General features: G+C 71.9%; 39 protein-coding genes and 2 pseudogenes (1 of these 41 only partly in view). 19 read left to right on the top strand and 22 right to left on the bottom strand.

Annotation, left to right across the window (positions count from 1 at the left end):
* Positions 1-145 precede the first annotated feature (145 nt).
* From ACFYQQ_RS38290 to ACFYQQ_RS38275, 4 genes are all read right to left on the bottom strand, one after another.
* The gene (locus tag ACFYQQ_RS38290) at positions 146-1414 is read right to left on the bottom strand and encodes a S8 family serine peptidase (protein WP_388907133.1); all 1269 of its coding nucleotides are present in this window, start codon (positions 1412-1414) and stop codon (positions 146-148) included.
* Entirely contained in the window at positions 1411-4728 is a 3318-nt protein-coding gene (locus tag ACFYQQ_RS38285) for a right-handed parallel beta-helix repeat-containing protein (protein ID WP_356173939.1), read from the bottom strand. The genes ACFYQQ_RS38290 and ACFYQQ_RS38285 overlap by 4 nt, the downstream gene beginning before the upstream one ends.
* A 143-nt stretch (positions 4729-4871) precedes the next feature.
* Entirely contained in the window at positions 4872-6065 is a 1194-nt protein-coding gene (locus tag ACFYQQ_RS38280; protein WP_388907130.1) for a ricin-type beta-trefoil lectin domain protein, read from the bottom strand.
* 68 nt (positions 6066-6133) lie between these two features.
* Positions 6134-6946 carry a type VII secretion system-associated protein gene (locus ACFYQQ_RS38275; RefSeq protein ID WP_388907144.1) on the bottom strand — a complete coding sequence of 271 codons (813 nt, stop codon included), beginning with the start codon at positions 6944-6946 and terminating at the stop codon, positions 6134-6136.
* Positions 6947-7486: 540 nt separating this feature from the next.
* Between ACFYQQ_RS38275 and ACFYQQ_RS38270 the strand changes: the two genes are divergently transcribed.
* The 5 genes from ACFYQQ_RS38270 (at position 7487) to ACFYQQ_RS38250 (ending at position 14311) form a co-directional block, all read left to right on the top strand.
* Complete coding sequence (locus ACFYQQ_RS38270) at positions 7487-8488, top strand: mannose-binding protein (RefSeq protein ID WP_388907127.1); 1002 nt, start codon at positions 7487-7489, stop codon at positions 8486-8488.
* Between the two features lie 197 nt (positions 8489-8685).
* On the top strand, positions 8686-8955 hold the full coding sequence (locus ACFYQQ_RS38265; protein WP_355793763.1) for a hypothetical protein: 270 nt from the start codon (positions 8686-8688) through the stop codon (positions 8953-8955).
* 384 nt (positions 8956-9339) lie between these two features.
* A complete protein-coding gene (locus ACFYQQ_RS38260; RefSeq protein WP_355793765.1) occupies positions 9340-10728 on the top strand; it encodes a ricin-type beta-trefoil lectin domain protein in 1389 nt (462 codons plus the stop codon).
* A 113-nt stretch (positions 10729-10841) separates the two neighbouring features.
* Entirely contained in the window at positions 10842-12995 is a 2154-nt protein-coding gene (locus ACFYQQ_RS38255; RefSeq protein ID WP_388907141.1) for an RICIN domain-containing protein, read from the top strand.
* 26 nt (positions 12996-13021) lie between these two features.
* A complete protein-coding gene (locus ACFYQQ_RS38250; protein ID WP_355784892.1) occupies positions 13022-14311 on the top strand; it encodes a ThuA domain-containing protein in 1290 nt (429 codons plus the stop codon).
* Positions 14312-14500: 189 nt separating this feature from the next.
* Here ACFYQQ_RS38250 and ACFYQQ_RS38245 read toward each other — a convergent pair whose 3' ends face one another.
* Both ACFYQQ_RS38245 and ACFYQQ_RS38240 read right to left on the bottom strand, forming a co-directional pair.
* Positions 14501-15334: a DUF1206 domain-containing protein gene (locus ACFYQQ_RS38245; RefSeq protein ID WP_355784889.1), complete on the bottom strand. Its 834-nt coding sequence runs from the start codon at positions 15332-15334 to the stop codon at positions 14501-14503.
* On the bottom strand, positions 15331-15729 hold the full coding sequence (locus ACFYQQ_RS38240) for a hypothetical protein (protein WP_355784887.1): 399 nt from the start codon (positions 15727-15729) through the stop codon (positions 15331-15333). The genes ACFYQQ_RS38245 and ACFYQQ_RS38240 overlap by 4 nt, the downstream gene beginning before the upstream one ends.
* 170 nt (positions 15730-15899) lie before the next feature.
* Between ACFYQQ_RS38240 and ACFYQQ_RS38235 the strand changes: the two genes are divergently transcribed.
* From ACFYQQ_RS38235 to ACFYQQ_RS38205, 7 genes and pseudogenes are all read left to right on the top strand, one after another.
* The gene (locus ACFYQQ_RS38235) at positions 15900-16823 is read left to right on the top strand and encodes a MurR/RpiR family transcriptional regulator (protein ID WP_355784884.1); all 924 of its coding nucleotides are present in this window, start codon (positions 15900-15902) and stop codon (positions 16821-16823) included.
* Positions 16824-17125: 302 nt separating this feature from the next.
* The gene (locus tag ACFYQQ_RS38230) at positions 17126-17506 is read left to right on the top strand and encodes a hypothetical protein (protein WP_355784882.1); all 381 of its coding nucleotides are present in this window, start codon (positions 17126-17128) and stop codon (positions 17504-17506) included.
* A 64-nt stretch (positions 17507-17570) separates the two neighbouring features.
* A pseudogene (locus ACFYQQ_RS38225) lies at positions 17571-17759 on the top strand (antibiotic biosynthesis monooxygenase); the annotation flags it as partial.
* 218 nt (positions 17760-17977) lie between these two features.
* A complete protein-coding gene (locus tag ACFYQQ_RS38220; protein WP_355784879.1) occupies positions 17978-18118 on the top strand; it encodes a hypothetical protein in 141 nt (46 codons plus the stop codon).
* Between the two features lie 119 nt (positions 18119-18237).
* A complete protein-coding gene (locus ACFYQQ_RS38215; protein ID WP_355784877.1) occupies positions 18238-19131 on the top strand; it encodes an MBL fold metallo-hydrolase in 894 nt (297 codons plus the stop codon).
* A gap of 9 nt (positions 19132-19140) precedes the next feature.
* Complete coding sequence (locus ACFYQQ_RS38210; protein ID WP_356239725.1) at positions 19141-19446, top strand: YkvA family protein; 306 nt, start codon at positions 19141-19143, stop codon at positions 19444-19446.
* Between the two features lie 82 nt (positions 19447-19528).
* Positions 19529-20941 carry a CAP domain-containing protein gene (locus ACFYQQ_RS38205; protein ID WP_388907119.1) on the top strand — a complete coding sequence of 471 codons (1413 nt, stop codon included), beginning with the start codon at positions 19529-19531 and terminating at the stop codon, positions 20939-20941.
* A 7-nt stretch (positions 20942-20948) separates the two neighbouring features.
* Here ACFYQQ_RS38205 and ACFYQQ_RS38200 read toward each other — a convergent pair whose 3' ends face one another.
* The 3 genes from ACFYQQ_RS38200 to ACFYQQ_RS38190 are packed head-to-tail and all read right to left on the bottom strand — an operon-like array spanning position 20949 to position 24610.
* A complete protein-coding gene (locus tag ACFYQQ_RS38200; RefSeq protein WP_355791192.1) occupies positions 20949-21485 on the bottom strand; it encodes an adenylate kinase in 537 nt (178 codons plus the stop codon).
* A gap of 24 nt (positions 21486-21509) precedes the next feature.
* On the bottom strand, positions 21510-23876 hold the full coding sequence (locus ACFYQQ_RS38195; protein ID WP_355791195.1) for a glycosyl hydrolase family 65 protein: 2367 nt from the start codon (positions 23874-23876) through the stop codon (positions 21510-21512).
* Positions 23873-24610 (bottom strand): beta-phosphoglucomutase family hydrolase, encoded by a 738-nt coding sequence (locus tag ACFYQQ_RS38190; RefSeq protein ID WP_355791198.1) that lies wholly within the window; start codon positions 24608-24610, stop codon positions 23873-23875. The genes ACFYQQ_RS38195 and ACFYQQ_RS38190 overlap by 4 nt, the downstream gene beginning before the upstream one ends.
* Positions 24611-24853: 243 nt before the next feature.
* On the opposite strand from ACFYQQ_RS38190, the pseudogene ACFYQQ_RS38185 reads away from it, so the two are divergent.
* Positions 24854-25498, top strand: a pseudogene (locus tag ACFYQQ_RS38185) (nucleoside/nucleotide kinase family protein); the annotation flags it as partial.
* Between the two features lie 99 nt (positions 25499-25597).
* On the opposite strand, the gene ACFYQQ_RS38180 reads toward ACFYQQ_RS38185, so the two are convergent.
* The 3 genes from ACFYQQ_RS38180 to ACFYQQ_RS38170 form a co-directional block, all read right to left on the bottom strand.
* Entirely contained in the window at positions 25598-26566 is a 969-nt protein-coding gene (locus tag ACFYQQ_RS38180; RefSeq protein ID WP_355793232.1) for an aldo/keto reductase, read from the bottom strand.
* Between the two features lie 193 nt (positions 26567-26759).
* Positions 26760-27584: a pectate lyase gene (locus ACFYQQ_RS38175; protein WP_355793230.1), complete on the bottom strand. Its 825-nt coding sequence runs from the start codon at positions 27582-27584 to the stop codon at positions 26760-26762.
* Between the two features lie 282 nt (positions 27585-27866).
* Positions 27867-28304 carry a peptidoglycan-binding protein gene (locus tag ACFYQQ_RS38170; protein ID WP_356173895.1) on the bottom strand — a complete coding sequence of 146 codons (438 nt, stop codon included), beginning with the start codon at positions 28302-28304 and terminating at the stop codon, positions 27867-27869.
* Between the two features lie 1936 nt (positions 28305-30240).
* Here ACFYQQ_RS38170 and ACFYQQ_RS38165 point away from each other — a divergent pair.
* Complete coding sequence (locus ACFYQQ_RS38165) at positions 30241-32700, top strand: polysaccharide lyase 8 family protein (RefSeq protein WP_355790632.1); 2460 nt, start codon at positions 30241-30243, stop codon at positions 32698-32700.
* A 43-nt stretch (positions 32701-32743) separates the two neighbouring features.
* Here ACFYQQ_RS38165 and ACFYQQ_RS38160 read toward each other — a convergent pair whose 3' ends face one another.
* The 6 genes from ACFYQQ_RS38160 to ACFYQQ_RS38135 all read right to left on the bottom strand — a co-directional run bounded on the left by ACFYQQ_RS38160 (position 32744) and on the right by ACFYQQ_RS38135 (position 39909).
* Positions 32744-34267, bottom strand: coding sequence for an HAD-IA family hydrolase (locus ACFYQQ_RS38160; RefSeq protein WP_356173889.1), 1524 nt, complete (start codon positions 34265-34267; stop codon positions 32744-32746).
* A 59-nt stretch (positions 34268-34326) separates the two neighbouring features.
* Positions 34327-35304, bottom strand: coding sequence for a hydroxyacid dehydrogenase (locus tag ACFYQQ_RS38155; protein WP_388907139.1), 978 nt, complete (start codon positions 35302-35304; stop codon positions 34327-34329).
* Between the two features lie 80 nt (positions 35305-35384).
* Complete coding sequence (locus ACFYQQ_RS38150) at positions 35385-36305, bottom strand: carbohydrate ABC transporter permease (RefSeq protein WP_388907112.1); 921 nt, start codon at positions 36303-36305, stop codon at positions 35385-35387.
* Positions 36302-37273, bottom strand: coding sequence for a sugar ABC transporter permease (locus tag ACFYQQ_RS38145; RefSeq protein WP_355788908.1), 972 nt, complete (start codon positions 37271-37273; stop codon positions 36302-36304). Before ACFYQQ_RS38145 ends, ACFYQQ_RS38150 begins: the two co-directional genes overlap by 4 nt.
* Positions 37274-37391: 118 nt before the next feature.
* A complete protein-coding gene (locus ACFYQQ_RS38140) occupies positions 37392-38702 on the bottom strand; it encodes a sugar ABC transporter substrate-binding protein (RefSeq protein WP_356173886.1) in 1311 nt (436 codons plus the stop codon).
* 118 nt (positions 38703-38820) lie between these two features.
* Complete coding sequence (locus ACFYQQ_RS38135; RefSeq protein WP_355785786.1) at positions 38821-39909, bottom strand: substrate-binding domain-containing protein; 1089 nt, start codon at positions 39907-39909, stop codon at positions 38821-38823.
* A 483-nt stretch (positions 39910-40392) separates the two neighbouring features.
* Here ACFYQQ_RS38135 and ACFYQQ_RS38130 point away from each other — a divergent pair, with 483 nt between their 5' ends.
* The 4 genes from ACFYQQ_RS38130 to ACFYQQ_RS38115 all read left to right on the top strand — a co-directional run bounded on the left by ACFYQQ_RS38130 (position 40393) and on the right by ACFYQQ_RS38115 (position 43732).
* Positions 40393-40956, top strand: a complete 564-nt coding sequence (locus tag ACFYQQ_RS38130; RefSeq protein ID WP_355785783.1) for a hypothetical protein — start codon at positions 40393-40395, stop codon at positions 40954-40956.
* Between the two features lie 36 nt (positions 40957-40992).
* Entirely contained in the window at positions 40993-41679 is a 687-nt protein-coding gene (locus tag ACFYQQ_RS38125) for an HAD-IA family hydrolase (protein WP_355785780.1), read from the top strand.
* A gap of 259 nt (positions 41680-41938) precedes the next feature.
* On the top strand, positions 41939-42940 hold the full coding sequence (locus ACFYQQ_RS38120) for a TIGR01777 family oxidoreductase (RefSeq protein WP_355785777.1): 1002 nt from the start codon (positions 41939-41941) through the stop codon (positions 42938-42940).
* A 72-nt stretch (positions 42941-43012) separates the two neighbouring features.
* The gene (locus ACFYQQ_RS38115) at positions 43013-43732 is read left to right on the top strand and encodes a DinB family protein (protein WP_355785774.1); all 720 of its coding nucleotides are present in this window, start codon (positions 43013-43015) and stop codon (positions 43730-43732) included.
* Positions 43733-43801: 69 nt separating this feature from the next.
* Here ACFYQQ_RS38115 and ACFYQQ_RS38110 read toward each other — a convergent pair whose 3' ends face one another.
* Complete coding sequence (locus ACFYQQ_RS38110) at positions 43802-44026, bottom strand: hypothetical protein (RefSeq protein WP_355785772.1); 225 nt, start codon at positions 44024-44026, stop codon at positions 43802-43804.
* A 262-nt stretch (positions 44027-44288) separates the two neighbouring features.
* Here ACFYQQ_RS38110 and ACFYQQ_RS38105 point away from each other — a divergent pair, with 262 nt between their 5' ends.
* Positions 44289-44417, top strand: a complete 129-nt coding sequence (locus tag ACFYQQ_RS38105) for a hypothetical protein (RefSeq protein WP_355785767.1) — start codon at positions 44289-44291, stop codon at positions 44415-44417.
* Between the two features lie 60 nt (positions 44418-44477).
* On the opposite strand, the gene ACFYQQ_RS38100 is transcribed toward ACFYQQ_RS38105, so the two are convergent.
* The 3 genes from ACFYQQ_RS38100 to ACFYQQ_RS38090 all read right to left on the bottom strand — a co-directional run.
* Positions 44478-44951: a hypothetical protein gene (locus ACFYQQ_RS38100; protein ID WP_355785764.1), complete on the bottom strand. Its 474-nt coding sequence runs from the start codon at positions 44949-44951 to the stop codon at positions 44478-44480.
* Positions 44952-45085: 134 nt separating this feature from the next.
* On the bottom strand, positions 45086-46084 hold the full coding sequence (locus tag ACFYQQ_RS38095) for a YdcF family protein (RefSeq protein WP_388907103.1): 999 nt from the start codon (positions 46082-46084) through the stop codon (positions 45086-45088).
* Positions 46085-46437: 353 nt separating this feature from the next.
* Positions 46438-47060 carry the 3' portion of a D-Ala-D-Ala carboxypeptidase family metallohydrolase gene (locus ACFYQQ_RS38090; protein ID WP_355790726.1) on the bottom strand. It continues 112 nt past the right edge of the window, so the window shows 623 of its 735 coding nt (coding positions 113-735); the start codon falls outside the window, past its right edge — the gene reads right to left on this strand; the stop codon is at positions 46438-46440.

Genomic DNA, 47060 nt, shown 5'->3' with positions numbered 1-47060 from the left:
GCACATCTGCGGCGTTGTCGTCGGTCGCCGAAGCTCCGCTTCGACTCCCTCCTCCGCCTTGCAGCTGCACGCACCAGACCCCGCTCGGGCCGGCCGGGACGAACCGTCCGTCACGGCCGACCTGATCCAAACGACAGGCCCTAGGTCAGTCCTCCTCCGTCGCGCCCGTCGTCGCCGTAGCCGTCCCGCCCGCACCCGCCGGACGCCATCCCCGCGCGCGGGCCCGGGGAACGGCGTACGCGGCCCACAGCAGGGCCAGGACACCGCCGGTGCCGACGAGGACGAAGAGCGTGGCGCGGTCCGTGGCGCGGTCGGCGGACGAGGTGTCGCGGACACTCACGGGAACCGCGGTCCGCCCGGTGCCCGCCGATCTGCCGGTGTCGCCGAGGACCGTGGTGACGGCCGCGTAGGGGTCGAGCTGGGGGATGTCGGCGGGATAGGCGGTCGCGGTCAGGCGGCGTGCCACGGCGGCCGGCGAGTCGCCGGGGCGGGTGGCACGCACCGCGGCGGCGGCCCCTGCGGCGTAGGCCGTGGCGACCGAGGCACCGGCGCCGAGGTAGTGGCCGTCACCGCGCGGACCGCCGGAGACGACCCCGGCGCCCGGTGCGGCCAGGTCGATCCCGCTGGTGGGCAGCGCCTTCTCCGGGCGCCCGCCGCCGGGAAGCATGTCGGCGACCGACAGGACGCCGGGCTCGCCGGCCGGCCAGTAGGTGCGGGCCGGGATGTCGTCGGTGCCGCCGCGCGGCGGGTCCGGGGTGGCCGCGGCGACCACCACCGCGCCCTTCTCACGGGCCTCGGCGACCGCCCGGCTCAACTCCGCGTCACGGCGCGGCAGTGCCACCGCGACCGCGATCACCCCGGCTCCCGCCTCGGTCGCCTCGCGCACCGCCGCCGTGACCAGGCCGGCGCTCGCCCGGCCGCGTGTGTCGGTACCGCGCAGGGCGAGGATCCTCGCTCTCGGGGCGACCCCGGTCAGCGGCGCGGCGCCCTCGCCGGTGCCCGCGATCAGCCCGGCCAGGAAGGTGCCGTGTCCGACACAGTCCTCGGCCGCGGTGCCCGGGGCGGTGACGCGGCCTTCGAGTCCGGCGGCGTCGGGATCGACGCCGGTGTCGATGAGGGCGACGGTCACACCGGCGCCGGTGCTGTTTCCGTGCAGCCGGTCCAGGTCGAGGCGCTGGCGGGACCAGTCCTGCTTCTCCGCCTTCTCGCGGGAGGCGGGTGTGCAGTTCGCGGCCTCGGAGTCGGCGGCGAGCGCGGAGGGCATGCCGGGTAGCTCCTGGCCCTTCTTCCCGTCGGCCGACGGCGGCCGGGACGGGGGCGCCGCCAGGGCGGGACCGGCCGCGGGCAGCACCAGCGCGGCGGCGAGGCCCGTGCAGGACAGCAGGCGGGCGACCCCGCGGGTGGACGTTCTCACCGGGGGGCCGCCTTCGGTGCCGCGGACACGATGTCCTCGGGGAGCAGGATGCGCAGGTCGTCGAGGGTGGGCGCGGACAGTGAACTGAGCCGCCCCGCCTGGCGGGTGACCATCGACTCGACCACCTGGCGGGCCAGCCGGGCGTTGCCGAAGGAGCGGTCCCGGGGCAGCGAGTCGAAGTACTCCTTGAGCAGCGGGCCGGTGCCGGGTCCGCACTCGTACCCCATGGCCGCCGCCTGGGAGCGCACGATGGTGACGAGTTCCTCGGAGGAGTAGTCGGCGAAGCCGATCCGGCGCGGGAAGCGGGAGGACAGGCCGGGGTTGGAGGCGAGGAAGCGCTCCATCTCGTCGGTGTATCCGGCGACGATGACGACCACTTCGTCGCGGTGGTCCTCCATCAGCTTCAGCAGGGTGTCCACCGCCTCCTGGCCGAAGTCGGCGCCGCCGCCGCGCGGGGTGAGGGTGTACGCCTCGTCGATGAACAGCACGCCGCCACGGGCCCGTTCGAAGACCTCGCGGGTGAGCTGGGCGGTGTGGCCGATGTAACGGCCGACCAGGTCGGCGCGGGCCGCCTCGACCAGCTGCCCCCGGTCCAGGATGCCCAGCTGGCTCAGGATCTCCCCGTACAGCCGCGCGACGGTGGTCTTGCCCGTGCCGGGCGGCCCGGTGAAGACCAGGTGGTTGCTGAGCGAGGGCACCGGCAGCCCCGCCGCGGCGCGGTGGCGGGCGGTGGTGATGAGGTTGACCAGGTCCGCGACCTCGCGCTTCACCTCGGCCAGGCCGATCATGTCGCCGAGGCGGGTCAGCGGGTCGTCGGCCGGGGCGGTGGTCCGGGTCGCCTGTGCGGCGGCGGTGGCGGAGACGTCCTCCGGCAGGAGCAGCCGCAGATCGTGCTCGCCGACCTGTGGCAGCGAGGCGAGCCGGACCGCCTGTCTGTCCACCATCTCCTCGAACACCCCGCGCGCGGCACGGCCGTTGCCGAACCCGCTGTCGCGCGGCATGGCCTCGAAGTGCGCGGCGAGCGCGGCCGCGGTGCCCTCGCCCAGCTCGTACTGGTGCTGGGCGCACATGTTCTCCATGATCGCGACCAGTTCGGGCACCGAGTAGTTCTCGAACTCCACGGTCCGCGAGAAGCGGGAGGCCAGACCGGGGTTGGAGCCCAGGAACGACTCCATCTCACGGGAGTACCCGGCCGCGACCACCACCACGTCGTCGCGGTGGTCCTCCATCAGCTTCAGCAGGGTGTCCACCGCCTCGCGGCCGAAGTCGGCGCCGCCGTTGCCGCTGTCCGAGGCGAGGGTGTACGCCTCGTCGATGAACAGCACACCGCCGAGCGCCCGTTGGAAGGTCTCGGTGGTCTTGATCGCGGTGCCGCCGACGACCTGCGCGACGAGGTCGGCGCGGGAGACCTCGACCAGGTGTCCGCTGCGCAGCGAGCCCAGTTCGGCGAGGATCGCCCCGTACAGGCGGGCCACCGTGGTCTTTCCGGTGCCGGGCGGACCGGCGAAGATCAGGTGCCGGCTCATCGGCGGTGCGGACATGCCGAGTTGTTCGCGGCGCTGGGCGAGCTGGGTCAGGTTGACCAGGGTGCGCACCTGCTGCTTGACGTTCTCCAGGCCGATCAGCGCGTTGAGGGCGCCGAGCGGGCCGTCCGCGCGGTCGGGCGGGGGCGCGTCCGCGGCGCCGGAGCCGGCCGGGTCGGTGTTCTCGGCGCTGCCGGAGCCCCAGGCGTCGCGCTTGCCGTTGCCGGTGCTGTTCAGGCCGTCCACGGCCAGCCGTTCGCCGGGGGCGGTCTGCACCAGGCCCCCGCCCTCGTTCTCCCGGGCGAGGCAGTTCACCAGGGAGACCGGCGCGGTGGACTCCACGCGGAAGCCGTCCTGGGCGCCGCCGGAGACCTCGCAGCCGCTGAGGGAGGCGAGCGCGCCCTCACGGAGCAGGAAGCCGTGCCCCCTCGCGGCGTGCACGGAGGTGCGGTTTGCGGTCAGTTCACCGCCCGCGGCGACGACCACGCCCTCCTCGCCGGATATCTCGACGCGGAAGTCGCGCACGGTGACGTTGCCGCCGTCCTCCACGACCAGCCCGCTGGTGGCCGTGTCCGAGACACCGCCGCCGGCCAGGTAGAGCGTGCTGCCGGAGGCCGCGCGGACGCCGGCGCCCTTCGGCCGGACGACCTCGCAGTCCTCGATCCGGCCGCGGGCGTCCTTGGCGGCCGAGATGCCGTCACCGGCGGGTTCGACCAGACGGGCCCGGCGCAGCAGCGGGTTGGCGCCGCCGCGCACCGCGACGGCGGGCGAGCCGCCGATCACTTCGAGGCGGTCCAGTTCCGCCGCCGAGTCCTCTTCCAGGAGGAGCCCGGTCTGCTCGCAGTCGCGGACCGTCAGGCCGGTGAGGGCCGGGGAGGCGGCCCCGGCGACCCGCAGCGCCGCCCCCTGCGCGCCGTCCACCCAGCAGTCCTCGAAGGTGCCGCGCGCCCGGTCGGTGACCAGTACCCCGTGCCCGCGGGTGCGCGAGACGCGGCAGCGGCGCAGCACCGGGTCGGTGCCCCGGGCCAGCGTGATGCCGTTCCCGGACGCGCCGGTGACGCGGACGTCCTCCAGCGTCGTACGGCCCGTGCTGCTCAGGTGCACGCCGGTGCTGGTGTCGTGCACCACGGTGCGGACCACCGAGAGGGAGCAGTTCCCCTCCAGGGCGATGGACGGCTTGTCGGTGGAGGAGATGTCGCAGTCCTCGACCGTGCCGCGGGCGTCGTCGTTGGCGAGCAGCCCGTTGCCGCGGGCGTCGCGCACGGTGCAGCCCCGGATGCGGGCCTCGCCCTGCTCCGCGAGGACCAGGCCGCTGGTGCCCAGGTGCTCGAAGGTGCAGGACTCCACGGTGGTGGGCGTGGTCGAGGTGACGACGATGCCGGCGCCCTGCGCGTTGCTGACCCGGCACTCCCGCAGCGCGAGGGAGCCCGTTCCGCCGGCCAGCATCGCGGTCCAGGCGGCTCCGACGATCTCGCAGCCGTCGAGCGCGGCCTGTCCGCGCCGCACGTCCACGGCGGGCAGTTCGGCGTCGCCGCCGCGCAGCGTCAGCTCGGAGAGCATCACGGCGTCGGCGCGCAGCGCGATGACGCTGCCCGAGCGCGGCCGGATCTCGACCGTTCCCCGCCCTTCGGCGGCGGTGAGGGTGACCCTGGTGTTGATCACCAGGTTCTCCGCGTACGTGCCGGGCCGGACGCTGATGAGTGCGCCGGTCCGGGCAGCCGCGAGTGCCTCACCGATGGTCCGGTAGCGGTCCCGGTCTCCCGGGCCGACCGACAGTACCTGGCGCGACACGCACCAACCTCCTTGCCACGGGGGCGTCTTCAGTGAACGTCCCCCTCTTCGGGGGCGTGTGCCGGCGAGCCGACGGTGCCATCATGCCCCGCCCGCGGGACGGACGGACATCGGGAGTGCGCTCCCGCCGGACGGGCGCGCGGTCAGACGCTCCACTTCTGGTTGTCGGTCCCGGCGCAGCTCCACAGCTGCAGTTGGGCCCCGTTCCCCCTGTTGTTGTCCCTGATGTCGACGCACTTGCCTACGACGGTGTTGACCAGGTCGTGGCTGGCGTTGAGTACGAACTTCTGAGCGTTGTTGTCGCTGCACCAGGCGATCTGGATGGGCGTGCCGTCGTTGTAGTTCGCGCCGGCCACGTCCAGGCAGAGGCCGCCCTTGGTGCGGACGGTGCCGTCGGACGCGAACCGCCATTTCTGCGCGTCGCTGCCGTTGCAGTCCCACACGACCAGCTGCTTGCCGTCCGAGAAGTCACTGCCCGGTACGTCTACGCAGCGTCCCGAGAGGTGGCTGCGCAGGGTGACGGGAGCGCCGAGGGTGACACCCGAACCGGCCTTCGCGGGCTGGTCCTTGCCGCTGTCGGCGCTCGTCCCGCCGTCCCGCTTCTTCGGCTGTTCCTTGTCGCCGGTGTCCTTCGAGCCGCCGCGCTCCGGAGCCTTGGCGGCGGGGGACGCGGAACTCCCCTTCTTCGGCTTCTTCTTGTCGCCGAAGTCCTTCGCGTCGGCGTCCGGGGACCGGGTGCCGGGGGTGGCGGCGGCGAACTCGCCCGGTGCCTCCTGGGCGTCGCCGCCGAGGACGGTTCCCGCCGACGCGGGTCCCTTGCGGTCCTTGTCGTCGTTTCCGCCGAGCATCAGCAGGGGCGCCGACACGAGCAGCGCGCCCGCGACGGCCGCTCCGGCCAGTACCGCCCTGCCCGGCCGTCCCACGGGCCGGGCCTCCTGCTGCGGCCGGTCGATCGCGGTCGCGGTCATCGTCCGTACGAGCGCGGGCAGCCGGCTCTTGGCCGCCGCGGCGGCGCCGGGGTCGCTCTCGGCGTCGGGCTCCGCGGTCCGGTCCGGGGCGGTCGTCCCCTCGGCCTCGGCGTTCTCCGTACGGGCGTCGGGGTCCGCCTCGGCCGTCGTGGGCTCTGAAGCGGCCCCGGATTCGGCGGAGTTCGCGCTGGACGTGCCCTTGCCTTCGGCTGCCGCGGCCGTCGTCTCGGCCGGCTCGCCGCCGGGCTCGGAGGCGGCCCCGGCTTCTCCGGTCCGCGTGGTGGCCGTGCCGCGTTCGGTGGAGGCCGCGACGGCGGTCTCCACCGGGTCCGTGCCGGGTTCGGGGGCGTCGGCGGCGACCGTGGTCACGGCCGTCTCCTCGCCGTCCGCTCCGGACGCGGCACTCGGGGAGGTGGGGGGTTGCTGTGCCGGACGTGTCACGTGGTGGTCCTCCCTGTGGCGTGGGGCCAGGGTCGAGCGGAGTCGTCGTCGACGGGTAAGGCGCTGGGGCCGTCGGCGCCGGACGGGCGGCCGTCCGCGTCGACGACGGCGCCGGTTGCGGGTGCTGCCTCGGTGCCCGGCACACGTACGGGATCGAGAAGGCTGTCCGCCGGTACGAGCAGGGGTGCCGCGGCCCCGGGGTTGGCGAGCAGACGGGTGCCGGAACCGTTCAGTGAACGGGCCAGGTCCCTGGCGGGCAGGGTGCCGTGCCGAAGTGCCGGGGACATGAACGCGTGGACCGGTGAGGTGAACAACAGCACCACCGGCGTACCGTCCTGGCCTGCGGCCGTGAGCGGGCGGCCGTCCGCCCCGCTCACCACGCTGACCTCTGCGTCCGCGAGCGCCGCGATCGCCTCGTCCACGGTCCCGTAGCCGGTGGCGGCGCGCTGGGCCGCCGCGTCCACGGGGTCGGAGGGTTCGGGCCAGCCGAGGACGCGGGCCGAGGGCCGGTAGGCGGGGTTGGCCCGGTAGTCGCCTACTCCGCCGCTCTCGTCCGACTGCCACTCCCCCAGCACGGCCCACTCCGGCGGGGTCCGCTCCTCGGTCCACTCCGGGTCGACCACGCCGATCCAGTGTCCCGGGGCCCGGCGGGCGGCGTCGCGCACGGCCTCGGGTATCTCGGGCGCGTCGGTGCTCTCGCCGGTCTCGGGGGCGGCGGCCACGGGCGACTCGGGGGCGGTGGGGCCGGCCTCGTCGGGCACCGCGGACGGGGCGTCATGCCTGCCCTCTTGCCTTTCTCCGGGCCGCATCTTCACCTGAACTCTTCGGTCCGTACGGGTTCCTGGGTGCCGCACCGGATGCGCGCACGCCGACACTGATCAGATCGGGGAGCCAACAGGATGCCACACACGCCCCTTCCGTGTGCGCCGAGGACGGGCCCGTATGGGGTCTCTCACGTGCCCGTTCTCTGCCCGTTCGGAGAACTTTCCGGGAGCAGTGAGGCGTGGCGGGACAAAGCGGCGTGGCGTACGGGACGGCCGGTGCTGCTGTCGCTCTTGTGACGGGCTAAGTTGGATACGCCATCGGGCCCGTCGAACGTACGACTGCCTTCCGCCCGGGCGTCCAAGCCAGGGGCGCACGAGGGGACTTCGCGGTTCGCTGGGCCTCGGACCGGCCGCGGCCGCCACCGTGGACGGACAGGCGGGCCCGGCGCACCGCACCGGGCCGAACTGGCGCATCTCGACGAGCACTTGACCAACGCCCGCCGAGCCGACCGGTGTTCACCGGCCCGCCCGCCGCGCGGGTCCGTGCCCCTCACCGACAGCTCCGCCACCGAGGAGGAGTACCGCATGTCCCCCACGCCCCAGACCCCCGGCGCGAACGCGGAGGCGGCCGCCGCCCGCGCGGCGGAGGCAGGGTCCACGCCCCCGTCTTCGCCTCCGTCCCCGGCGCCGGACGAGCAGGCCCCGAGCGTGGCCGCCGCCCCCGAGGCGGAGTCCGGAAGCAGCCCGGAGACCGAGGAGACCGCCGCGGAGCCGGCGCCCCCGGCCGCCCCCGCACCGCAGGCTCCCCCGGCCGCCGCCGAGCCCGCCGAGGAGCCCGAGGAGGGCACCGCCACGGCGGTGGCCGTCGCGGCCACGCCTCCGAACGTCAAGTCCGAGACGGGCGTCGGCACCGGGCGTCCCCGCAAGCCGGTCCTGGCGGGTGCCGCGATCGCCGGCGCCGTCCTGGTGGCCATACCCCTGCTGCTGGCCGGCAGCGCGGACGACGAGCGTCCCGGCTCGGCCAAGGGGCTGGCCGCGGGCTCCGACACGGTCCTGAACGCCAGCTCGGCCCCCGCCGCGCTCGACGACTACGTGGCCGAGAAGCCCAGCGTGTCGCCGGGCAGGAAGAAGCCGAAGAAGAGCGAGGCCCCCAAGGTCGCCGTCGCCCCGCCCGCGCCCTCGCCGTCGCCGTCGCCGAAGCCGAGCAAGTCGCCCGAGAAGAAGCCGAAGGCCGAGACCAAGCCCAAGGCGGACCCGAAGCCGAACTGGGGCACCAAGACCGTCTACGCGACCAGCGTCCTGCGGGTCGGGCAGTCCTGGTCCACCAACCGCATCCGCATGATCATGCAGACCGACGGCAACCTCGTCGTCTACAACGAGCACGACAAGGCCATCTGGGCGTCCATGACGTTCGGGCCCGACCACCGGGCGATCTTCCAGCAGGACGGCAACCTCGTCATCCACAACGCCGACGACCGTCCCATCTGGGCCTCCCGCAGCCACGGCCACGAGAACGCCCAGCTCGTCCTGCGCGCGGACGGCAAGGTGGTCGTCCTGCACAACGGCGGGGTGGTCTGGTCGACCTGACGCGACGGCGGTCCGGTTGCCGGACCCCGGCCCGCACACCGTGCGACCCGGGAGAGGGCAACTGGACGAGCCCACCGCCGTTTGCGAACCTCGGACTCCACACCAGGGCCCGAGAAGGCCGCCGCCTGAACGCGTCACGCGGCGGCGAGGAGAACCTTTGAAGATCCGACGCCGCACCCACCTCGTCGACGGCTCTGGTGACCGCCGTCCTCCTCGCCTCCCGCACCGGCCCGGACGGGGCCGACCGCCTCGCGGCCGAGGGGCGTGACTGGCACTGGGACGAGCAGGCCGGCGCGGCCGAGGCCTCCGCGTTCATGCGTGTCGCGGTACCCGAGGACGCCACCGGGACCAAAGGCGCCGTCCAGATCAATCCGCAGGAAGACGTCTACCTGCTCACCTTCGTCAACAGCGTGAAGAACGCCGAGCGCGTCGCGGGCGACCTGCGCTCCGAAGAGCCTCTGAAGTGAGGTCGAAGGACTTCGCCCCGCGGGGAGAGCGCTTCGGCCACCTCGGACTGGCCGAACCCCAGACACTCGACGGGCCCCGCTGGGCCGGGGTGTGCCCTCCGTGCGTCCAGGACGACCGCCGCGGAGACGTGCAGTAGATCGACATCTACATCGAGACACTGAAGGGCGACCGGGCGCGGGTCCACCTCCAGGCGTTCTGAACCGCCGCCCTTCAACTCCTCGCACCCACACACCCGTTCCCGGGTCTCTTTGCTTCACCTCTTGACGTGTCTGGTTCAGACCTTTAGGTTCACCGATCACCAAGCCTCCACGAATGCGCTCGATGTTCACGTACGTGAACCCTCTCCCCCCACCATCAGCCACCTGTGAAGGGCCGTGATCCCTATGGCCGGACGTTCCCGCGCGCGCTCCACCGCGCTCCGTGTCACCCTCTCGACAGCAGCCCTGACCCTCTCGGCAGGCGCTCTCACCGTGTCGCCCGCGGCAGCCGCGACCGGCACCGTCACCGGGCTCGGCGGCAAGTGCCTCGACGTCGCCGGAGCAAGTTCCGCCAACGGCACCGCCGTTCAGATCTACGACTGCAACGGCACGACCGCCCAGCAGTGGACCGTGGGCTCCGACCAGACCATCCGGGCGCTGGGCAAGTGCCTCGACATCACCGGCAACTCCACGGCCAACGGCGCGAAGCTGCAACTGTGGGACTGCACGGGTGGCGCGAACCAGAAGTGGACGGTCACCGCGGCCCGCGACATCGTCAACCCGCAGGCCGACAAGTGCCTGGACGTCACCGGCAACACCTCGGCCAACGGCACTCCCGTGCAGCTCTGGACCTGCACGGGGGCCGCCAACCAGAAGTGGACCGCGCCCGCCGCGGGCGGTGGCGGCACGACCCCCTCCGCGCCGATGGCCGTCGCCCCGTACCTCTACAACGGCTGGGGCAGCCCGCCGAACCCGGCCACCGTCATGAACGCCACCGGCGTCAAGTGGTTCACGCTGGCCTTCGTCCTCAGCAACGGCTACTGCAACCCCCAGTGGGACGGCAGCCGCCCGCTCACGGGCGGCGTCGACCAGCAGACCGTCAACACCGTGCGCGCCAACGGCGGCGACGTCATCCCGTCCTTCGGCGGCTACAGCGGCAACAAGCTGGAGAGCTCCTGCTCCAGCGCCGGCGAACTCGCCGCCGCGTACCAGAAGGTCATCAACGCCTACGGGCTGAAGGCCATCGACATCGACCTGGAGGCCGACGCCTACAGCAACGGCACAGTGCAGCAGCGGACCGTGGACGCGCTGAAGACCGTCAAGACCAACAACCCCGGCATCAAGGTGTACATCACCATCGGCACCGACCAGAGCGGGCCCGACACCGGCCTGATCAAGCGGGCGGCCGCCTCCGGCCTGACCGTCGACAGCTGGACCATCATGCCGTTCGACTTCGGCGGCGCCGGCCAGAACATGGGGACGCTCACCCTGCGGGCGGCCGAGGGGCTCAAGTCGGCGCTCAAGAGCGCCTACGGCTACAGCGACGACCAGGCCTACCGCGGCATGGGCATCTCCTCCATGAACGGCATCACCGACGTCAACGAGACCGTCACCCCCGCCGACTTCCAGACCATCCTCGGCTACGCGCAGCAGCACCACCTGGCCCGCCTGACCTTCTGGTCCGCCAACCGCGACCGGCCGTGCCCCGGCGCCTACCCGAACGACGACACCTGCTCGGGCGTGGCCCAGACCCCCTGGCAGTTCACGAGCATCTTCGCCAAGTACACCGGCTGAGCCCTCGGTCCACGTCTCCCCACCCCCCCCCACCTCCAGGAGTAGCCGTGCCCAGATCGAGGCGAGAACCCGGCCGCCGCCGGACACCCGGACTGCTCGGCGTGTTCGCCCTCGTGGCGGCCGCCGCGACCGGCGTGGCGCCGGCCGCACCGGCCGAGGCCGCCACCGCTGCCGCCGCCGCGGTGCCCACCGGCTGGGCCACCGTCGTCAACGCGGGCAGCGGCAAGTGCGTCGACGCGCGGTCCGCCGCCACCGCCGACGGCACCGTCGTCCAGCAGTACGCCTGCAACAGCACGCAGGCCCAGCAGTGGCAGTTCAAGGACACCTCCGGCGGATTCGCCCAGGTCGTCAACCGCCCGGCCGCCACGAAGGCCTGGGACGTGAAGGACGTCTCGACCGCGGACGGCGCGGGCGTGCAGCTGTGGACGTACGGCGGCGGCGACAACCAGCAGTGGCAGGCGGTGGCCGAGTCGGGCGGCACCTACCACTTCGTCAACCGCAAGAGCGGCAAGTGCCTCGACGTGCCGAGCGCGTCGACCGCGGACAGCGTGCAGCTCCAGCAGTACACCTGCAACGGCAGCCAGGCCCAGTCCTTCTACGTGAACCCGGTCGACGCGCCCCAGCCGCCCGGCACCCCCGACCTCGGGCCGAACGTCACGGTCTTCGACCCGTCGACCCCGGCCGCCACCGTCCAGAACGCCCTCGACGCCGCCTTCGCGCAACAGGAGACCAACCAGTTCGGCACCGCCCGCAAGGCGTTCCTCTTCAAGCCCGGCACCTACGACGCCGACGCGAACGTCGGCTTCTACACGCAGGTCGCCGGTCTCGGGCTGTCCCCCGACGACGTCACCATCCGCGGCGCCGTGCACGCCGAGGCGGACTGGTTCCAGGGCAACGCCACCCAGAACTTCTGGCGGTCGGCGGAGAACCTGTCGGTGACCCCGGCCTCCGGAACCGACCGCTGGGCGGTGTCACAGGCGGCGCCCTACCGGCGGATGCACCTGCGCGGCAACCTCCAGCTGGACGACGGCGGCTGGTCCAGCGGCGGCTACATGGCCGACACCAAGGTCGACGGCCAGGTCAGGTCGGGCTCGCAGCAGCAGTGGCTGTCCCGCAACACTGAATGGTCGAGCTGGACGGGCTCCAACTGGAACATGGTGTTCGTCGGCGCCAGGAACGCTCCCGCGAACAGCTTCCCCAGCCCGCCGTACACCACGGTCGACCAGAGCCCCGTCACCCGCGAGAAGCCGTTCCTGTACGTCGACCCGGCCGGCGCCTACAAGGTCTTCGTCCCGGCCGCGCGCACGAACACGAGCGGTACCACGTGGAGTTCGGGCACACCGGCGGGCACGTCCCTGCCCCTCTCGGACTTCTTCGTCGTCAAGCCCGGTGCCACGGCGGCGCAGATGAACGAGGCGCTCGCCGCGGGCAAGCACCTGCTGGTCACCCCGGGCGTCTACCACCTGAGCCAGACGCTCAAGGTGACCAAGGCCGACACCGTGGTCCTCGGACTCGGCCTCGCCACGCTCATCCCCGACAACGGCATCACCGCCATGACCGTCGCCGACGTGGACGGCGTCCAGCTCGCCGGGCTGCTGTTCGACGCCGGGACCACGAACTCCGCGCGGCTGATGGAGATGGGCCCGAGCGGCTCCTCGGCGGACCACGCGGCAGACCCCAGTTCCCTGCACGACGTGTTCTTCCGCGTCGGCGGCGCGGGCGTCGGCAAGGCGACCACGAGCCTGACGGTCAACAGCGACGACGTCATCGGCGACCACCTGTGGATCTGGCGTGCCGACCACGGCAGCGGCGTCGGCTGGACCAGCAACACGGCCAACACCGGACTCGTCGTCAACGGCGACGACGTCACCATGTACGGCCTGTTCGTGGAGCACTTCCAGAAGCACCAGACGCTCTGGAACGGCAACGGCGGCCGCACGTACTTCTACCAGAACGAGATGCCGTACGACCCGCCCGGTCAGGCCGCCTGGATGAACGGCTCGACCCAGGGCTACGCCGCCTACAAGGTGGCCGACTCCGTGACCAGCCACCAGGTGTACGGCTTCGGCAGCTACTGCTACTTCAACGTCGATCCGGCCGTCACGGCCGAGCACGCCATCGAGGCACCGAACACCGCTAACGTCCGCTTCAAGAACATGGTGACGGTGTCGTTGGGCGGCACGGGCACCATCCGGCACGTCGTCAACGACCGGGGCGGACCCTCCAACTCCGCCACCAACGTGGCCAACCTGGTGAGTTACCCGTGAGCCGCACCGAAGGGACCGATTCCCCGATGCACGTGACCAGATCCGCACCGGCCCGCGCCGCCCTGCGCGTGCTCCTCCTGCTGGCCACCCTCCTCGGCCCGGCGGTGACACCCGCCCACGCGGCCCCCGCGGCGACCCCCTTCAAGGTGCTGGCGCTCTACAGCGGCACCTACGACGCGGCGCACATCGACTTCGTCAAGGAGGCGAACGACTGGTTCCCCCGCCAGGCCGCCGCGAACGGATTCACCTACACGCCCAGCAACAACTGGGACCTGCTGAGCAACGGCGGCGTGAACGCCTACCAGGTCGTCCTGTTCCTCGACGACGCGCCGCAGACCGCGGCCCAGCGGGCCGGCTTCGAGCAGTACATGCGGGGCGGCGGCGCCTGGATGGGCTTCCACGTGGCCGCCTTCACGACCGACGCCGCCGCCTGGCCCTGGTACCACAACCAGTTCCTCGGCAGCGGAAATTTCAGCACCAACACCTGGGGACCGACCAGCGCGAAACTCAAGGTCGAGAACAGCACCCACGCCGCCACCAGGAACCTGCCGGCCACCTTCACCTCGTCGGTCAGCGAGTGGTACAGCTGGACCAAGGACCTGCGGCAGAACCCGGACATCAAGATCCTGGCCTCCGTCGACCTCAGCAGCTTCCCCCTGGGCACCGACCCCGACCAGTCCTGGTACAGCGGCTACTACCCGATCCTGTGGACCAACACCCAGTACCGGATGCTGTACGCGAACTTCGGCCACAACGCGATGAACTACTCGACCAACACGCGTCTGTCGTCGACGTTCGCGAGCGAGACCCAGAACCGGTTCCTGCTGGACGGCCTGAAGTGGCTCGGCGGCGCCGACCCGACGACACCCCCGGCGGACGGCATCTCCGAGACCACCTGGTACTCCCTGACGAACCAGGCCAACGGCACCTGCGTGGACACCCGTTCCGCCGCCACGGCGAACGGCACCGCCGTCCAGCAGTACACCTGCAACGGCACGCAGGCCCAGCAGTTCCAGTTCCGTGCCACGGACAGCGGCTACACGCGGATCGCCGTCCGGGGCAACCCGCAGCAGGTGATCGACGTGGTCGACCGCTCCACGGCCGACAACGCGCCGCTCCAGCTGTGGAGTTACTCCAGCGGGACGAACCAGCAGTGGCGGCCGGTGAAGGAGAGCAGCGGGCGGTACCACTTCGTCGCCCGGCACAGCGGCAAGTGCCTGAGCGCGGCCTCGACCGCGACGAACAGCGTCCAGCTCACCCAGCGGACGTGTGACGACTCCTCGGTGCAGAGCTTCGCCCTGACCGCGCAGCCCTGACCGATCAGGCCCGGTGCCCCCGCCGCCGCCGTGCGACGGGGGCACCGGTGCGTCCAGGCCGGCTGTGGTGACGTAACGTCAGCAACTTTCCGTCAGAACGGAGTTGACGGAGGACGGTGCTTCAGACGCCGAACGGCCGGCCCCCCGCTGAGCGGGAGCCGGCCGTGTGCCGCTGTTCGTGTCAGGTCCTCAGACCCTGCGCCAGCGGGCCATCGCGAAGGAGAACACCCCGAACAGGACGAGGCCCGCGGCGACGCACGCCAGCAGCCAGGGCCCGACGGGGGTCTCGGCGAACGACCTCAGCGTGTCGTCCAGCCCCTTGGCCTTGTCGGGCTCGTAGGCTACCGCCGCCCGCACCGCGAAGACACCGGCGACGGCGAACACCACACCGCGCGTCGCTCCGCCGCCCACACCCGAGACGTCGACCACCCGGCGCGTCGTCCGCGACATCTCACCGAGCTTCATGTGCTTGTGGTACTTGCGCATCACCGCCCGGACGGCGATCCACACGCCGGCACAGACGATGCCGACACCGCCCGCGCCCACGATCCACTGGCCGCCGGGCATCTCCAGCACCCGGGCCGTCACGTCCCGGGACTGCTTGTCGCTGGACTTCCCGCCGCCCGAGCCCGCGGCGAAGGACAGCACCGAGTAGGCGACGAACGCGTAGAAGACGCAGCGCGCCGCCGACATGAGCCGCTTGCGCCAGGAGCGGCCGTTCTCGCCGACCGCTCCGAAGACCGCCTCGGACAACCGCCACAGCGCCATGCCGACGAGGCCGGCGCCCAGGATCCACAGCAGCGCCGCCCCGAAGGGCTGCGCGGCGATCTCCTCCAGCGCACCACTGCGGTCCGCCTGCCGGTGCCCCTCGCCGAAGGCGATCTGCAGCGCCAGGACACCGACCAGCAGATAGATCACACCACGTGCGGCCAGTCCCGCCTTGGCGGCGGTCTCCGTCGCCGAACCGGTCGCCGCTCGCCGGACGCGGAATCGCCCTCCCCTTGCCACCGCGTCCGCGTTCATATGGCCTGGTCCCCGTTCGCCGCCTTGTTCTCCAGCCGCAGCTGGACCTCCACTTCCTGGTCACCGGCCTCTTCGCCCAGTACGTGCACGGTGAACGCCTCGCCGAGGGCCTCACGCAGGTGCTTGACCGCGAGAGGACCGCCCTGGACGTCCGCGGTCACCGGCGCCGAGAGCTGCGCGGGCGGCACGGGGGTGTCTCCGGACGAACCGGAGGTGTCGAAGGTACCGGTCCACATCGTGGGCCGCTTCCCCTCGGTCTCATGAGGCTTGTCCTCGGCACAGCGGTCCGAGGAGAAGCGGCTGCACAGTGCCGCGAACAGGCTCCCGGCGTCCGCCGCGGAGCAGTCGCTGAGCACCACCTGAACCTGCGATGCGGCCAGCGGACTCGTACTCATCGAAAAGCCTCTCCCTCTCGCCTGCGCACAGGCGCGTTCGTGCTGACACGGGTACCCCGAGGGTGGCGGTGAAACGGGTCGGCTGCCACCTGGTTGTGGCCGTACCCGCCCAGGTCAGCACGGACAGTGAGCTATGTTGAGTCCTCGTGGGACACGAAGGAGGCGGCCCGGTGCCATCGCCGCAGCAGGCACGCGCGCAGGCATCTGCGATCACCTCGGGCAGGACGGCACCGGAGGCGGGCGCGGCCCCGACCTCCCAGCTCAGGGAGCTGTTCGACGGCCCCCGGCTCTCGCCCGGGCAGCGGCGCATCGCCCAGTACCTGATCGAGCACATCACCGAGGCGGCCTTCCTGTCGATCACCGATCTCGCGGAGCGGGTGGGTGTCAGCCAGCCCTCGGTGACCCGTTTCGCCGCCGCGGTCGGCTTCAGCGGCTACCCGGCGTTGCGGGAGCGGCTCCAGGCGATCGCCCTCGCCACGCTCGGCAGCGCGCCGGCCACGCCCGCGGAGAACCGCAGCAACGAGCTCCAAGCGGCGGTGGACGCCGAGATCGAGAACCTGGAGAACCTGCGCCGCGACTTCGCCGACCCCGACCGGGTGATCGAGATCGGCCGTGCGCTGTCCCTCTCGACCCCGCTGACCGTGCTGGGCCTGCGGATCTCGGTGTCCCTGGCCGAGTACTTCGCGTACGCCGCTCGGCGCATCCACCCGGACGTGCGGCTGGTGACCCGGGGCGGCAGCGTCGCGTACGACGCCCTGCTCCAGTCGAGGGAGGCGGGCGGCACCTGGGTGCTGGCCTTCGCGATGCCCCGGCACGCCCAGGAGACGCTCACGGCGGTGCAGGTGGCGCGGCGGGCCGGGCTGCGGGTCGCGCTGGTCACCGACCTGGCGCTGGGGCCGCTGGCCGACGAGGCCGACGTCACCTTCGCCACCGGGACGGGCTCCCGGCTCGTCTTCGACTCCTACGCGGCGCCCGTGGTGATGTCCTCGGCGCTGCTCCAGGCCATGACCGACGCCGACCCGGAGCGGACCCAGGGCCGCCTGGAGGAGTACGAGCAGATCGCCGAGCAGCACCACTTCTTCCTGAAGGACTGACGACGCGGCACGGTGCGTGACGGTGTCATCACCGGACTATTCCTCCCATATCGCGCATGAATTTTTTCATGTCCTTGCGTATCCGGCGGTATATATAAATACTCCTTGCGGATCGTGACCCCAGAGGCCTCCGGGGTCACCTCCGACGATCACCCGGGGCCGTCCGCTCCTACCCAACGGGTTCCGGGTGCTCGGAACGGGACTCGTTCACGAGTGCCGTGGCGGCGGCCCCGGTCATCCCCTAGGTCGGGGCCGCCCCAGAACCCGCACTGAGCCGCCGACGTCCCCCGGAAGCGAAGAACATGGCCCTGACTTACTCGCCGATCAGTACGGACTGGCCGTGCCAGGTCAAGAACCCCGGCAGCTACGACTGGGAGAGGTCGGCCGCCAAGTGGCTGCGCGACCTGGTGCCGGCCCGCTACGCCAGCTACCCGGCGCTCATGCGCCACCCCGTGCTGCTCGCCCGCCACGCGCAGATCCAGGTGCAGCAGGAGATGCGGGTCGCGCGGACGGCGCTGCAGACCGCGCGCGCCGAACTCCCGGCCCTCGGCATCCCCGAGTCCGTCATCGAGCACACCATCAAGATGTACGCCGCCGAGGTCCGCCAGCTCCACCACATCGCCCGCAGCATCAGGGTCGTCAGCCAGGCCCTCGTCGACGGCGGTGCCGGCCGCCCGCACTGACGGCGCACCGCCCCGGAGGCGCGCCGGTGCATGACCGGCGCCACACGTGGCAGACGATGTCTACATGAGCACCCCTCACGGCGACCCCATCACGACCGTACTCACCTGGAAAATCCGCCCGGGACACGAGGCCGAGTTCGAGGAGTGGACGCACGGCATCACGCGCTGCGCGAGAGAGTTCACCGGCAACGAGGGCGTCTCCTGGCTGCGCCCCGAGGACGGCCACCTCAGCCACGCCGTACTCCGCTTCGCCGACGCGCGGCGGCTCGGCGAGTGGCTGGACTCGCCCGAGCGCGCCAAGTGGCACGCGCGGATCGAGGGCGTCGCCACCGAGGTCAGCAGCGAGCGGCAGTCGACGACCGGGATGGAGACCTGGTTCAGTCTCCCGGGCACCGCGGTACGGGCACCCGCGCGCTGGAAGATGGCCCTCACGACGTTCCTGGGCGCCTATCCGTGCACCCTGCTGATCCAGTGGCTGGTGACGCCGCGGACGGCCGCCTGGCCCCTGCCGCCGTGTTCCCGCTCGTCCTGCTGCCCCTGCTCACCTACGTCATCATGCCCGGACTCAGCCGGCTGTTCCGGCTGTGGCTCTATCCCTCGCCCGACGCCTGATCAGCGGCAGGGCGGGTACGCGAGCCGTGGTAATTTCCCCGCGGCGGCGCGGCCGTGCCTGCCTCGGGCCGGATGTGAGCCGTACCCGGTCAGCAGGACGACGCAGCGAAGGAGCCGTCGTGGACGCGCCAGAGCCGCAGGGCCTCGTCACCGCCGCATCCCCCGGCGTGCGCTCGCTCGAAGTGCGGTGGATCCACGGATCGCCGTCGGCGAAGCACGACACGGACCCCGAGATCCAGGTCCACGTGTACGACGAGCACACCGTCGTCCTGCGGCAGAACATGGCCGTCGACTACGAGGCGCCGTTCCTCTTCCTGCTGTTCGGCGAGACCCGTGCCGTGCTGATCGACACCGGGGCGACCGCGTCGCCCGCGTTCTTCCCGCTGCGCCGGGTGGTCGACGGACTCATGGACCGGTGGCTGGCGGCGCACCCCCGGGACGGCTACGGACTGCTCGTGCTGCACACCCACCCGCACGGCGACCACATCGCGGCCGACGGCCAGTTCACCGGCCGCCCGGACACCCGCGTGGTGGACGCGGCCCGCGACAGCGCCTTCGCCTACTTCGGCTTCACCGACGACCCCGACCGGATCGCGCGCGTCGACCTCGGCGGGCGGGTGCTGGAGTGCCTGGCCACCCCCGGCCACCACGAGGCGGCCGTGACGTACTACGACCCCTGGACCGGGTTCCTGCTCACCGGCGACACCGTCTACCCGGGCCGCCTCTACGTGGACGACTGGCCCGCCTTCACCCGCAGCGTCGACCGGCTGATCGCCTTCTGCGCGGAGCGGCCCGTCAGCCACGTCCTCGGCTGCCACATCGAGATGACCCGGCGTCCGGGCGAGGACTACCCGGTGCGCACCACGTACCAGCCCGACGAGCCGCCTCTGCAACTGCCGCCGGAACGGCTGCGCGACATCCGCGCGGCGATCGACGAGATCGGGGACCGGCCCGGACGCCACGCCTTCACCGACTTCGTCGTCTGCCGACTCGACACACCCGACCACGACTAGGACGCGGACATGGAACCCACGACACGGAACCTGCTCGTCGTCGGCGCGATCCTCGCGGCGGCCGTACTGGCGGTGGCCGTCGCCCTGCTGGTCCGGCTCGTGCGGGCCCGCCGCGATCTGCGCCGCGCCGGGCTCCCGGCCGGCCCCCGCTGGGTGTTCTGGGGTGCCGTCGCCTATCTCGTGCTCCCCACCGACCTGGTGCCCGACCCCGTTTACCTGGACGACATCGGCGTCCTGCTGCTGGCCCTCAGGTCGCTGCGCTCCGCCGTGCCGTCGAGGGAACCGCGCGGTACCGGCCGGGCGTTGTCGGAGTAGCGGCCCGAGGGGTGCGGCCAGGGACGGCGGGCCGCCCGCTCGGCAGGCCGCTGCGGAGGACCGACACCCGACGGGCGGCGCGATGAGCGAGCTTGTTCCCGGGGGCAACGTGCCCCTGCCGTCCGGCACCCTGACGCTCCGGGTGCCGGGCCCCTTCGACGTCAGCGCGCTCATCACGGACGACGGCGGGAAGGTCCGGGGCGACGGCGACTTCGTCTTCTACAACCAGCCCGGCGCGCCCGGGGTCCGGCTGACGGGCGAGGGCCTGACCGTGGACCCCGCGGGGCTGCGGCCCGGCGCCTCCCGTGTCTGCCTGGTCGTCGGCGCCGCCGACCCGGACACACCCCTGGGCCGGCTGCCCGTGCCCGTACTGCATGTGAGCGGGCCGGGCGGGCGTGCCCTCGTCCGCTTCGCGCCGCCACGCCCCGACAGCGAGAGCGTCCTGCTGATCGCCGAGATCTACCGGCGCGGCACTGGATGGAAACTGCGCGCGCTGGGACAGGGCTACGCCGACGGACTCGCGGGCGTGGCCCGGGACTTCGGCATCGAGGTCATCGACGAGACTCCCGCCGAGCCGGCCCGCCGGGCACCGGAGGCTCCCCGCCCCGCGCCCCTCGGGACGACCCCCGCCATGCCTGCGCCGCCTCGCCCGGCACCCGGGGTCGTCCCGCCCCGGCCCGCCGGCCGGCCGCCCGGTGGAGACCCCCGCGTCCACCAGGGCCCCGACGAGTTCCTCGCGCGCGTGAACGCCGCACGCGCCGCCGCCGGGGCCCCGCCCGTGTTCACCGAGGCGCGGCTGACGGCCGCGGCACAAGCGCACGCCGCCGCGATGGCCGCCACCGGACGCCTCGGCGCCGAGACCCTGGACGGCGTCTCCGTCCACCAGCGCCTCACGGCGACCGGATACGCGTACCTGACCGTCGGCGAGCACCTGGTGTCGGGCCCGCGCACCCCGGCCGAGTTCGTGGAGTACTGCCTCTCGACGGAGCGGTCCCGACTCACCCTGTGCGCACCGGCGTTCGGCCAGGTCGGGGTGGGCCACGCCGCCGCGCCGCGCTCCGGTGACCTGTTCTGGACGGCGCTGTGGGCCTGCCCCTTCTCCCCCGCCGGACTGGCGCGGACGGCGGCGGAGGTCCTCGCGCTGACCAACGCCGAGCGGACGTCGGCCGGTCTGCGCCCGCTGGCCGCGGACGCCCGGCTGACCGAGGCCGCGCAGGCGCACAGCACCGACATGGCCGTCCGCGGCTTCTACTCCCACACCTCGCCGGAGGGCCGGGAGCCCTGGGACCGGGCGGCCGCCGCGGGCTCCGGCCACCGCTCCGTCGGGGAGAACATCGCCTGCGGTCAGCGCTTCCCCACCGAGGTCGTCCAGGGCTGGATGAACAGCCCGGGCCACCGCGCCAACATCCTGAAGCCGGCCTTCACTCATCTCGGCGTCGGTTTCGCGGGCGGCGGCCCGGCGGGCACGTACTGGACGCAGCTCTTCGGCGGCTGACGCGGCGTCAGTCCGACTCGGCGGCCGTGAGGGACCGCAGCCAGCGGGCGGTTTGACGCGGGGTGGTGAAGCGCTCGACCCGGAGCGGAGCGAACCGCGCGTCCTCCGCGCGGCGGCCGATCTCCGCGCGCCGCGCCCCGTGCCGGGACCAGGCCCACCAGGCGGGGTGGTCGGCGCGGAACCAGTCCGCCAGGGTCTCCCTGTTGCCGCCGAAGAGCCGCTCGCGCGTCAGCGTCCTGCGCAGCGAGCGGCGCAGGACGCGCGGCATGACCACGCCTCGCCCGTAGTCCAGCCAGAGCACCGTGTCGGCGCGCTCCCACAGCAGGTCGCGGACCTCCGGATAGCCGAACGAGTCGAAGATCCAGCCCGGGGACCCGGCGATGCGGCCGACGTCCTCGGCGAACGTCTCGTTCACCGCCCAGCCGGGCCCCGCGAAGTACAGCACGTCCATCTCGTGGTACGGCAGGCCGAGTTGTGCCGACAGGGCGCGCGCCAGGGTGGACTTCCCGGCTCCGCTGATGCCGGCCACGAGGATGCGCTTCATGCCGGGAGCATACGTCCGGCCCGTTCACCCCCCGTCGACGCGTCCCAGCAGTCCGCTGTTGGGGCGCCGGTGCGGCGGCTGCTCCGGTGCCGGGCGCTGCCGGGTCTTCGGTATGTCGCGCTGCCGCGCCTTGTCCGCGTCGACGGTGAGCGGTTCGCCGTAGTGGTGGACGGTCAGCGGTTCGCCGGACAGCAGGGTGTACGTCGCGGCGGCCGGTTTGACCTCCACGCGCAGGCGGCGGCCGAGTATCTCCACGTGGAAGGCCAGACGGCTGATCCGCTCGGGCAGCCGGGGCGCGAACTCGATCCGCTCGCCCTGGTGCCGCATCCCGCCGAAGCCCGCGACGAGCGCCATCCACGCCCCGGCGAGGGAGGCGATGTGGAGCCCGTCGCGGGTGTTGTGCTCCAGGTCCTCCAGATCCATCAGCGCCGCCTCCATCAGGTAGTCGTAGGCGAGGTGCGGATGGCCGGTCTCGGCGGCGATGACGGCCTGGCAGCACGCCGACAGGGAGGAGTCGCGGACGGTGAGGGGTTCGTAGTAGGCGAAGTTGCGGGCCTTGTGCTCCTCGTCGAAGAACGGGCTGCACTTGTACATCGCGAGCACCAGGTCCGCCTGTTTGACGACCTGCTTGCGGTAGATGTCGAAGTACGGGAAGTTCAGCATCAGCGGATACTGCTCCGGGCCCGTGGACGCGAAGTCCCAGCGCTGGTAGCGGGTGAAGCCGGAGTGCTGCTCGTGGACGCCCAGTTCGTGGTTGTACGGGATGTGCATGGCCTCGGCGGCGTCGCGCCAGGCGGCGCTCTCCTCGTCGTCCACACCGAGGGCCGCGGCCCGCCGGGGATGGCGCTCGACGACCTCGGCGGCGGCGAGCAGGTTCGTACGGGCCATCAGGTTGGTGTACGTGTTGTCGTCCGCGACCGCGCTGTACTCGTCCGGTCCCGTGACGCCGTCGATGTGGAAGTTCCCCTGGTGGTCGTGGTGGCCGAGCGAGCGCCACAGCCGGGCCGTCTCCACCAGCAGCTCGACGCCGGTGTCGCGTTCGAAGGCCCGGTCACCGGTGACGGCGACGTAGCGCACCACGGCGTCGGCGATGTCGGCGTTCACATGGAACGCGGCGGTGCCGGCGGGCCAGTACGCCGACCCCTCCGATCCCGCGATGGTCCGCCACGGGAACGCCGCGCCCTTCAGCCCGAGGAGGGCCGCCCGTTCGCGGGCGGCCGACAGGGTGTTCTGGCGCCAGCGCAGGGCCTCGGCCACGGCATTCGGCGACGTGTACATGAGCAGGGGCAGAACGAAGGTCTCGGTGTCCCAGAAGGCGTGCCCGTCGTAACCGGAGCCGGTGAGCCCCTTCGCCGGGATGGCCCGCTGCTCGGCGCGGGCACCGGCCTGCAGCACGTGGAAGAGGGCGAAGCGGACCGCCTGCTGGACCTCCTCGTCACCGTCCACCTCGACGTCGGCGCGGGCCCAGAAGTCGTCCAGGTAGGCGCGCTGTTCGTCGACGAGGCCCTGCCAGCCCGACCTCGTGGCCGCCGCCAGCGCCGCGTCCACCTGGTCGCTCACGGCGGGCAGCGACCGCGTGCTCGACCAGCCGTACGAGACGAACTTCTCGACCCTCAGCTTCTGCCCGGGGGCGAGGACGGAGGTGACGGTGAGGCGGGCGACGTCGTCGGTGCTCTCGCTGTCCGTGGTCGTCGGTTCCGGTCCGTCGACGGCGTGGTCGGCGGCGGCGCCGACACGCAGGCCGCTGCGCCGGGTGCGGTGCACCAGACGCAGCCGCCGGTCCTTCGCGAAGTGCTCCTCCGGTTCCAGCGGCGAGTCCAGCGCGACCGCGGCCCGGGGGTCTCCGTTGTGGCCCGGGAGTTGCTCGTTGGCGACGAGCTCCGACTGGACGACGATACGGCTCTCGCTGCCGACGGCCTCGACCTCGTAGGCCACGGCGGCGATCGACCGCTGGGTGAAAGAGACCAGCCGCGTCGACCGCACCCGCACGGTCGACCCGGCAGGCGACGTCCACTCGCAGGTCCGGGTGAGCAGACCGGTGCGCAGGTCGAGGACCCGCTCGTGCGAACGCAGCCGGCCGTACCGCAGATCGAAGGGCTCGTCGTCGACCAGCAGCCGGATGATCTTCCCGTTGGTGACGTTGATGACGGTCTGCCCGGACTCCGGGTAGCCGTATCCCGCCTCCGCGTACGGCAGCGGGTGGGTCTCGTGGACGCCGTTCAGGTAGGACCCCGGCAGGCCGTGCGGCTCCCCCTCGTCGAGGTTGCCGCGCCAGCCGACGTGCCCGTTGGACAGCGCGAACACCGACTCGCTCTGCGGGAGCACGTCGAGGTGCAGGATGTGCTCCCGCACCGCCCACGGCTCGACGGCGTACGACGTGTGGGTGATCAACGCTGCTCCCTCAGTTCGGCCAGGTCCGACACGACGACGTCCGCGCCGTGCTCGCGCAGGGCGTCCGCCTGGCCGACGCGGTCCACGCCCACGACGTACCCGAAGTGCCCGGAACGGCCGGCGTCCATGCCGGCCAGCGCGTCCTCGAACACGGCGGCCGCCGACGCCTCGACGCCGAGATCGCGGGCGGCTGCCAGGAACGTGTCCGGCCGCGGCTTGCCGGGCAGTTTCCGCTCCGCGGCGACCACGCCGTCGATCCGGACGTCGAAGAGGCACTCCGCGCCGATCGACCTGAGGACGTCCCGGCAGTTGGCGCTGGAGGAGACCACGGCGGTGAGCAGTCCCTCGGCGCGGGCCGCCTGGATGTAGCGCAGGGTGGTGTCGTAGGCCTCGACGCCGTCGGTGCGGATCAGGTCCAGCAGCAGTTCGTTCTTGCGGTTGCCGAGGCCATGCACCGTCTCCTCGTCCGGCGGGTCGTCGGGGCCGCCCTCGGGCAGTTCGACGCCGCGCGAGGCGAGGAAGGAGCGGACGCCGTCGGCACGGGGCATTCCGTCCACGTACCGGTCGTAGTCGTCGTCCGAGAAGGGACGGAAGCCGTCGCCGTCGCGCCGGCGCAGGAAGTCGTCGAAGGTCCGCTTCCACGCGGCTGCGTGCACGACGGCGGTCTTGGTGATGACCCCGTCGAGATCGAAGAGACAGGCCTGGATTTCTTTCGGAAGACCGAGCTGCGTCATGGTGAGAACCTTCCCAGGGCGGTGCCCTCCCAGCGGGTGGCGGGCGCCACACGCCGATCGCGTACGTCAGCCGCGCGGCGCCCGGTGCGATGGTGCTGTCCGGCTGCGGGCATCGTCGGTTCATACTCCTTCCACGATCTCGGAAAGCGTCTGCCCGAGATGGGGAGCGTCATCCCCGCCAGTCCTGCCGGCAGCGGCTCTCGGGATTCCGCCCGGCCGCCCGACCACCGAAGGGGAAACGCGTCCATGACCTTCGACGACCTCCTGAAGCGAGCGGCAGCGCTCGTGCGACCCGGCCGCCGCGCCCTGCTCGGCATCGCGGGCAGTCCCGGCGCGGGCAAGACGACGCTGGCGGAACGCCTCGTCGCGGCACTCAACGAGGACGTCGCGCCCTGGGCCGCGCACGTCCCCATGGACGGCTTCCACCTGGCGGACGCCGAGTTGGACCGGCTCGGCCGCCGCGACCGCAAGGGCGCCCCCGACACCTTCGACGCGGCGGGCTACGCGGCGCTGCTGCGCCGGCTGCGCGAAGACGAGGACGACGTCGTCTACGCGCCGGGTTTCGAACGCACCCTGGAGCAGCCTCTCGCGGGCGCCGTCCCGGTCCCCCGCAGCGCGCGCCTGGTCGTCACGGAGGGCAACTACCTCCTCGTACCGGACGGCGACTGGGCGCGGGTGCGGCCGCAACTGGACGAGGTCTGGTTCTGCGAGCTCGACGAGGAGGAGCGCGTACGCCGCCTCGTCGCCCGCCACGAACGCTTCGGCAAGGACCACGACACGGCGGTCGCCTGGGTCCACGGCACGGACGAGCACAACGCCCGACTGGTGGCCACGACCCGCGAGCACGCCGACCTGGTGGTGCCGGGGACACTCGTCCCGCGTGACTGAGCGCGGGACGCCGGCCTCGGTTCCCGCCAGACGAGAGAACCCGGTGGCCCGGAGAACGGGCACGCCCGGCGGGGCCGTGCACGCCGCCGGGCGGGGACGTCAGTGGCCGCTGATCGCGTGCGGCGTGTAGGGCTCCTCCAGCTGTTCGCCCTCCGTGTCGCTCAGTTCGAGGCTCAGGGCGGCGACCGCGTCGTCAAGGTGCCGGGCCTTGGTGGCGCCCACGATGGGAGCGGTCACGGAGTCCTGCCGCAGCAGCCAGGCGAGGGCGACCTGCGCCCGGGGCACACCGCGTTCGGCGGCGATCCGGCCGACGGTGTCGACGATGACGCGGTCACCCTCCTGGTACAGCTTCTTGCCGTACTCGTCGGTGCGGCTGCGCTCGCTGTCGGTGGCCCACTCGCGGGTCAGCCGGCCGCGGGCGAGCGGGCTCCAGGGCAGGACGGCGACGCCCTGGTCCGCGCAGAGCGGCAGCATCTCGCGCTCCTCCTCGCGGTAGAGGAGGTTGTAGTGGTTCTGCATGGAGGCGAACCGCGTCCACCCGTTCAGCCGGGCGGTGTACTGCGCCTTGGAGAACTGCCACGCGTACATCGAACTCGCCCCGATGTAGCGGGCCTTGCCCGCCTTGACCACGTCGTGCAGGGCCTCCATCGTCTCCTCGACGGGCGTGGCCGGGTCCCAGCGGTGGATCTGGTAGAGGTCGACGTAGTCGGTGCCCAGACGGCGCAGGCTGTTGTCGATCTCGGTCATGATCGCCTTGCGGGACAGGCCGCGGCCGTTGGGCCCCTGGTGCATGGCGCCGTTGACCTTGGTCGCGATGACGACCTCCTCGCGGCGCGCCAGGTCCGCGAGCACTCGTCCGACGATCTCCTCGCTGGTGCCGTCGGAGTAGACGTTCGCCGTGTCGAAGAAGTTGATCCCGGCGTCCAGGGCCTGCCGGATCAGCGGGCGGGACGCCTCCTCGTCGAGGGTCCACTCGTGCGTGCCGCGGTCCGGGACGCCGAAACTCATGCATCCCACGCAGATCCGGGACACGTCCAGGCCCGTCGAACCGAGCTTCACGTACTGCATGTTCACTCCTGCCGTCACGGAGGCGGGGCGCACCTCACCCCAGGCCGACGGTACACAGGAGAGATCCCACCGGCACGCCCCGAACCGCAGGCAGGCCCCGTTCCCGTGAACTCCGGCGCTCGACAGGGCCGAAGGCGCTCGGCGTCCGGCGGACCCTCGGAAGGGCGGGTCCACCGGCCGCCGGGACGCCGGATCAGCTGTAGGTGATGTCGGACGCCGTGTACTTGCAGTAGGTGCCGTCGGGACCGCTGCCGGTCTCGGTGGGCTCGGCTCCGGTGTTGTTGCCCGTGTACCGGATGCACGGCTTGATCTTCTTGCTGCTGTCGCCGTGGATGCGGATCTTCGACAGGGTCGCCGTGTCACCGTAGTTGGTGTTGATGCCGACGACGGACTTGCCCGGCGCGGTCACGTCCACGTCGCTGACCACGATCGTGCGCTTGTACTGCGTGGAGCAGTTGCCGCAGGAGCGGACCAGCTTGCCGAAGTTCGAGACCTGGAACCCGGTCACGGTCAGCTTGCCGGCGCCGTTGAACTGGAACACCTTGTCCGACGCGGACTTGGCGCCCCCGCCGGTCACGGTGTACGTGGCCGAGGACGACTTGCCCTTGAAGGTGGCGGCGTCCTCGCCGACGTCCTCCCACCAGACGTTCTGCAGCGTGCAGGTGCCGGCGCAGTGGATGCCGTCGGCCGCCGGGGCGCCGATGACGACGTTCTTGAGGACCGCTCCGTCCGCCAGGTTGAACAGCGGGTCCTGGCCCTCGTCCTGGCCGCCGTCGCCGAGGTCACCGCTGCCGTAGAAGCGCTGCAGGCCGCCGTCGTATGTGCCGGAGACCGCCTTCGTCGCGGTGACGGGCACGCTCCTCGTCGGGGTCGGCCAGGCCGCCGCCGCGTCTGCCGTGCCGGCCATGCCGCTCACGAGGAAGGTGCTGCCGGTCAGCCCGAGGGCGGCCAGTGTGCCGAGAAGGGCGCGGCGCCGAGTGGGGCGACGCCGGCTGTGCGGGCGTGCTGATGAGGTCATGTCCCGATTCCTTCTGCGTGGGGGATTCAGTGCCATGAACCGCGTACGGCATGTTGAACGTTGGATGCGTGCGAGCGTGAAGCACAGGCGCCGAGAGGTGTTCCGAGGCCGAACTACCCCTGTTCGCCGGGGTAAAGCGGCCGAGTGCCGTACGCGGGGTGACTCCTGCGGGTCACGTCGCTGAACGGGAAGGTATGGGGAAAGCGCTTTCTAGTCAACGAGTCGCGCAGAACGCATCCGGCCAACTCGCGCGGTGCGGACAGGCGTTGGGAGCCCCTGGGGTTACCCCGCGGCGGGCGTGGTCCGGGCCTCCAGGTCGTGGCGGGTGTCGTCGCCGTAGACGCCGGTCTCGTCGCCGCGAATGCCGTACCAGAGCTGGAAGCGGGCCACGGCCGCGGTGAGGACGGCATCGTAGGTGCCGTCGGTCGACCCGCCCACGTACACGTCCGGAAGACGCAGCAGGCGCTTCTGCAGCTCCACCACCGCCGGGCCGCTGTCCCCCTCCCGGAGGGTGCCCGCGCCGTCCGGGTCGGCCTCTCCCGGCGGCACTCCGTCGGCGGCCTCCACCGGAGCACCCGCGGGCGTGGTCGGCCGGTCCGCTCGGGCGGCGTCGTCACCGGGCAGGAGCATGGCCACGGTGAACCCGAGCACCGCCGCCGCGACGACCGCGGTGCCGATGGCGGCGCGGCGCAGGACCGGACCGTCCACGGGCCGCCGCATGCGTCGGCGCCTCGCGGCCCTCTCCACGGCCCGCCGGCCCGCCGCTCCCTCGGCTCCCTCGGCTCCCTCCGTGGCCCTGCCGACCGCCCGCTTGCCGGTACCGCGACCTGCCGTCAGCCGTCTCACGGACGAGCCCACGGCCTCTGCCTCAGCCCCCTGTCCCGCCGCCGCCCGCCGACGAGGGCTTCGCCTTCTGCCTGCCGCGCTCCCCGCCGTGCCGGCCGCGCCTTCCGGGGTGACGTCACCCTCGGCGGCAGTGCGTCCAGTGGTTGGGCGTCGGGCGTCGGCGCGGCTGGTGGCCGGATCCGCGCCGCCCGAAGCGGGTTGCCTGCCCATCCGGGGCGGAGGTAGTTCCCGCTTCACGGCGTCCGGGGTGGGCGACGCCGGGGGCGCTGAGGGCCTGGCGTTGAACTCGTACTTCTCGTCGGGTGTGGGGGTGAGGTCGGAGGTGGGGGTGGGGTCGGGGGCGGGGTCGGCCATGCCACCTGCGTCAGGGGTGGGACCCAGGTGGGGAGGGTGCGCGGGGGCCGCGTCGCCATGCGGACCGGCTGAGGTCGGCGGGTACTTCGGGGCGGGCGCATAAGCGGGGTTGCCCACGAGGTCCGGAGCAGGCGCGTGCTCCGGGGGCGACGGATAACCGGAGTCGAGCGAAGCGTCCTCGGCGGGCGGGCTCGCGGGGGTCGGCGCGTACTCCGGAACGGGCGCGTACTCCGCGGCGGAGGGCGCGTGCTGCGGGGCCGGTGGGTAGCCGGAGTCCGGCACGAGGTCCGGACCGGGCAAGTGTTCAGGGCCCGGCGGGCGCGCGGTCGGGGGCGGGTACTGCCGGTGCGGGTACTGCGGGTGCGGGTACTGCGGGTGCGGGTACTGCGGGTGCGGCGGGTCGAAGGCGGACGCGGGATCGGGGTCCGGTGCGGGGCGGTGACCCAGGTATGGCGGCTCGGAGCCGGAGCCGGAGCCGGAGGCCGAGGCTGGACGTGACGCAGGTCCGTCGTCCGAATGCGGCGGGTCGGAGGCTGACGCAGGATCAGGCACGGGCCCGTCGTCCGAGTACGGCGGCTCGAAGACGAGCGCGGGATCGGGCACAGGCCCGTCGTCCAAGGACCGCGCCCCGGAGGCGGGCGAGGAACCGAACCGAGACCCCTCATCCGAGTGCAGCACGTCGCCCGAGTGCAGCGCGTCGACGGCGGGCGCGGGATCGCGCACAGGCCCGTCGTCCGAGTACAGCGGGTCCAAGGCAGGGGCTGCGCGATCCGGCACACGCCCGTCATCCAAGTACTGCGGATCAAAGGCCGAGGCGGCGGGATCGGACACACGCCCGTCATCCGGGTACAGCCGCTCGAAGTCCGACGCAGGATCAAGCACAGGCTCGTCGTCCGAGTACGGCGGCACGAAGACGGACGCGCGATCGGGCACAGGCCCGTCGTCCAAGGACCGCGACACGAAGGCGGGCGAAGAACCGAACCCAGGCCCCTCATCCGAGTGCAGCGCGTCGAAGGCGGGCGCGGGATCGGGCACAGGCCCGTCGTTTAAGTACGGCGAGGCAAAGGCGGGCGCGGGATCCGGCGCAGGCCCGTCATCTCGGGCAGGCCCGACGTCTCCTGCGGGCCCGTCGTCCGGGGGCGTCGGGCGGCGGGCGGCCTCCTTCTCCCGTACCTGTCTCAGCAGGTCCGCCAGAGAATCCGACGTACGCCCGCGCTCGACATGCGTGGGCTCGATCGCCGGGTGCTCCGGCCGCGGGCCGGGCTCGGGCGGTGTCGACACACTGCTCTCCTTCCACGGACGCGGTCTCCCGGCATCCCCGAGCAGTGATACGTGGCGGGCGGGCGCCGGGTTCACCGCGGGCGCCACCGACCACACCGCTCTTCAATCGATCGATACGCTCACTTCGGCTGGAGTTATTGAGCGTTTGAACAATTCCGTGCTAGAAAACGCGCTCATGACGACTCGATGGTCACGCCGTGGTTTCCTCGCCGCGAGCGGCGGCACCGCACTCGCTCTGGGCAGCACCGTCGGCGCCGCCGGCGCCGCCGGTGCCGCCGTCCCGTCCGCCACCGACACGACCGAGGCCGCGGACGAGTTCGCGACCCTGCGCGCGACCTGGCGCACCCTCCTTCTCGGCGAGGGGTTCTCCCCCACCGCCGAGCCCTTCAAGAGCAGGCTCTCCGAACTCGGCACCACCGCCGCGCAGTTGCGTTCCTCGATGGCGCCCGCCACCGGCTCCCTGTGGCCCGACCTGGTGTACGCGGACCCCGAACCCGACACCGACCAGGAGTCGTACGGCTACTCGGGGAACCTCAACGCCAGTTACACCAGACTGAGCACGCTCGCCCAGGCCTACTGCCAGCAGGGCACGGGCCTGACCGGCGACACGGGGCTGAGGGACGCCGTCCTCACGGGCCTCGACCATCTCTACTCCGAGGCCTACAACGAGAACCGGACCCGCTACGGGAACTGGTACAGCTGGCAGATCGGCGCCCCGCAGGCACTGCTGGACGTCTGCGTGCTGATGTACGACCAGTTGCCGGCGGCGCGGATCGCCGCCTATCTGAGGGCGGTCGACCACTTCGTGCCCGACTCGGCCGTGGCGACGTACACCGGTACGAGCACGGGTGCCAACCGGGTCGACCTCTGCCGCGTGCTGGCGCTGCGGGGCGTCGTGGGCGCCGAGGCGGCCAAGATCGCCCTGGCCCGGGACGCGCTCTCGCCGGTCTTCCCGTACGTGACGAGCGGCGACGGACTCTACAAGGACGGTTCGTTCGTCCAGCACACCTCCGTCCCGTACACAGGCTCCTACGGGTCGGTCATGCTCGGCGGACTCGGCATGCTCTTCAGCCTGCTCGCCGGTTCCACCTGGGAAGTCACCGATCCCGGCCGGCAGATCGTCTTCGACGCGGTGGAGAACGCGTGGGCGCCCTTCCTCCACAACGGGCTCGTCATGGACGGCGTGTCCGGGCGGGCGGTCAGCCGGGGCCTGTCCGCGTCCGACGCCAAGCGGATCCAGCAGGACGACCACGTGCGCGGGCACGCGATCCTCGCCTCGATCGTGCTCCTCGGGCAGGGCGCGGACAGCACCCGGAACGCGCAATGGCGGGGCCTGGTGAAGGGCTGGATGCAACGTGACTACTACAGCCCGCCGCTCGATGATCCCGCGCTCGGGCTCACCGGCCTGGCCCGGCTCAAGGGCGTCGCGGACGACACCTCGGTGTCCGCGATCGCCGAGCCGACGGGGCACCGGCTGTTCACCGACATGGCCCGCGCCACGCACCGCCGCCCCGGCTGGACCGCGTCCATCAGCATGGCCGACCGCCGGATCACGCACTACGAGACGGGCAACGGCGAAAACCTGCGCGGCTGGCACACCGGTTCCGGAATGCTCTACTGGTGGGGCGACACCTTCGGCAACGGGCAGTACAGCGACGCCTTCTGGCCCACCGTCGACCCCTACCGGCTGCCCGGCGTCACGGCCTCGCGCAGAGTGCTCGCGGACGCGGCGGGCGGCGACTGGGGAGCGTCCCGGCCGGACGTGAACTGGGTCGGCGGCGCCACAGACGGCCAACGGGCCGCCGTCGGACAGTACTTGAAGGGCCTCGGCAGCACCCTGATGGCGAAGAAGTCGTGGTTCTTCCTGGACGACGCGATCGTCTGTCTCGGCGCGGGCATCAAGTGCACCGACGGGACGGCCGTGGAGTCGACGGTGGACAACCGCAACCTCGGCCCCACCGGCGGCGCGCCCTACCAGGCCGACGGCGTCACCAAGCCGTCCGGCTACCCCTGGTCGGAGACGCTCACCGGCGTCCGGTGGGCGCACCTCGGCGGCCACGGCGGCTATGTCTTCCCCGGCGGAGCGACCGTCAAGGCGCTGCGCGAGGGTCGGGACGGCAGGTGGAGCGACATCAACAAGGGCGGCTCCACCACGGTCCTGAACCGCAAGTACCTCACCATGTACGTCGACCACGGTACGAACCCGACCGGCGGCTCGTACGCCCACCTGCTCATGCCGGGCGCCACCGCGGCCCAGACCCAGGCGCGTGCCGCCGCGGCCAACTGGCTGACTCTGCTGGCCAATTCGGACGACCAGCAGGGGGTCGGCGTGCCGTCGCTCGGCTTCACCGGGGTCAACTTCTGGTTCGGCGGGACGGTGGGACCTCTCACCGCGAGCGCCCCGTGCTCCGTGATGATCAGCGAGAGGAGCGACGGGACGGCGGTCGTCTGCGTCAGCGATCCGATGCGCGCGCAGACCGGTCTCACCCTCACCTGGAACCGGGCGGTCTCCGCGGTGACGTCCAAGCCGTCCACCGTCACCTCGGCGACCACCGGCTCCGCTCTGCGGCTGACCTTCGGCGACCTCGGCGCCACGGCCGGCGTCACGCAGCGGATCACCGTCAAGCTCGCCTGACCGACGGTCCCCCGAAGGAGCGCCCGGCGCCGCCCCGGCCGGGTCAGGTTCCGGGGCGGTCGTGCGGGTCTCCAGGCGCCCCCTCCGACGCCTGGAGACCCGCGGTCCACAGGTCGTGCACGCCGATCCCGGCCAGGCCGGAGCGCACAGTGCGCCGCGGCCCCGGTGCGATCGGCGTGTACGACGGCACGGCGAGCACCCGGCAGCCCGCGGCCTCGGCGGCGGCCACCCCGGCCGGGCTGTCCTCGACGGCGAGACAGGCCGCGGGGTCGACACCGAGCGCCCGGGCCGCCGCGAGATAGGGATCGGCGGCGGGCTTGGTCCGGGGTGTCTCACCGGCCGCCACCGTCGTCCGGAATCGCTCCGCGCCCAGCACCTTGAGCACGCTGTCCACCACGGGACGCGGGGACGCCGACACCAGGGCCGCCGGGATTCCCAAGTCCGCCAGCAGGTCAAGTAGTTCGGCCGCACCTGGCAAGGGGGTCGCCTGCGCCCGCACCGCGGTCAGGAAGGCCGCGTCGAGTTCCGCGGCGAGCGTGTGCGTGTCGTGCCCCGTCACCCGGTGCAGATGGGAGGCGGTGTCCTGGACCGCGCGGCCCAGGACGTGGGGCAGGTCGTCGTCCCCGAGTTCGTGACCGAGGCGGGCGGCGCTCTCGCGTACCGTCCGCAGCCACAGCGACTCGGTGTCGACCAGCGTCCCGTCCATGTCGACGAGCACCGCGTGCGGGGCGGCCGCGAAGGGTCGCCCGTCGAGCGTCCAGTGCCGGTCCGCGAGCCGCCCCACGGACGCGAACACCTGGGCGGCGACGTCGGTATGACGCACCGTCGGCGGCGGCGCGGAGATACCGGGGCCTGCTGCGGCGAGCCAGGCGGTGCGCTCCTCGGGCGAACGGCCGCCGTGGCCACCCGCGTCGACGTGCCCGTGGTCGGTGACGACGAGGAAGGTCCACCGCTCGGCGTCGTACGACGGGCGGGAGCGCACCGCCGCCAGCAGCCGGCCGAGCCGTTCGTCGGCGCGCAACACGGAGGTCTCGTACGCCTCCCCGCAGCCGAGGAAGTGGGCGGTCTCGTCGGGTGCGCCGAGGTAGACGAACGAGGCCTCCACGTCGTCACCGGCGAGGACCCGCGCCGCCTCCTCGGTGATCCGCTCGTCGCACTCCTCCCAGGCCTCCGGGGTGTCGGCCGCGGGGGCGACGTACGCGGTCCTGGAGGGGGCGCGGAAGAGCGGGCCGCCGTCGCGCGCCTGCATCAGCGGCCGCCAGCCGGCCGCGACGAACGTACGGCGGCCGTCCTGTTCGGTGAGGCGGGTCGCGAAGTCCGGGAAGACGTCGAGCCGGTGGCCGCTGAAGTCGTTGCTCCACACGCCGTGCTTCGCGGCGCTCACACCGGTCACGACGGTCGCCCAGCACGGGCCCGACATGGTCGGCGTGCGGTCGTCCACCTCGACGGGCGCGAGGAAACCGGCGGCCGCGAGCGTGTCGAGGTGCGGGGTGCGCAGGCGGCGCAGCACGTCGAGGCGGACGCCGTCGATGCCGACGACGAGGACGCGGTGGACGGCGGCGGGCATGAAGGGGTCCTTTCGGTACGGCGGTCGCGGGGAGTACGGGGCCGGGCTCGGGCGGGTGTTCAGGCCGAGCGGCTCAGGTCGTCCGGGCCGACCGCGTGGGCGAACGGGAGCCCCTGGGCGTAGCGCCGGACCTCGTCGACGGCCCAATCGGCCATCCGTCCAAGCTCGTTGCCCAGGGAGCCCGCGATGTGCGGGGTGAGCAGCACGTTGGGCAGTGTGTACAGCGGCGAGCCGGCGGGCGGCACCTCGGGTTCGGTGACGTCGAGCACCGCGTGGATGCGGCCGGTGAGCAGGTGCTCGGTGAGCGCGTCGGTGTCGACGAGGGAACCGCGGGCGGTGTTGACGAGGGTGGCGCCGTCCCGCAGGAGCGCGATGCGGCGGGCGTCGAACATGTGCCGTGTCTCGGGGAGTTCGGGGGCGTGGATGGACACGACGTGGCTGCGCCGGACGAGCGTGTCGAGGTCGACGGGTTCCACGCCCAGTGCCCGGGCCTGTGCGGGGTCCAGGTACGGGTCGTGCAGCAGGACGTCGAGGTCGAGGGGGCGGAGCAGTTCGACTAGGCGGCGTCCGATGCGGGAGGCGCCGACGACACCGACCGTGCGCCGGTAGTTGCCGTGTCCGGTGAAGTGGGGCAGCAGCGCGGGCTGTGCGCGTACGTCGGCGTAGGTGCGGGCCATGTCGAGGACCCGCTTGTTGGCGAACAGGATGGCGGCGAGGGTGAATTCGGCGACGGGCAGGGCGTTCGCCGCCGCCGCGGAGGAGACGGTGATGCCCCGCTTCCAGACGGCTTCGGTGACATGGTGCTTGACGGAGCCCGCGGCGTGGACGACGGCACGCAGCCGCGGCATGCGGCCCAGCGCCTCCTCGGTCAGCAGGGGCGCTCCCCAGTGGGTGAACAGGACCTCCAGCTGTGCCAGTTCGCTGTCGTCGACGGTGCCGAAGTCGGTGATGTGGGCGGCGGGGTCGACCTCTGCGACGGTGCGCAGCCGGTCGAGCGCGCCCTCCGCCCGCAGGGAGCCGTGGACCTCGCGGCCCATGGCGAGAGCGGTGCGCGGCCGTCGTTCCCGGGTCGCCGGCTCGGGGCCGGTCAGGAGGGTCTCTTCCGGTACGAGCATGGTCACTTCACCGCGCCGGCGGTCAGGCCCGAGCGCCAGAAGCGCTGGAGGCAGACGAAAGCGACGATCAGCGGGACGACGGCGACGAGGGAGCCGGTGATGACGAGCGAGTAGTACTCGGGCTGCTGCTGCGTGACGCTGTTCCACATGAACAGGCCGAGGTTGACGGGGTAGAGCTTCTCGTCGTTCAGCATGACGAGGGCACCGAAGAAGTTGTTCCAGCTGGCGGTGAACGAGAACAGGAAGATGGTCATGAAGCCGGGCGCGAGCATCGGCAGCGCGATGCCGCCGAAGGTGCGCAGTTCACCGGCGCCGTCGACGCGCGCGGCCTCCAGCACCTCGCCGGGTACGTACCCCTCGGAGAACACCCGGGCGAGGTACACCCCGAACGGGTTGACCAGGGCGGGCAGCAGCAGCGCCCAGTAGGTGTTGACGACTCCGGCCTTGGTGGCGAGGAGGTACATCGGCAGCTGGATCACGGTGGTGGGGACCAGGACCCCGCCGAGGACCAGGCCGAACAGCTTCTCCTTGCCCTTGAAGTCGTACTTGTCGAAGGCGTAGCCGGTGGCGATGCACAGGAACGTGGAGGCGGCCGAACCGACCACGGAGTACAGGATGCTGTTGCCGAACCAGCGGAGGTAGATGCCGTCGTTGAAGGTGAAGACGCGGTGCAGATTGCCGAACAGGTTGAACTCTCCGAGGGAGAACCCTGAGGTGCCGAACAGGTCGCGGTTGTTCTTGGTGGCGGCGAAGAGCAGCCAGCTCACCGGCATGAGTGTGTAGAACGCCGCGACGACGAGGACGCCGTTCACGACTCCTTTGGAGAGCAGGGCGTGGGGCGAGGTGCGGCGGCGGGCGGCCGGGGCGGCCTCGGGGCCGGTCTGCGCGCGGGGGGCGCCCGTGGTTCGGATGAGGGTGCTCATGACGCCGCCTTCCACCGGTTGCCGAGCCGGGTGACGATGTAGGAGAGGACGACGCCCAGCAGGGCGAGGATCAGGGACGCGGCGGCGGCCAGCCCGTAGTCGTGCTGCACGAAGCCCGCCTTCCAGATGAACAGGGTGGGCGACCATTCAGTGTCGATGGAGGGTGCTCCGCGCTGGTTGAGGAGCTTGGGCTCGGTGAAGATCTGGATGGCGCCGACGCAGGTGAACAGAACGGTCATGACGACCGCGGAAGCGATCATGGGGACCTTGATGCGCAGTGCCGTCCGGACGGCGCCCGCTCCGTCCACGACGGCCGCCTCGATCACTTCGCGCGGAACGGCCTGGAGCGCGGCGTAGAAGATGACCATGTTGTAGCCGATCCACTGCCAGGCGCACAGGTTGACCATGGACGACAGCACGTGGTCATTGCTGTAGAAGTTCCAGGAACCGCCGAGCGCGCCGATCCACTCCAGTACCGGGCTCAGTCCGGGGGTGTACAGGTAGATCCAGATGATCGAGGCGATCAGCCCGGGGATGGCGTGCGGCAGGAACAGCGCGAGCTGGAAGAACCGTTTGGCCCGTGCCAGCGCCGAGTCGACCAGCAGGGCGAGGAGCAGCGACCCGCCGATCATCACCGGGATGTACAGGGCGCAGTAGAGCCCGATGTGCGCGAAGGAGTCCCGGAAGCCGGCGTCGGACAGTGCCCGGGTGTAGTTGCCGAATCCGGAGAACACCCGCTCGGTGCCGCCGAAGCCGAGTCCGGAGGAGTGTTCCTGGAACAGGCTCATCCACACGGCGTAGCCGATGGGCGCGACCATGACGGCACCGAACAGCACGAAGAACGGTGTGATGAACAGGGCCGCGGCCCGGCGCTGGGTGCGCCGCAGCCGTACGGAGCCCAGCGGCTTCACCGCACCCGGCGGTCTGGTCTTCGGTGGGCTCACGGGCTGGAGGACGGGTGCTGCCACAGTGGGACTCCTTGGCGGGCTGGGCGCTACGGGGAGACGGCGGAGGAAAGGGGGATCCGGCCGCGGCCGGTGTCCGGGTGCCTGCCGGACACCGGGGACGACGGCCGGATCCGCCGGGTCACTCGGCGAGCTTCAGCCCGCGCTCCTCGATGCCCGATTCGGCCTTCCGCTGGCCCGCCTCCACGCCGGAGGTGAAGCCGGACTTCGCCGCCGCGTCCTGCACCGCGGTGTACACGTCCATCTGGTTGGGGCCCCAGGTCCAGCCGGGGACGATGGTGTCGACCTGCTCGGAGGCCAGCTTGTAGAGGTCCTGGCCGTTCAGGTACGAGGTGTCGAACTTGGCGGCGGCGACGGTGCGCAGCGCCGGGTTCGCGGGCAGCGCGCTGCTCGGCGACTCGAGGTCGGCGAGGCGCGCCTCGACGCCCGCCTTGCTCGTGGTGAGCCACTCGATGAACTCGGTGGCCGCCTCGGCGTGCTTGCTGCCCTTGAGGACGCCGTAGGAGGTGCCGCCGTAGTTGCCGGTGGCGGCGGTGCCCCAGTTGGGCAGTGGCGCGACGGCCCACTTGCCCTTGAGGTCGGGCATGGCGGTCTTCATGCCGCCGGCGGACCAGGAGGCGCCGAGGAAGGAGAGCGTCTTGCCGGTGGCGCGAGCCTTGGTCTCCTCGGGGCTGTAGCCGGTGAAGGACTGCACGAGGTCCTTCTCGGCGAGGCCGTCCCAGTAGGCGGCGACCTTCTTGGTGGCGGCGTCGTCGACGCCGGGCTTCCAGGCGTCGCCCTCGGTGGCGAACCACTTGCCGCCGGCCTGCCAGGACAGGGCGGCCAGCAGGGCCGGGTCCGACTTGGGCATCGAGGCCAGCCGGACGTTCTTGTCCTTCTTCTTCACCTTCGCGGCGGCGGCCTCGAACTGGTCCCAGGTGGCGGGGACTTCGATGCCGTACTTCTTGAACAGGTCGGTGCGGTAGTAGTAGAGCTGCGGCGCGACGTCGTAGGGGACGGTCCAGGTCTTCCCGCCGAAGGTCACGAGGCTCTGGAGCGACTCGGGGAACTTCGTCTTGACCGTTTCTCCGGCGTACTCGGTCAGATCGATCAGATTGCCCTGGCTCGCGAACTCCGGAACCATCTGGTACTCGATGGTCGCCACGTCGGGCGCGTTGCCCGCCTTCACCGCGTTGGAGAGCTTGCTGTAGCCCTCCGTCGAGCTGGGTATCTCGGTGAACCTGACCTTGATGTCCTTGTGCGTCCGGTTGAACGCCTCGACGGTCGACTTGGCTCCGAGCGTCCAGGTCCAGTAGTCGATGGTGACCGGCTTGCCGTCCGACGCGGCGTCGGTCGAGCCGTCGCCGCCGCAGGCGGTGGCGAGCAGGCCCAGAGCGGCGACGGCGGCGGTGGCGGCAAGGCGGGTGCGGAACGAACGTGAAGTGCGCGGCATGGCACGGCTCCTACGAGACCTCGTACGGGAAGAGGCGGATGCAGGACATCTTTTGCGCGCACACGATCAGAGTCAAGAGCGTTCGACCACAACAATCAAAACGATCACACAACGCTCATCAAGCGGAGGTGCCACCACCGCAGGACGAGCGCACCCTCAACTCCGGGAGCAGTTCGATGTGTTGACGCGGCCCGGGCCCGCGCCCTGCACGACGTTCGGCGAGCCGCTGGAGCAGCAGCCCCGCCGCCAGCTCCCCCACCGCGCGCGTGGGCGGGGCGACGGCGGTGAGCGGGACGTCCGCGAGGGCGGCCACCTCGTCGTCGTACGCGATCAGCGCGAGGTCGCCGGGCACGCTGATGCCGGCCGCCTGCAGCTTCGGCACCAGCACGATGGCGTCCTCGTCGCTGTGGATCAGCGCTGCGGTGACGCCGCGCTTGCGGACCGCCTCGGTGAGGTAGTCGAGGGTTGCCTCGTAGTCGCCGTGTTCACGTGTCGCGGGGGCGCCGGTGTCACCCTCCAGGCCCAGGGACCGCACCGCCGCCAGATAGCCCGCGGAGATCTGATCGGCGTGCGGGCCCTCCTGGAGCACGGCGGTGACCCGGCGGTGGCCCAGCGCGGCGAAATGACCGACGGCGACGGCGGCACCGTGGGCGCGGTCCGTGCGCACCCGGTCCAGATCCGCCGCGGGGTTGCCGGCCGGCGCCGAACGCTCCACCAGGACCGTCGGCACCTCGCAGTCGAGCAGCCACTTCTCCTGACCACCGACGGGCACTCCCCCGAACCAGCTCGGGGCGACGAGCAGCGCCTCCGCACCGCCCGCGACCAGGTGTTCCGCCTGCACGGGGTCCTCGGAGTCGACGTAGCCGGTCATGCCGAGGACCAGCCGCCCGCCGTGCGCGGCGACGACCTCGCGAACCCCTCGGACAATGTCCGCGAAGATGTGCTTGGTGGTCGGCACGATCATGCCGATCACGGCGCCCTCGGCGGACTCCCGGCGGGGCTGGGGCTCGGCGGCCGCGTCGCCCGGCCAGACCACCGCTCCGTGCAGCCGGTGCACCCGGCCCTGCGCGGCGAGCGCCTCCACGTCACGCCGCAAGGTCACCGCGGACACCCCGAGTTCGGCCGCGAGGTCGGCGACCCGCAGGCTGCCGCGCTCCCGGACGAGTTCGAGCACCCGCTCATGGCGCTGGTCGACGTGCAGTCGCATGGGCTCCCCCTGGAGCAAGGCCGGACGGACGAACGAGGAGACGCGAGGCGTGATCCCGTGTGCTCACTGTACGCCCACACGTCGTATCGATCGTTTGCGTTCAATATGTTCACGGAGGCGTGTGGCCTGCGCACCTGGACCGGAAAGCGTCCCGGTCCCAGCCCGACGACGGACCGCACAGTCCACTTCGGAAGAGGCGCGGCATGCGCGGCGAGTTGACGGCCAAGGGGAGAGCGGCGCGGAACCGGGTCGTCGAGGGCGCCGCGGCGCTGCTGCGGGAGGGTGCGCAGCCGCTACGGGGGAGGTGTCGACATGCCGACACTGGACCTCGGCCCCTGCGCGGAGGCTGCGGTCCATGTGCGGAGGCTCCCGCAGCAAACGGCTGTCGCCTGGCCGTTTGCGCGCGAGGGCGCCGGCGGGGAGAGTGCCACCGGTGTGCGGGCCGCGAGGGCCGGAGCGTGCGACACGGCGGGGGACACAACGATGTGTGTACTGGACCTGGCGGCCAAGGAGGCCGAGGTCGCGAGGTATCTGCTCGCCCACCCGCGGGCCGAGGAGGCCGGGATCGGACATCCCGCACTCGGCGGCTGCGACGAGGTCGCCTGGTCCGACATCCCCGGATGCCCCGCCGAGATACCGGCGGTCCTGCGTGGACTGCTCCATCAGGAGGCCGCACCCGAGGCGGCGCGGGTCCTCACCAACGTGCTGATGGACAGCGTGTTCTCCCTCGGTGCGGCGATGCCGGCGGCCCTGCCGTTCCTGCTGCGCCTGGCGGCCGATCTGCGGGCCCCCGTTCGCGAGCGGAGGCTCGACATCCTGCTCGTCGCCGCCGAGTTGGCGCTGCCGGTCGACGCGGACGACGAGCGGGCGGTACGGCTCTTCGGGGGCGACGACGAACACCCGGAGCGGGCACAGTGCAGGGCGGTGTTCGCCGAGCACGCGGAGCTGCTGGCCACCCTGCCCGACGAACTCGTCGGGCCCGACGACCGGGCGTCCCTCCTGCGAGCCGCGGGCATGGTCCCGCGATCCGCGCGCGAGGATGATTGAGCGGACCTCCGTCGGGCCGCCTGGCATGATCACGGCGTGACCAGTGAGAATGTGCAGCCCGCCGTGCAGCCCGCCCCCGCGAGGTTCGTCCTCTTCGACGTCGACGGCACGTTGATCGACGCTCTGGACAACCAGCGCCGTGTCTGGGCGACTTGGGCTCTGCAACACGGATTGGACGTGGATGCCGTCCACCGGGTCGCACTGCGGACGCGCCCCATGGAGACCTTCGCACAGGTGGCCCCGGACCTGGATCCGGAGGAGTGCCTGGCGGCGCTGCACGCCCTTGAGGACGACGACGTCCGGTCCGGCGTCTACAGCGCTTTCGATGGTGCGTCCGACCTGCTGGGCGCGTTGCCGCCGGGATCGTGGGCGCTGGTGACCTCCAACTACGAACACCGGGTGCGCGGGCGCTTCACCCGGACCGGCCTGCCTGTCCCGGCCGTCATCGTGGACGCCGGCGCCGTGACGGAGGGCAAGCCGTCTCCCGTTCCCTACCTCACGGCCGCCGAGCGGCTGGGCGCCGACCCCGCGAACTGCCTGGTGATCGAGGACGCTCCGTCCGGAGTCGAGGCCGGGCTGAGGGCGGGCATGACGGTGTGGGGAGTGAACTCCGCGAGCGAAGTACCCGGCGTGCACCGCCACTTCGCCACGTTGCGGGAGGCGGCCCCGGACATCGTCGGGTTCGCGTCGGGGACTTGGCGGGAGGTTCCGGCGGCTCACTGAGCGCCGGTACCTGCGTGATGGCCCGAAGGCACTCACTCGGGGCAGCATCCGCACTCCCCGTATAGGGGCGTCCCGCAGCGCGGACATGCTGCCGACCTGCGCTTTCGAGAGCGGCAGCATCACCCGTCCCGATGTCCGACCGGGATGTCCTGTCCTGTATGGGCAGTGAAGGCGTCTCGGCATGCCGTCGCTCCGCACGACCCCCTTTTGAACACGTTCAACTTCCTGCACTACAGTGGACGCCAGAAGGGGGGTACCGATGAAGATCGTGATACCCGGGGGAACCGGGCAGGTGGGGACGGTTCTGAGGCGCGCCCTGAGCGCCGCCGGTCATGAGGTCCTGATTCTGACCAGGCGGCCGGTTCGTGAGGGCGAGCTCGCGTGGGACGGCGAGACGCTCGGCCCCTGGGCCGACGCCGTCGACGGCAGCGACGTCGTGATCAACCTGGCCGGCCGCAGCGTCAGTTGCCGCTACACACCGGTCAATCTGAAGGCCATGATGGACTCGCGGGTCAACTCCGCCCGGGTGGTGGGCGAGGCGATCGCAGCGGCGGCCCGGCCACCTCGGGTGTGGCTCCAGATGAGTACCGCCACCATCTACGCACACCGCTACGACGCGCCCAACGACGAGGCCACCGGCGTGCTCGGCGGCGCCGAACCCGACGTACCGGGGTACTGGGCGTACAGCGTCGACATCGCCAAGGCGTGGGAACGGGCGCAGGATGAGGCACGCACCCCGCACACCCGGAAGGTCGCCCTGCGTTCCGCCATGGTGATGAGTCCTGATCGCGGCGGCGTCTTCGACGTCCTGCTGTGGCTCGCGCGGCTCGGGCTCGGCGGTCCGGTCGCGGGCGGGGCGCAGTACGTGTCGTGGATCCACGAGCGTGATTTCGTCCGTGCCGTCGAGTTCCTGATCGACCGGGAGGACCTCGACGGGCCGGTGAACCTCGCGGCACCGAATCCGGTGCCCCAGCGGGAGTTCATGCGTGACCTGCGGGCCGCCCGGGGCGTGCCGGCAGGTCTGCCCGCGACGAAGGCCATGGCCGAGCTCGGCGCCTTCGTCCTGCGCTCGGACACCGAACTCCTGTTGAAGAGCCGCCGCGTCGTCCCCGGCCGCCTTTTGGCCGAGGGCTTCGCCTTCGAACACGCGCTGTGGCCGGACGCCGCCCGCGAGCTCGTACGACGCGGGCGCGACCTCACCCCGCGTGGGCGCGACGAACGCCGCCGTGGGCCGGACGCCCCCATGGCCAGGGCGAGTTAATCGTTCGCGCCCCAGGACGTCAGGCGCTACGTTCCGCGTGTTCGCGGCGCGGTACGAGACGAGGAGCCAGGCATGGAGATCGACGGCGTACGGACCGATCGTCTGGGGTTGTTGCTCGACCAGTTCGACCGCGCCCGGGAGATGGCGGAGGTAAGGCTGGCGGGGCTCGGTGACGAGGAGTACCTGTGGGAGCCGGTGCCAGGCTGCTGGTCGGTCCGGCCCCGGAGCGAGGCGACGACGCCCAGGGCGTTCGGGCCTGGTGAGTGGGTGCTCGACCTGGGCGCTGCCGACATCCCGGCGAACGAGTACGCGGAGGTCGCCCGGCAGGCCGCCGGCGGCATGAGCGTCGCCAAGATCGCCGAGGACTGGAGCGTCAGCGTCGAGCGGGTCGAGCAGATCCTCGCGCACACCGGCGAACCGGAACCCGACGAGACGCCGATCACGACGATCGCGTGGCGGCTGGGGCATCTGCACTTCCACTTCGCCGGCGGGTGGGAGTGGACGTTCGGTGAGCGGCGGCAGGAGCCGAAGCTGGGCGTCGATTTCAGTCCGTCCGCCGCGGTGGCACTCGATCGGTTCTGGACGGTGATCGACCGCTGGCGCGAGAGCGTCGGTTCCGTCACCGAGGAGCAGTTGGACACGGTCGGCTTCTCGCAGTACCCGTACGGGTCGGACCCCGACGACCCCTACATCTCGGTGCTGTCGGGGGCCAACCTCGAATTCATCCACCACATGGCGGAGATCGCCCTGCTCCGCGACCTGTACCGCTCCCGCTTCACTGCTTCCAAGTAGGTGACGCGGCCGGCCCGGGCGGCCCGGATCCACTGAGCGCCCGGCCCCGGGAAGAGCCGGGAACTCTCTTCAGCCGGCCTGGGCGGCTCTCGGGCGGGCTCTCCACTCGCGGCGCAGGATGAAGGCCCGCAGGACCGCTATGGCGAGGAACGCGACGCCGAAGGCGGCTCGCTGCCACTCTCCGACGACGACGAACCAGTACAGGGCGAGGCCCGCGAAGAACAGGCAGACGCCGATGATCAGCGGCTCGCGGATGTAGAAGGGCAGGACGCGGAGAATCAAGTTGATCAACATCGGGCCAGTCGAGCAGGTGCGTACCTTTCACGCAGTGGTGGAGGCCACAGTTCCGGAAGGAGGGCACCCGAGTTCGAGCCCCTATCCGGCGCCCGCTCCCGGAAACGGGAGTTCGTCGTAGCGGTTCGCGGGCAAGGGGACTGGGCGAGGGGAGGCGCGTATGCCGCAGCGGTCGAGTTCTGAGAATGTGCCGTCCTGGGCCAGGCCGGGTGCCAGTTGGGGTCCGTGGGTCTTCTGGCCCTTGCTCGTCTTGAGCATCGCCATGTTGGTCTACCGCGTGGCCGAGGGTGCCCGCGGGGCGGCGATCGCGGTGACGGCTTGTCAGGTCGTCGTCTTCGCCGCGCTGTTGGCGAGCAATTACGCCGCGCGGCGCAGGCAGCGGAGGCTCTGACGGAGTGTGCGGCCTGCGTGACCGGCTGCTCCGCCCCGTCCTCCGGCGCGCGATCGTCGGTCAGTCCCAGGAGTTGAACAGCACGCCGCCCAGAGTGGTGATGCCGTAGGAACGGATTTGGCGCCACTCCCCCTGGGTCAGGACCGAGGTGTCGACGTCCGAAAGAGGCCGGGTGAGTTCCGCCGGACCGAGCAGTTCGAACCCGAGGTGAGCGAAGGCGTCGGCCCAGGGTGGCGGCGGGACGAACTCCTCGGTGTACCAGTCCCGGCGTTCGCGGGCGAACGCGATCCAGGGGTGGTGGGCGTGACACAAAATGACGGACTCTGCTGCCCCGACGACGGTCGCCGTGTGGAACGTGCGCGGGTATCCCTGCTTCTCCACTTCACCCACCTTGCCTCCGGCGGCGCGGGCGGCCGTGTGAAGCGCGGTGCGGAATTTCGCGAGGTCGGTCTCGGGAAGCGGGCCGGTCCCCGGGTGGCGGAAGCCCGTCGCTCCGCGCGGAACGGTGAAGCCGGCGTTCTCGTCGTCGGTCATGTCCTCATCCTGCATGTGTGCTGCCAGGTGCTGCCGACGGTGCTGCGGGGTCCTGCCCCGTGTTGCCGCGTGCTGTCGACCGGAGCCTGTCTTTGCCCGTGCAAGGATCCCCTGCGAGGTGTGCGGCCGGCGCTTCAGTGCGCGAAGACCGCCGTCGCCACAGGCACTGCCAGCAGCAGACTGAGTCCGATCAGAGGGAGGCGGTCCAGCCACAGGACGGCGGCGAATTCGCGCAGTGTCGCTGCCAGCCAGTAGGCGGGCGAGGTCGGCGCGCCCACGACGTGCACGGGCACGCCGACGCGGCGGGCCAGCAGGGTCGTGCGGTAGACGTGGAAGCCGCTGGTGACCACCGTGGCACGGTGGCCGGGAGTGGTGCCGTCCACGAGGGCCGCGCTGAAGCGCAGGTTCTGCCCGGTGTTGACGGAGCGGTCTTCCCGCGCGATCCGGTCGGCGGGCACTCCGCGTCCGCGCAGGTAGTCGGCCATCGCGTCCGCCTCGGAGCGGACCTCGTCGTCGCCTTGGCCGCCCGAGACGACGAACACCATACGAGGCGTGTCCGGTGCGCGGGTGGCGTCGATCGCGAGGGCGCGCTCCAGCCTGCGGGCCAGCAGCGGGCCGGGCCGGCCGCCGTCGAGCCCGGCGCCCAGGACGACGACATGGGTGGTTTCCGGCAGGGGGGCGCTGCGGCCCCGGAGGAACACGTAGCCGGCGAAGACGAGGAAGAGCAGAGTGAGGTATCCCGCGGCCGCGTTGACCGCGACCACGAAGGCACCGAACGCCTCGCCGCCGACCGTGTGGAAGACCGCGTCGAGGCCGAGCACCGCCAGCACCGCGCAGCCGGCGCCCCCCGTTGCCAGCAGGGCCGCCTGCGGGCCGTAGCGCCGGACCAGGAGGACGCCGTCGGCCAGCAGCAGCAGGCCCAGCGCGAGCGCCAGGAGCAGGGCGGCGACCGCGAGTACGGTCGCGACGGCCGGGTGGGCCGGCGCACTGCGAGCGGCCACGCCGAGTCCGGCAGAGGTCACCGCCAGGCAGAACAGGACGGCGGTGGAGAACCGGTGCGGTGCCAGCAGAGCGTTGACGACGCCACCCGCGGCGAACACGACCGCGGCGAGGTACTCCGGGTACTCCGGCATGTGCCGCACCGCTCCGCTCTCCCGCCCGGCGGGCCGCTGCCCGTACCCGCCCGTTTTCGCGCCGCCCGCGGGTCCCCGGACCCGTGCACTACGGGGACCTGCTACGTACGGCCGCCGACCATCCTCCCAGATCCGGTGTAGTGCCCCGAACCCGGGCGGGTGGTGGTGAGTTCGACGGAACCGGCATGTCGTGCCGGTGGTGGTGCCGCCCGGCCGGACGTGGACCGCGCGGTTTGTGAGCGCCGGTGATCAGCAGGGCACCGCGGGCGGTTGTGTGGCGGCCGACGGCGGCACGCGGTTGTACCGGGAAGCCTCGTTCACGGGCACCGCGTCCGCCGGCACCGACGACGCGCTCAGATGCCGCAGGTAGGGGCGGACCAGTACGGGGAAGGGTCGAGTGCGACATGGGTGTGGTCGTTGTGATCGGGGTAGCCCGGACCGAGGATCTCCGAGAAGCCGTGCGTGCGGGCCTGCTGGGCGAGGCGGCAGAGGGTGGGAGCACCGGTCAGGTCGGCGGCGTCGCCGTACAGGTGGCGGCTGGTGGACGAACCACCGACGGCACTGTTGCAGGCGTAGGAGCGGAAGCCACTGGAGATGGTGAGCGGGACGTCCCCGAGCGCGTGACGCATCGCCTCCAGTTTCCACATGGTCTTCAGCGCGTTCGCCTTGGCGGTGGCCGCTGGGACGGCACCGCCCGACCAGTCGGAGTTGCAGCGGTTGAGTTCGGCGTAGGTGAAGTGGACCGGCGTGCAGTCCGCGTCCTGCAGCGCGTAGAGCTTGCTGAAGGTCGCCGGCCCCGCGACCCCGTCGGCGGCGAGGCCGTACGCGGACTGGAACGCGCGCACGGCGGCGGCCGTACGGGCGCCGTACTGGCCGTCGTAGGAGAGGCGCTTTCCGGACGTCACCCAGCCCGCGACCCGGATCTGCAACTGGGTGACGTCGCTGCCGGAGGCGCCCTGGGAAAGGGTGCGGCTCC

The sequence above is a fragment of the Streptomyces sp. NPDC005496 genome (genome assembly GCF_042872045.1).
Lineage (GTDB): Bacteria > Actinomycetota > Actinomycetes > Streptomycetales > Streptomycetaceae > Streptomyces.
The sequence above is the reverse complement of the archived record's forward strand: the minus strand, read 5'-3'. Positions and strand labels throughout refer to the sequence as shown.

Bases quoted from the DNA above. Each gene is read 5' to 3' on its own strand.
- ACFYQQ_RS38275 (WP_388907144.1), bottom strand. From the start codon at position 6,946: ATGCGGCCCGGAGAAAGGCAAGAGGGCAGGCATGACGCCCCGTCCGCG.
- ACFYQQ_RS38270 (WP_388907127.1), top strand. From the start codon at position 7,487: ATGTCCCCCACGCCCCAGACCCCCGGCGCGAACGCGGAGGCGGCCGCC.
- ACFYQQ_RS38260 (WP_355793765.1), top strand. From the start codon at position 9,340: ATGGCCGGACGTTCCCGCGCGCGCTCCACCGCGCTCCGTGTCACCCTC.
- ACFYQQ_RS38250 (WP_355784892.1), top strand. From the start codon at position 13,022: ATGCACGTGACCAGATCCGCACCGGCCCGCGCCGCCCTGCGCGTGCTC.
- ACFYQQ_RS38245 (WP_355784889.1), bottom strand. From the start codon at position 15,334: ATGAACGCGGACGCGGTGGCAAGGGGAGGGCGATTCCGCGTCCGGCGA.
- ACFYQQ_RS38240 (WP_355784887.1), bottom strand. From the start codon at position 15,729: ATGAGTACGAGTCCGCTGGCCGCATCGCAGGTTCAGGTGGTGCTCAGC.
- ACFYQQ_RS38230 (WP_355784882.1), top strand. From the start codon at position 17,126: ATGGCCCTGACTTACTCGCCGATCAGTACGGACTGGCCGTGCCAGGTC.
- ACFYQQ_RS38210 (WP_356239725.1), top strand. From the start codon at position 19,141: ATGGAACCCACGACACGGAACCTGCTCGTCGTCGGCGCGATCCTCGCG.
- ACFYQQ_RS38205 (WP_388907119.1), top strand. From the start codon at position 19,529: ATGAGCGAGCTTGTTCCCGGGGGCAACGTGCCCCTGCCGTCCGGCACC.
- ACFYQQ_RS38200 (WP_355791192.1), bottom strand. From the start codon at position 21,485: ATGAAGCGCATCCTCGTGGCCGGCATCAGCGGAGCCGGGAAGTCCACC.
- ACFYQQ_RS38190 (WP_355791198.1), bottom strand. From the start codon at position 24,610: ATGACGCAGCTCGGTCTTCCGAAAGAAATCCAGGCCTGTCTCTTCGAT.
- ACFYQQ_RS38180 (WP_355793232.1), bottom strand. From the start codon at position 26,566: ATGCAGTACGTGAAGCTCGGTTCGACGGGCCTGGACGTGTCCCGGATC.
- ACFYQQ_RS38175 (WP_355793230.1), bottom strand. From the start codon at position 27,584: ATGACCTCATCAGCACGCCCGCACAGCCGGCGTCGCCCCACTCGGCGC.
- ACFYQQ_RS38170 (WP_356173895.1), bottom strand. From the start codon at position 28,304: ATGCGGCGGCCCGTGGACGGTCCGGTCCTGCGCCGCGCCGCCATCGGC.
- ACFYQQ_RS38165 (WP_355790632.1), top strand. From the start codon at position 30,241: ATGACGACTCGATGGTCACGCCGTGGTTTCCTCGCCGCGAGCGGCGGC.
- ACFYQQ_RS38160 (WP_356173889.1), bottom strand. From the start codon at position 34,267: ATGCCCGCCGCCGTCCACCGCGTCCTCGTCGTCGGCATCGACGGCGTC.
- ACFYQQ_RS38155 (WP_388907139.1), bottom strand. From the start codon at position 35,304: ATGGGCCGCGAGGTCCACGGCTCCCTGCGGGCGGAGGGCGCGCTCGAC.
- ACFYQQ_RS38150 (WP_388907112.1), bottom strand. From the start codon at position 36,305: ATGAGCACCCTCATCCGAACCACGGGCGCCCCCCGCGCGCAGACCGGC.
- ACFYQQ_RS38140 (WP_356173886.1), bottom strand. From the start codon at position 38,702: ATGCCGCGCACTTCACGTTCGTTCCGCACCCGCCTTGCCGCCACCGCC.
- ACFYQQ_RS38135 (WP_355785786.1), bottom strand. From the start codon at position 39,909: ATGCGACTGCACGTCGACCAGCGCCATGAGCGGGTGCTCGAACTCGTC.
- ACFYQQ_RS38130 (WP_355785783.1), top strand. From the start codon at position 40,393: ATGTGTGTACTGGACCTGGCGGCCAAGGAGGCCGAGGTCGCGAGGTAT.
- ACFYQQ_RS38120 (WP_355785777.1), top strand. From the start codon at position 41,939: ATGAAGATCGTGATACCCGGGGGAACCGGGCAGGTGGGGACGGTTCTG.
- ACFYQQ_RS38115 (WP_355785774.1), top strand. From the start codon at position 43,013: ATGGAGATCGACGGCGTACGGACCGATCGTCTGGGGTTGTTGCTCGAC.
- ACFYQQ_RS38110 (WP_355785772.1), bottom strand. From the start codon at position 44,026: ATGTTGATCAACTTGATTCTCCGCGTCCTGCCCTTCTACATCCGCGAG.
- ACFYQQ_RS38105 (WP_355785767.1), top strand. From the start codon at position 44,289: ATGTTGGTCTACCGCGTGGCCGAGGGTGCCCGCGGGGCGGCGATCGCG.
- ACFYQQ_RS38100 (WP_355785764.1), bottom strand. From the start codon at position 44,951: ATGACCGACGACGAGAACGCCGGCTTCACCGTTCCGCGCGGAGCGACG.
- ACFYQQ_RS38095 (WP_388907103.1), bottom strand. From the start codon at position 46,084: ATGCCGGAGTACCCGGAGTACCTCGCCGCGGTCGTGTTCGCCGCGGGT.